The sequence below is a fragment of the Streptomyces sp. NPDC056061 genome (assembly GCF_042266885.1).
In the GTDB taxonomy this organism is placed as follows: Bacteria; Actinomycetota; Actinomycetes; order Streptomycetales; family Streptomycetaceae; genus Streptomyces.
Genome location: NZ_JBHJWQ010000014.1, coordinates 1 through 56,857, shown reverse-complemented (window position 1 = coordinate 56,857; position 56,857 = coordinate 1). Strand labels below are relative to the sequence as shown.

Annotated in this window: 51 protein-coding genes and 1 pseudogene (1 of these 52 cut by a window edge); 11 read left to right on the top strand and 41 right to left on the bottom strand. The window is 72.2% G+C overall.

Annotated features, from left to right (window positions below; genetic code table 11):
- The 4 genes from fxsT to fxsA all read right to left on the bottom strand — a co-directional run.
- A protein-coding gene (gene fxsT, locus ACFC79_RS20470) for an FxSxx-COOH system tetratricopeptide repeat protein (protein WP_376242046.1) crosses the window boundary here: on the bottom strand, positions 1-238 show its 5' portion. 3,695 nt of this gene lie to the left of the window's left edge; the window shows 238 of its 3,933 coding nt (coding positions 1-238); it begins with the start codon at positions 236-238; the stop codon falls past the left edge of the window.
- Positions 222-1,580 carry an FxsC protein gene (fsxC, locus tag ACFC79_RS20465; RefSeq protein WP_376242044.1) on the bottom strand — a complete coding sequence of 453 codons (1,359 nt, stop codon included), beginning with the start codon at positions 1,578-1,580 and terminating at the stop codon, positions 222-224. Before fsxC ends, fxsT begins: the two co-directional genes overlap by 17 nt.
- A 220-nt stretch (positions 1,581-1,800) precedes the next feature.
- Positions 1,801-4,041, bottom strand: coding sequence for a radical SAM/SPASM protein FxsB, inactivated metallohydrolase extension form (fxsB, locus tag ACFC79_RS20460; RefSeq protein ID WP_376242042.1), 2,241 nt, complete (start codon positions 4,039-4,041; stop codon positions 1,801-1,803).
- A gap of 43 nt (positions 4,042-4,084) precedes the next feature.
- Complete coding sequence (gene fxsA, locus ACFC79_RS20455; RefSeq protein ID WP_376242040.1) at positions 4,085-4,252, bottom strand: FxSxx-COOH cyclophane-containing RiPP peptide; 168 nt, start codon at positions 4,250-4,252, stop codon at positions 4,085-4,087.
- A 255-nt stretch (positions 4,253-4,507) separates the two neighbouring features.
- On the opposite strand from fxsA, the gene ACFC79_RS20450 reads away from it, so the two are divergent.
- Positions 4,508-5,404 carry a DUF4231 domain-containing protein gene (locus ACFC79_RS20450; RefSeq protein WP_376242038.1) on the top strand — a complete coding sequence of 299 codons (897 nt, stop codon included), beginning with the start codon at positions 4,508-4,510 and terminating at the stop codon, positions 5,402-5,404.
- Positions 5,405-5,743: 339 nt separating this feature from the next.
- On the opposite strand, the gene ACFC79_RS20445 is transcribed toward ACFC79_RS20450, so the two are convergent.
- The 5 genes and pseudogenes from ACFC79_RS20445 to ACFC79_RS20425 all read right to left on the bottom strand — a co-directional run bounded on the left by ACFC79_RS20445 (position 5,744) and on the right by ACFC79_RS20425 (position 10,715).
- The gene (locus tag ACFC79_RS20445) at positions 5,744-6,223 is read right to left on the bottom strand and encodes a hypothetical protein (RefSeq protein ID WP_376242036.1); all 480 of its coding nucleotides are present in this window, start codon (positions 6,221-6,223) and stop codon (positions 5,744-5,746) included.
- Positions 6,224-6,481: 258 nt separating this feature from the next.
- Positions 6,482-7,381: a S1 family peptidase gene (locus ACFC79_RS20440; protein ID WP_376242034.1), complete on the bottom strand. Its 900-nt coding sequence runs from the start codon at positions 7,379-7,381 to the stop codon at positions 6,482-6,484.
- Positions 7,382-7,639: 258 nt separating this feature from the next.
- Positions 7,640-8,455, bottom strand: coding sequence for a DUF1684 domain-containing protein (locus ACFC79_RS20435; RefSeq protein ID WP_376242032.1), 816 nt, complete (start codon positions 8,453-8,455; stop codon positions 7,640-7,642).
- A gap of 3 nt (positions 8,456-8,458) precedes the next feature.
- Positions 8,459-9,373 (bottom strand): annotated as a pseudogene (locus ACFC79_RS20430) (LLM class flavin-dependent oxidoreductase); the annotation flags it as partial.
- A gap of 88 nt (positions 9,374-9,461) precedes the next feature.
- Positions 9,462-10,715, bottom strand: a complete 1,254-nt coding sequence (locus tag ACFC79_RS20425) for a DUF5685 family protein (RefSeq protein WP_376242258.1) — start codon at positions 10,713-10,715, stop codon at positions 9,462-9,464.
- Between the two features lie 309 nt (positions 10,716-11,024).
- Here ACFC79_RS20425 and ACFC79_RS20420 point away from each other — a divergent pair, with 309 nt between their 5' ends.
- Positions 11,025-11,465, top strand: a complete 441-nt coding sequence (locus ACFC79_RS20420) for a cell division protein SepF (RefSeq protein ID WP_376242030.1) — start codon at positions 11,025-11,027, stop codon at positions 11,463-11,465.
- A gap of 22 nt (positions 11,466-11,487) precedes the next feature.
- Here ACFC79_RS20420 and ACFC79_RS20415 read toward each other — a convergent pair whose 3' ends face one another.
- Both ACFC79_RS20415 and ACFC79_RS20410 read right to left on the bottom strand, forming a co-directional pair.
- Positions 11,488-12,702, bottom strand: a complete 1,215-nt coding sequence (locus ACFC79_RS20415) for an acyl-CoA dehydrogenase family protein (protein WP_376242028.1) — start codon at positions 12,700-12,702, stop codon at positions 11,488-11,490.
- A 188-nt stretch (positions 12,703-12,890) separates the two neighbouring features.
- Complete coding sequence (locus tag ACFC79_RS20410) at positions 12,891-14,585, bottom strand: MFS transporter (protein ID WP_376242026.1); 1,695 nt, start codon at positions 14,583-14,585, stop codon at positions 12,891-12,893.
- Between the two features lie 541 nt (positions 14,586-15,126).
- Between ACFC79_RS20410 and ACFC79_RS20405 the strand changes: the two genes are divergently transcribed.
- Positions 15,127-16,152: a phosphatase PAP2 family protein gene (locus tag ACFC79_RS20405; protein WP_376242024.1), complete on the top strand. Its 1,026-nt coding sequence runs from the start codon at positions 15,127-15,129 to the stop codon at positions 16,150-16,152.
- A gap of 106 nt (positions 16,153-16,258) precedes the next feature.
- On the opposite strand, the gene ACFC79_RS20400 is transcribed toward ACFC79_RS20405, so the two are convergent.
- The 4 genes from ACFC79_RS20400 to ACFC79_RS20385 all read right to left on the bottom strand — a co-directional run bounded on the left by ACFC79_RS20400 (position 16,259) and on the right by ACFC79_RS20385 (position 20,116).
- Positions 16,259-16,474, bottom strand: coding sequence for an I78 family peptidase inhibitor (locus ACFC79_RS20400; protein ID WP_376242022.1), 216 nt, complete (start codon positions 16,472-16,474; stop codon positions 16,259-16,261).
- A 425-nt stretch (positions 16,475-16,899) separates the two neighbouring features.
- Entirely contained in the window at positions 16,900-17,856 is a 957-nt protein-coding gene (locus tag ACFC79_RS20395; protein WP_376242020.1) for a helix-turn-helix transcriptional regulator, read from the bottom strand.
- 131 nt (positions 17,857-17,987) lie between these two features.
- Complete coding sequence (locus tag ACFC79_RS20390) at positions 17,988-18,836, bottom strand: transferase (RefSeq protein ID WP_376242018.1); 849 nt, start codon at positions 18,834-18,836, stop codon at positions 17,988-17,990.
- A complete protein-coding gene (locus tag ACFC79_RS20385) occupies positions 18,833-20,116 on the bottom strand; it encodes a glycosyltransferase family 4 protein (protein ID WP_376242016.1) in 1,284 nt (427 codons plus the stop codon). Before ACFC79_RS20385 ends, ACFC79_RS20390 begins: the two co-directional genes overlap by 4 nt.
- A 354-nt stretch (positions 20,117-20,470) precedes the next feature.
- On the opposite strand from ACFC79_RS20385, the gene ACFC79_RS20380 reads away from it, so the two are divergent.
- A complete protein-coding gene (locus tag ACFC79_RS20380; RefSeq protein WP_376242014.1) occupies positions 20,471-21,259 on the top strand; it encodes a hypothetical protein in 789 nt (262 codons plus the stop codon).
- Positions 21,260-21,390: 131 nt separating this feature from the next.
- Positions 21,391-21,753 carry a hypothetical protein gene (locus ACFC79_RS20375; RefSeq protein WP_376242013.1) on the top strand — a complete coding sequence of 121 codons (363 nt, stop codon included), beginning with the start codon at positions 21,391-21,393 and terminating at the stop codon, positions 21,751-21,753.
- A gap of 74 nt (positions 21,754-21,827) precedes the next feature.
- On the opposite strand, the gene der is transcribed toward ACFC79_RS20375, so the two are convergent.
- The 5 genes from der to aroH form a co-directional block, all read right to left on the bottom strand.
- Complete coding sequence (der, locus tag ACFC79_RS20370) at positions 21,828-23,297, bottom strand: ribosome biogenesis GTPase Der (protein WP_376242011.1); 1,470 nt, start codon at positions 23,295-23,297, stop codon at positions 21,828-21,830.
- A gap of 99 nt (positions 23,298-23,396) precedes the next feature.
- Entirely contained in the window at positions 23,397-23,984 is a 588-nt protein-coding gene (locus ACFC79_RS20365; protein WP_376242256.1) for a lysophospholipid acyltransferase family protein, read from the bottom strand.
- Between the two features lie 68 nt (positions 23,985-24,052).
- Positions 24,053-24,769 (bottom strand): (d)CMP kinase, encoded by a 717-nt coding sequence (cmk, locus tag ACFC79_RS20360; RefSeq protein ID WP_376242009.1) that lies wholly within the window; start codon positions 24,767-24,769, stop codon positions 24,053-24,055.
- Between the two features lie 109 nt (positions 24,770-24,878).
- A complete protein-coding gene (locus ACFC79_RS20355; protein ID WP_376242007.1) occupies positions 24,879-25,964 on the bottom strand; it encodes a prephenate dehydrogenase in 1,086 nt (361 codons plus the stop codon).
- Positions 25,961-26,323 carry a chorismate mutase gene (gene aroH, locus ACFC79_RS20350; protein WP_376242005.1) on the bottom strand — a complete coding sequence of 121 codons (363 nt, stop codon included), beginning with the start codon at positions 26,321-26,323 and terminating at the stop codon, positions 25,961-25,963. The genes ACFC79_RS20355 and aroH overlap by 4 nt, the downstream gene beginning before the upstream one ends.
- 168 nt (positions 26,324-26,491) lie before the next feature.
- On the opposite strand from aroH, the gene ACFC79_RS20345 reads away from it, so the two are divergent.
- Positions 26,492-27,196 carry a DNA polymerase beta superfamily protein gene (locus tag ACFC79_RS20345; protein ID WP_376242004.1) on the top strand — a complete coding sequence of 235 codons (705 nt, stop codon included), beginning with the start codon at positions 26,492-26,494 and terminating at the stop codon, positions 27,194-27,196.
- 141 nt (positions 27,197-27,337) lie between these two features.
- Here the strand turns inward: ACFC79_RS20345 and ACFC79_RS20340 are convergent, their stop codons facing one another.
- The 13 genes from ACFC79_RS20340 to ACFC79_RS20280 form a co-directional block, all read right to left on the bottom strand.
- The gene (locus ACFC79_RS20340; protein ID WP_376242002.1) at positions 27,338-28,360 is read right to left on the bottom strand and encodes an ADP-ribosylglycohydrolase family protein; all 1,023 of its coding nucleotides are present in this window, start codon (positions 28,358-28,360) and stop codon (positions 27,338-27,340) included.
- The gene (locus ACFC79_RS20335; protein ID WP_376242000.1) at positions 28,357-29,091 is read right to left on the bottom strand and encodes an NUDIX domain-containing protein; all 735 of its coding nucleotides are present in this window, start codon (positions 29,089-29,091) and stop codon (positions 28,357-28,359) included. The genes ACFC79_RS20340 and ACFC79_RS20335 overlap by 4 nt, the downstream gene beginning before the upstream one ends.
- Positions 29,088-30,167 (bottom strand): AAA family ATPase, encoded by a 1,080-nt coding sequence (locus ACFC79_RS20330; protein ID WP_376241998.1) that lies wholly within the window; start codon positions 30,165-30,167, stop codon positions 29,088-29,090. The genes ACFC79_RS20335 and ACFC79_RS20330 overlap by 4 nt, the downstream gene beginning before the upstream one ends.
- Positions 30,164-30,820 (bottom strand): nicotinamide riboside transporter PnuC, encoded by a 657-nt coding sequence (gene pnuC / locus ACFC79_RS20325; RefSeq protein WP_376241996.1) that lies wholly within the window; start codon positions 30,818-30,820, stop codon positions 30,164-30,166. The genes ACFC79_RS20330 and pnuC overlap by 4 nt, the downstream gene beginning before the upstream one ends.
- 148 nt (positions 30,821-30,968) lie before the next feature.
- Positions 30,969-32,072: a pseudouridine synthase gene (locus tag ACFC79_RS20320; protein WP_376241994.1), complete on the bottom strand. Its 1,104-nt coding sequence runs from the start codon at positions 32,070-32,072 to the stop codon at positions 30,969-30,971.
- A complete protein-coding gene (gene scpB, locus ACFC79_RS20315; protein WP_376241992.1) occupies positions 32,072-32,719 on the bottom strand; it encodes an SMC-Scp complex subunit ScpB in 648 nt (215 codons plus the stop codon). The genes ACFC79_RS20320 and scpB overlap by 1 nt, the downstream gene beginning before the upstream one ends.
- Positions 32,716-33,921, bottom strand: coding sequence for a segregation and condensation protein A (locus tag ACFC79_RS20310; protein WP_376241990.1), 1,206 nt, complete (start codon positions 33,919-33,921; stop codon positions 32,716-32,718). Before ACFC79_RS20310 ends, scpB begins: the two co-directional genes overlap by 4 nt.
- Before the next feature lie 84 nt (positions 33,922-34,005).
- Positions 34,006-34,596, bottom strand: a complete 591-nt coding sequence (locus ACFC79_RS20305; RefSeq protein WP_376242254.1) for a hypothetical protein — start codon at positions 34,594-34,596, stop codon at positions 34,006-34,008.
- Positions 34,593-35,708 (bottom strand): ParA family protein, encoded by a 1,116-nt coding sequence (locus ACFC79_RS20300; protein WP_376241988.1) that lies wholly within the window; start codon positions 35,706-35,708, stop codon positions 34,593-34,595. The genes ACFC79_RS20305 and ACFC79_RS20300 overlap by 4 nt, the downstream gene beginning before the upstream one ends.
- Before the next feature lie 372 nt (positions 35,709-36,080).
- A complete protein-coding gene (gene ald / locus ACFC79_RS20295; RefSeq protein WP_376242252.1) occupies positions 36,081-37,196 on the bottom strand; it encodes an alanine dehydrogenase in 1,116 nt (371 codons plus the stop codon).
- A gap of 143 nt (positions 37,197-37,339) precedes the next feature.
- Positions 37,340-39,400, bottom strand: a complete 2,061-nt coding sequence (locus ACFC79_RS20290; protein ID WP_376241987.1) for a tetratricopeptide repeat protein — start codon at positions 39,398-39,400, stop codon at positions 37,340-37,342.
- A gap of 365 nt (positions 39,401-39,765) precedes the next feature.
- Positions 39,766-40,392, bottom strand: coding sequence for an NUDIX domain-containing protein (locus tag ACFC79_RS20285; RefSeq protein ID WP_376241985.1), 627 nt, complete (start codon positions 40,390-40,392; stop codon positions 39,766-39,768).
- Positions 40,393-40,484: 92 nt separating this feature from the next.
- Positions 40,485-42,170 carry a CTP synthase gene (locus tag ACFC79_RS20280; protein ID WP_376241983.1) on the bottom strand — a complete coding sequence of 562 codons (1,686 nt, stop codon included), beginning with the start codon at positions 42,168-42,170 and terminating at the stop codon, positions 40,485-40,487.
- Between the two features lie 602 nt (positions 42,171-42,772).
- On the opposite strand from ACFC79_RS20280, the gene ACFC79_RS20275 reads away from it, so the two are divergent.
- The gene (locus tag ACFC79_RS20275; protein WP_376241981.1) at positions 42,773-44,599 is read left to right on the top strand and encodes a glycoside hydrolase family 15 protein; all 1,827 of its coding nucleotides are present in this window, start codon (positions 42,773-42,775) and stop codon (positions 44,597-44,599) included.
- A gap of 197 nt (positions 44,600-44,796) precedes the next feature.
- Positions 44,797-46,422: a PucR family transcriptional regulator gene (locus tag ACFC79_RS20270; RefSeq protein ID WP_376241980.1), complete on the top strand. Its 1,626-nt coding sequence runs from the start codon at positions 44,797-44,799 to the stop codon at positions 46,420-46,422.
- 118 nt (positions 46,423-46,540) lie between these two features.
- Here the strand turns inward: ACFC79_RS20270 and ACFC79_RS20265 are convergent, their stop codons facing one another.
- From ACFC79_RS20265 to ACFC79_RS20240, 6 genes are all read right to left on the bottom strand, one after another.
- Entirely contained in the window at positions 46,541-47,653 is a 1,113-nt protein-coding gene (locus ACFC79_RS20265) for a glycosyltransferase family 4 protein (protein WP_376241978.1), read from the bottom strand.
- Between the two features lie 185 nt (positions 47,654-47,838).
- The gene (locus ACFC79_RS20260; protein ID WP_376241976.1) at positions 47,839-48,615 is read right to left on the bottom strand and encodes a hypothetical protein; all 777 of its coding nucleotides are present in this window, start codon (positions 48,613-48,615) and stop codon (positions 47,839-47,841) included.
- Positions 48,616-48,877: 262 nt separating this feature from the next.
- Positions 48,878-50,623, bottom strand: coding sequence for a DNA repair protein RecN (recN, locus tag ACFC79_RS20255; RefSeq protein WP_376241974.1), 1,746 nt, complete (start codon positions 50,621-50,623; stop codon positions 48,878-48,880).
- Positions 50,624-50,731: 108 nt separating this feature from the next.
- Complete coding sequence (locus ACFC79_RS20250; RefSeq protein ID WP_376241972.1) at positions 50,732-51,637, bottom strand: NAD kinase; 906 nt, start codon at positions 51,635-51,637, stop codon at positions 50,732-50,734.
- On the bottom strand, positions 51,634-52,449 hold the full coding sequence (locus ACFC79_RS20245) for a TlyA family RNA methyltransferase (RefSeq protein ID WP_376241970.1): 816 nt from the start codon (positions 52,447-52,449) through the stop codon (positions 51,634-51,636). The genes ACFC79_RS20250 and ACFC79_RS20245 overlap by 4 nt, the downstream gene beginning before the upstream one ends.
- 7 nt (positions 52,450-52,456) lie before the next feature.
- A complete protein-coding gene (locus ACFC79_RS20240; RefSeq protein WP_376241968.1) occupies positions 52,457-52,807 on the bottom strand; it encodes a hypothetical protein in 351 nt (116 codons plus the stop codon).
- A 43-nt stretch (positions 52,808-52,850) separates the two neighbouring features.
- Between ACFC79_RS20240 and ACFC79_RS20235 the strand changes: the two genes are divergently transcribed.
- Positions 52,851-53,198, top strand: coding sequence for an SCP2 sterol-binding domain-containing protein (locus ACFC79_RS20235; RefSeq protein ID WP_376241966.1), 348 nt, complete (start codon positions 52,851-52,853; stop codon positions 53,196-53,198).
- Positions 53,199-53,264: 66 nt separating this feature from the next.
- Here the strand turns inward: ACFC79_RS20235 and ACFC79_RS20230 are convergent, their stop codons facing one another.
- Positions 53,265-54,293: an HAD hydrolase-like protein gene (locus ACFC79_RS20230; protein WP_376241964.1), complete on the bottom strand. Its 1,029-nt coding sequence runs from the start codon at positions 54,291-54,293 to the stop codon at positions 53,265-53,267.
- A 71-nt stretch (positions 54,294-54,364) separates the two neighbouring features.
- Here ACFC79_RS20230 and ACFC79_RS20225 point away from each other — a divergent pair, with 71 nt between their 5' ends.
- Positions 54,365-55,645, top strand: coding sequence for a DUF1015 family protein (locus ACFC79_RS20225; RefSeq protein ID WP_376241962.1), 1,281 nt, complete (start codon positions 54,365-54,367; stop codon positions 55,643-55,645).
- An 86-nt stretch (positions 55,646-55,731) separates the two neighbouring features.
- On the opposite strand, the gene ACFC79_RS20220 is transcribed toward ACFC79_RS20225, so the two are convergent.
- Complete coding sequence (locus tag ACFC79_RS20220) at positions 55,732-56,442, bottom strand: hypothetical protein (protein WP_376241960.1); 711 nt, start codon at positions 56,440-56,442, stop codon at positions 55,732-55,734.
- 156 nt (positions 56,443-56,598) lie between these two features.
- On the opposite strand from ACFC79_RS20220, the gene ACFC79_RS20215 reads away from it, so the two are divergent.
- Positions 56,599-56,857, top strand: a 259-nt coding sequence (locus ACFC79_RS20215; RefSeq protein WP_376241958.1) for a hypothetical protein, incomplete at its 3' end; no start/stop codon positions are given.

Here is a 56,857-nt window from a genome sequence, read left to right as displayed (position 1 = left end):
CCCACGCGTACTCGGTGATGAGGTCGATGACGCCGGTGGTGGCGCCGAGTGTCGAGGGGTCGAGGAAAGGGTGGAAGAACCGGTGCAGCCCCGGTGCCTCCAGGTCCCAGTCGACGGCCAGTACCCGCTTGCCGTTGGCGGCGAGTATCCAGGCGGTGTTGGCCAGGGCCATGGTGCGCCCGGTGCCGCCCTTGTACGAGTAGAAGGTGACGATGCGCCCGTCACGACCGGCCGTCATCCGTGTCCTCCGCATCCGTCGCAGGGTCGTGTGTCTCGGGGATGTAGTTCGTCTGCGCCATCGGCCCCATCAGCCGTGTCCGTTCGGTGTGGCCGCCACCGGTGGCGGGTGGGTAGACCGCCGCGTGTCTCAGGTACTGCTGGGCGGCCACTTCGACCACCTGCGGCAGGATCTGCCCGAACGCCTCCATGCTGGGCACTCCCTTGGCGGCGGCCCGGCAGAAAGCCCGGCCCTGGCGCATCTTGGTCGGCATGGTCCGTTCGAGCTTCTCGGTGAGTTCGACCTCGGCCGCCCTGCTCTCCTGGTCCTCGCGGTTCCACGGCACGACCAGCGTCACCCAGGGACGGTTCTCGGCGTCGAAGGCGGCGAGCCGTCGGCACCGGTCCTCGTCCTGCAGCGCCCAGCGGTCGACGAGCAGTATCTCCGGCCTGCTGGGCACGTGCTTCCCCTCGGGGTGCCCGGACTCCTCGTCGAAGGAGGCGATGGTGGCCTGGTAGTTGAGGGAGCGCACCAGGTCCTCGGCGATGTAGGCGAGGGGACGGGCGGCGACCGGATGGTAGGGGTTCCAGTCCTGCGGGGTGTCGCCGTAGTAGTCGGCGTTGCGCCCCTCGGGCAGGTCGTGCCGGGTGGGCGCGGCTATCGTCACCTGCATGGGGCGGGGGGCGACGGTGCTGTTCGGCGGGCCGAAGGCGCTGGGGGCCAGCCGGTAGTCGACGGGGCGGCCGGTGCCGATCCGTATCGTGTCCGCGACGTTGACGATGCGCTTGGCGAGTTCGTACACCGCGCGCTCGTACTCCTCGGCGAAGAGCCTGAGTTTGATGAGCCCGTAGAGCCCGTCGCTGACGTAGCGGTCGCCGAAATCGCGATGGTTGAACTGCAACCGCTCGGCGGGGCCGGGAAGTTGACTGGGCGGCACCGGGACCCAGAGCGCCGGGACGATCGCCTCGGCCCGTTGATTGGAGCGGGCGCGATGGTGGATGGCCCGTTGCGCGAAGGCATACCACTCCTTGCCGCACATCTCACTGGCGAAGTAGCGCGGCGAGAACAGCGGAACGAAGACCCGGCAGGTGGCGAGCACCTCGCCGAGCCGTTCGGACCAGCCCTCGCCGGAACGTATCTCGCGGTCGATGAACCCGGCGGGCGCACCGGCGGGCAGATCGGTCATGGCCATCACATGGCCGCAGAGATCCTGGAAGAGACGCTCGACCCACATGTCGGGGTCCGTGCCACCGCCGTACCCCGGTGTGTGGGCATAGCTCAAGAAGAAGTACGGCCGATGGTCCGCCGCTCGCTGTTGCGTTGTTGCGTGCACACGACCCCCGTCCTGTGTGAGCACCCGCATCCGAGAAGTGAGGTGAGCCGAATGCGAGCGAATTCATCATTCCGGAGCGGAGGTTGCTCCACTCCCATGGCGTTCGGTCATTCAACGCCAGTTTTCAGTCATGCGTTCCCGGATTGAGCGAACGAGTTCCTTGATCGAATTCGGTCTGTGACCGTTCTCCCCAGTTGCCCCATGCGTACCGCCCCTCCCGGTCGAACAGGAATGCCGAACCCGGACTGTCTCACATCTCTTTGCGCATCCGGTCCAGAAGTCGCTTTCCGTGGACGGTCGGTTCGGCGGCACCCTCCAGCACATCGAGAGCCTGCGGAACACCTTCTAGCCAATCTGGCTCGAAATCCCCCAACGCCATTCGTTCATAGGTGTCGGTCAGCAGCCGGGAAAACGGAACTGGTTCTTCCTGCCACGGAATTCGATGTTCCCAGGAGCCGTCTGCGGCGTAAAGATCCGTGACGTCGCAAAACGCCCGCAATTCCGCCCGTCGGTAACCCCGGAGCAGCGCGAACGCCAGTTCCTCGGCGCTGCCGTCCGGAGAGATGCCCAGAGCGCCGGCGCCGTGGCGTCCGACCGAGGGCTCGGCCGGTGCCGAGCCGGTCAGCGGGGTGAGGGTGGTGAGGAAGCCGGCCATCTCCCGGGCACGTCCGGGCGCCTTCGCCGCGATCAGCGTCCACGCCTCCGCGATCCGGGCCGTCAGCCCGGCGGCGGCGCGCTCGTCGAGGGCGGGGGCCGCTCGCGGCAGGAAGCAGTCACGGAACGGGTCCATGTCGTCCAGCACCGGGCCCGGCGCCGGTGAACCCGGGAGCACGATCCGTCGCAGCGGCCGCCAGCCGTGACCGGCCCGCTCCGGCCGGACGACCACCCCCGGCTCGCCCGCGTCGCCCCCCTCCCGCCGCACCAGGAAGCCGTTTCCGGCACCCCGCACCAGGGCCGTGCCGCACTCCCCCGCGTCCGCGATCCGCAACTCGCCGAGGCCGGGCAGGAAGAGGGCGCCGTCCGAGAACATCACCCGGACGGGCAGGTCGAGACCGGCCCGCACGACGGCCGACGCGAGGTACGCCGGCAGCCGACGCGCCACCCGGACGGCCCCGGCCCGCTCGCGCACCAGCTCCAGGGCGTGCAGCAGCCAGCTGCGGGTGTACGGCAGCGCCAGCACCTCGTCCAGGCCGCGCGCGCCCTGCTCGGACGCCTCGATGGCGCCGGTCAGCTCCCACGCCTCCGCCCACTCCCGGCCGCCGCTCCGGCCGATGTCGGCGTTCAGCCGGGCGAGCAGGGTGCGGGTGAGGTCCTCCTGGGCGGCGGCCAGCTCGACGGGGTCGGTCACGGCGGGGGCGGCCAGGACCCCCGCCGTGCGCGTCTCGATCCCGCGCACCAGCGCCTCCAGGTCGGCGCAGTACACGGAGGGGTTGTCGAACGGGCCGAGGGGCCCGGCGGAGTCGTAGCGGTGGGTGTAGAGGCCGCCCCCGCACGAACGCACGACCGGGCAGCGGCGGCAGGTCTCGCTCACGCCGGCCAGGCCGAGCTGGCGGGCCCGGACCCCGGGATGCGCCGCCACCTCGTCGAAGGAGTGGCTGAAGACGTCGAACCCGGTGGCCGCCGCGCCCTCGTAGGCGCTCTTGAGCGAGTCGACCTGCTCCAGCTGCCCGTCGGTCTCCACCACGACGAGGTCGGTGGGGGCGAGGCCCAGCGACTCGGTGAGGCTGGGACCGCCGCTCAGCGTGGACAGCACCGAGGAGAAGATCCGCACCGGCACCGGTCGCCCCTGCTCCTCCCAGCGGTCGAAGACCGCGAGGAGCCAGTCGGCGTAGGCGGTGGGCGACCCGTCGGGACGCAGCGGCGGCTCGTCCCAGGTGGCATGCGGCAGCAGGAAGTCGATGAGCGGCGGTTCGAGCTCGGTGAGCGCGTCGAGGACCGCGTGCGGGTCGTTCCGGATGTCGACGGTGCAGAGCAGACCGAGATTGAGGTGGCGGTAGCGCTCCTGCCGGAGCAACTCGACTGCCTTGAGGACCAGAGGGTGGCTGCTGCGTCCGTCGGCGTAGCGCCGGTGCCGGTCGTTGGCGGCCCGGTCGCCGTCGAGGGAGATGCCGACCTTGACGTCGAACTCGTCGAAGAGGTCGAGGTAGCGCGGGCTGAGCTGGAGCCCGTTGGTGTGGATACGGAGGTCGAGTTCCGCGATGCCCTCGAAGGCTGAGGTGAGCACTTCGCAGACGCGCCGCAATCGGGCGGGACCTGCCAGCAGGGGCTCCCCTCCGTGCAGGATCACTGACACGGAGGGCAGTGCATGTGTCTTGGCATGCTCGGCCAAGCGTTGAGCAGTCCGGAAGATGGCATCATCAGAGATTGTCCTTGGCCGGGATCGCCAGCTCTGATCTGCATGTTCGTAGACATAGCAATGGTCACAAGCAAGATCGCACCTGCTGTGAACCTTGAGAACGACTTCGCGGAAAGGGACCAGGGGTCCTGTCATTCCGCCAGTCTAGCCAGCCCGCAGGGGTGGTCGGGGCTTTGGATCAGAGTGCCGAGTTGAAGGTCGATGCCTGAGTCGGGCGGCTGGTCGAAGCAGCGTGCACACGGCCGACCTTGCGGTCGGCGGCGGTGCCGGTGGCGTCGATCTCGGCGAGGCGCACACGACTCTTCTTCGCAACGGCGAAGGAGCGGGAGGATTCTGTGGTGTTCACGGCCGTCCTTGAGGGGGTTGTTCCGATGGAATGGTTCCGGACAGGAATACAGCAAGGATATGCGCACCATTGCAGTGCCCGGCGGCACGACTTTACTCTCATGACCTCCTTTGGCAACTGAGGACGCCCACTTGAGACAAAAGCGTCACATGGGACCGTCCGGAGTCGAACGGAACCACGGATTCCTCCATTGAAGTGACAACACAACTGCAGACGGGAGCGAACATGACGGCGATTCCCGGACCGCTCCGGAGCATGGTGTTCAGGAACGCTGACCTGCCGGAGCTCTTCCATCACACGGACGCCATCGCGATCACGAGCCAACGGGAGGCCGTGAACACGACCCGCGTCCAGCTGATCCTTCTGCTCATCGGCACGGTACCGGCAGCACTGCCCTGGCACGCGAAGCTGGGCACCACGTTCCAACTGATCGACGCCGTCGGCGTGTTGGCCTATGCGGGTGTCTTGTTCACGACGTACCTCGCCACCCGGCGCAGAGCAAAGTCGCACTGGCAACTCAACCGATCGGCGGCGGAGTTCATCAAGTCGATGTGCTGGCGCTACTCCGTGCACGGCTCCCCCTTCGACACCAACGCCCCGCATCCCGAGGCCGTGTTCGCGAACCGTCTCGAAGAGGGACTCCAGGAGCTCCGCAAAGTGGGCTGGACCGACCCCCGCGACCTCACGGCGGACTCCGGCGGCCTGATCACCGAATCCATGCGGGAATTACGGAACAAGGCATTCACCGTTCGCAAGGAGACCTACATCCGCGACCGGCTGATCGAACAGCGCACGTGGTACCGCAGGCGCCAGGAGGTGTCGCGGCGGGCCACCCTGCTCTGGTCGAGCACGATCGCCGTCCTGACCTCGCTGGCACTGCTCTCCGCCCTGCTGCGGACGTTCTCCGTCACCCAGTCCTTCGCCCTGACCGGGGTGCTGTCCGCCGCCGCGGCGGCCTGCCTGGCATGGAACGAGATCCGCCGCCACCATCCGCTGATCTCCGCCCACTCACTGGTGGAGGAGGACCTGGAGGCGATGCAGGTGGCGATGGAGACCACGCTGACCGAACGTCAGTGGCCGAGTGCGGTGTTCGAGACCGAGCGCATCGTCTCGCCGCAGCACACCGACTGGCTGGCGCGGCACCAGATGTGACGGATCACCGGAAAACGCATGGGTGCGGCCGGCCCCCGAGGCCGGCCGCGCCCGTTCCCGGGGCGTTCTCGACGCCTCCGCAGGATGCCGCCGGCACCGGACGCCGGACTCCGTCGCCACCGTTCGGATCGATGGACCGCGGCACCACCGCCGCGGCCGTGAACACTGCCGCCGCCGGCCGGCTCCCCTGCTCGTCGGCACACCATCGGCGGGAACCGCGCGACGGGCTCCGGCCCGACCACCGGCGCCGGGCAAAGTCGCACGGGCAACTCGACCGCCGGGTCGCCACCCCGCGGCACGGAGAGCGGCCGCGTCGCCGATCGGCCGCGCTCCACGCCCTCAGCCGCGCTCCACGCCCTCACGCCAGATGACGGTGACCGGTCGGCCGAGGCTGCGGGCGTAGGTCACGATGTCGCCGGTACCGCCGAGGCCGCGGGCCGGCCGGCCGTCCCACACGGCGAGCAGCCGGTCGCAGTGGTCGGCGATGTACGTGCCCGCCGCGTAGTACGCCTCGTCGGTGGAGTGCGGGTAGTCCATCCGGATCTCCCGCACCGCACGGTTCTTGAGCGCGTGGTAGCGGGCGAGTTCGGCGGCATCGGCGAAGGTGGCCTCGTAGTCGCCGCTGGGGACGACCACGGTGAGGTCCGCGCCGCGGGCCAGGGCGAGGTCGGCGAAGATCTGATCAGCCCCCACCGCCAGGCTGGACAGCGCCTCCAACGATCCCTCGAAGCCGCGGAGAGCTGCCTCCAGCCCGGCGAGAACGTGCGCGTGGGCCTCGTGCGGAATGCTGCGGTGACCGGTCACTCCGATGCGATTCACGGACCTGGAACCCCCTGAGGTGTCTGCCGGGGGCCCCGGAGGTCGCCCTCCGGGCGGGACAGTATCCGCCCCCGTTTGCTCCTGCATGACCGACCTGCCCCACATCCTCTCAAGACGGGCCGGGCGAGCGGGAGCCCCCACCCGGAATTCGGGTGGGGGCTCCGTGTCCCTTCCCACTGGCGTTCGAGGATCGGGCCGACTGGCGTTCGAGCATCGAGCCCGGGTACGAAGCGCCCGCCCTCGTCGGCCCGTCCGCGATCAGTAGATGCTGACCCCGTACGCGCTGAGCGCCTCGGGGACCGGCTGGAAGTACGTGGTACCGCCCGAGGAACAGTCGCCGCTGCCGCCGGAGGTGAGACCGATCGCCTTGGAGCCGGAGTACAGCGGGCCGCCGGAGTCTCCGGGCTCCGCGCACACATTGGTCTTGATCATGCCGTACACGACGTCGCCGTTGCCGTAGTTGACCGTGGCGTTGAGCCCCGTGACGGTGCCGCCGTGGGTACCGGTGGTGGAGCCCCTGCGGGTGACGGACATGCCGACCGTGGCGTCGGCCGCACCGGTGATGTCGACGCTTCCGACGGTGCCCTCATGGGGGACCGAGGTGTTGTCGTAGCGCACCAGGCCGTAGTCGTTCACCGGGAAGCTGGAGCCGACCGTCGGACCGATGCCGGTCGACTGGGAGGAGCTGGTGTACCAGGGCGGGTTGCCGTCGGTGCAGTGACCGGCGGTCAGGAAGTAGTAGGTGCTCCCGCTGCGGACGTTGAAGCCGAGCGAGCAGCGCCAGCCGGGGGCGTAGATCGCGTCGCCGCCGGAGAGCAGTTTGCTGAGCTTTCCCGGGGTGCGCTCGATCCGCAGGGCGCCCGCGTTGACTCCGGCGGTCTCCTTGATCCGGGCGATCTCGGCCTGCGAGACCGTGCTGTCCGCGGAGACCGTGACGGTGCCGGACTTCGGGTCGACGCTCCATGCGGTGCCCGCCACGTCGGCCTTGAGCACGGCATCGCTCGCGGCGGTGAGCTGACTGGCGCCGAACGTGGGGGCGGAGTCGGCCTGCGCGCTGGGGACCGCGAGCGCGGCGACGGCGAGGAGTCCTGCGGCGACGGCAACGGCCCGGGTGCGTCTGACGGTGACGTCGAGGGGGGTGGTGCGCTTGATCCTCACTTTTCGCTCCTCCCGAGGGAAGTCGGGGGTCCGCCTGTGGGGTGGTCGGACCCGTGAGGCGCAGTCGTTCGCACGGCAGGTCGCCCGCGACGGGAACATGCCGTGTTCCTGACAAGCACTGGACGGGAGTATTCAAGGGCTCAACTTCCGGCGCAAGAGGGCCTTCCGGCCCGACTCCGCCCCCGCCCCGCCCGCACCCCGGCCCCGGCGGCCCGACGGACCACCGGGGCGGTTTCCGCGAAGAGATATGACGATCAGTCAGTTGTCCACACGGCTGCGCTCTCCCGCCTCGACGGCGAACGGAAGGGTGTTACCGGGCGGCGGGAAGGGGCAGATGAAGTGGTCCGCGAAGGCGCAGGGCGGCAGCAGCGCGCGATTCAGATCGACCGTCACGCCACCGTCCGGCGACGGGGCGGCGGGGCGCAGGAACCGGAACCGGTAGCTGCTCGTCCCGCTGGTTGCGTCCGCGAAGACCGCCCAGAGCGAGCCGTCCGGTTCGACCGCCGCATGGAGGACGTGCTCCGCGCCCCCGGCCTCGAAGACGATCTCCCCGGCGAGCGAGAGGCCGCGCTCGGCCCCGTCGGCGTTCTCGACCCGGACGGTGCGGACACCGCCGTACGGGCGGTAGGCGCCCGGCAGCACCCAGCGGGGGTCGTACGGGGTGGCCTCGATGGTCCGGAAGGCCCGCCGGGCCGCGGATCGGGGGTCGAAGTCCCGCACCGCCCGGAGCCCTTCGCGGCTGAGCACGACCAGGCGGCGACCGCCGTACGCGACGCGGGACGCCTCGACCGGACCGCGGTCGGCGGTGAGGCGGACCCGTCCGGCGAAAGGCTCTCCGTCGACCGTGAGGCCGTCCTCGCCGTCGGCGTCGAGCACCACCTCCCCGCCGTCCTCGCGCCACCGGCCGGGCACCTGCGGGATGCGGCCGTCCGCGTGGTCGGAGAGCCAGTGGGTGCCGGTGAGGGAGAGCGGCCCGTACGGGGCGGCGACTCCCGCGACGCGCCCCTCGTGCCAGTGCTGCCAGTCCTGTGCCGCCCGCTCGGTGTCCTGCGGCTGCGGTGTGTCCGTGCTCATGCGTCAACCCTTCCACACCGGCTCGATGAGCCCGAGGTGCGAACGCAGCGTCGTACCGGTGCAGTCGGAGCGGAACACCCCGCGCTCCTGGAGCAGTGGGACGACCAGGTCGACGAAGTCGTCAAGGCCGCCCGGCGTGAGCTGCGGGACGAGGGCGAAGCCGTCGGCGGCGTCCGCGACCACGAACTCCGTCATGCGCGCCGCGACCGTACGGGGGCTGCCGATGAAGGACTGCCGCCCGGTCGTCTCGATGACGGTCTGCCGGATCGACAGCCCCTTCTCCTGCGACACGGCGCGCCAACGAGCCGCGGCCGCAAGGGGGTCGGCGTGCCGGACCCGGCCCCGGACCGGGGTGGAACCGGGATCCGGTTCGCTCCCTGGCAAGGGGCCGTCGGGGTCGAGGGAGCAGAGGTCGCGGCCCCTGACCTGTTCCAGCGCCAGCAACGCGTTCTGCGGGGAGATCTGCCGGTGCCGGATCTCGGCCGCCCGCTCCTGGGCCTCGGCGTCACCGAGCACCACGGTGACACCGGGCATGATCTTCAGCTGGTCGGGCCTCCGGCCGTACGCCGCCAGCCGCGTCTTGACGTCCGCGTAGAAGGCACGGCCGTCCTCCAGGGTGCCGTGCCGGGTGAAAACGACGTCCGCGGCCGACGCGGCGAACTCGCGGCCCTGGGGCGAGTCCCCGGCCTGGATGACGACCGGATGTACCTGCGGGGAGCGCGGAACGGTGAACTCCCCCTCGATGCCGAAGTGTCGACCGGCGTACGCGAACGGGCGCGGGGCCGTCGGGGGTCCAGCTGTCCCACAGCTCGCGGGCCGCGGCGACGAACTCGGCGGCCCTCGTGTACCGGTCGGCCCGGTCGAGATGGCCGCCGCGGCGGAAGTTCTCCCCGTGAACGCGTCCGAGGACGTGACGACGGCACGTCGTCGATCGGGACCTCGCGGATCTCGCCGCCCGAGATCACGTGACGCCGCCGGGCCGTGGCGGGCCCGGCGGCGCCCCGGCTCAACAGCTGCAGTCGCAGCAGTCGCAGGACTCGCAGCAGTCCCCGCAGTTGCAGCAGCAATCCCCGCAGTCGCAGCAGTTCCCGCAGTTGGCGCTGTTGCAGAGCCCTTCGCGGCGCCGGTGGCTCCACGGGTCGTTGAAGGTGCCGCAGCACATCTGGCAGGTGCAGGCCAGCCCCGCCCAGACCAGGCAGCCGGCGATCAGCCCGCGCCGGTCGCGCGGCGGCTCGGGCGGGGGCCCCGACGGACCGCCGGGGCCGCCGGGGCCCGGGGCGTAGGGATTGCCGGGGCTCGGGGCGTACGGATTTCCGGGCGGCGGTCCGAAGGATCCGGCCGGCCGGACGTCCGACGGGGTCGCGAGCCCGTCCGGGAGCGTGCCGTCGGCGCGGTGCGAGCACGACGTGGTGCCGAAGGCCCGGTCCACCGACTGCCGCAGTTCGTGGGCCAGCAGCACATGGGCCAGCTTGTCGTCGGTGAACTCCACGTCGCGCAGCGCGAGCCGTATGCCACGCCGGGCGTCGTCGCACAGCCGTCGCGCCTCGGCCCGTGAGGTGCCGGTCGCGGTGAGCGGGTTCCAGGCCCCCGACGCGGCGTCAGCTTCCTGGTCCTCCACGGCATCCAGCAGGTGCGCCAGGCGGCCGAAGAGCCGGCCCGCCTCGGCCAGCGGCTCCGCGTTCTGCGGCCTGCCGGCGAGTATCGCGGTGTGCGCGAAGGCGGCGGCGGTGGCGGTCTCGGTGGGTTCGGTGACCGTGAGCAGCGGCGTTCCGGGGCCGGCGAGCAGTTCGACGCCACTCTGCCGGTCGACGGCGTCGACGAGCAGCGCCGTGTCGAAGCCGAGCTCCGCGCCGGTGCGCGCGCCCGCCCGGTCCCAGCCCGCGGCGATCCGGCGGGCCGCGGCGGCGACCGGACGGCGCTTCAACAGGCCGTCCCGGTCCGCGACGTGGTCCCGTACCTTCGCCGAGGCCAGTACCAGGGAGACGGCGGCGGCCAGCCTGGCCCCCTCGCCACGGGCGACGGGTGCGGTCCGCATGGCGCGCAGCGGGCAGGGGCCAGCGGTCCGTCGCCATCCGGCGGTCCGCTCGGACTGAGCCTCCGTCAGTACCGAGACGATCAGGCCGTCATAGTTCGTGACGACGCGGGCGAACTGTCCGTGGTCCGAGCGAAGTGCGAGACAGAGCCCGCAGAGATGGGCCATCCACTCGGTCCTCAACCCCTCGGACAGGCGATGGGTGCAGGGCCTGACGATTCCGAACACGACGATCCCCCGACGGTCGTTCACTCGTGCGCCGTGCTCGTGCGCGTGCGCGACGAGCATCGTATTCCAGCCATCCGTTCACCCGTACGCCCCGCGGGTCACTCGGACGGACTGGTGCATCACATTTTCTTTCTTTCAGACCATCGATGCGGGAGGAATGCTGACGAACCACCACATCTTCTGCACCAGTACCGTCACGAATCCCCTGCGCGCCGTCTATCCACTTGGCGCGCGATCCGCATCATGGACGACCATAGGAAGACGAAAGAGATGCGGAGCATCACGGAACCGCGGTGAGAGGAGGCGTCCATGGGATCGGTGCGCAAGGCGAGTGCCTGGCTGGGCCTCGTGGAGGACAACGACGAGCGGTACTACGACGACGAGTACCCCGAGGTGGCACAGACCGGGACGGGTCAGGCATGGGTGACCGACCCCCGGGTGCAGGTGGCCTCCCGGAGCGCCGAGGACACCGGCCGCCGGATCGCCACCGTCACCCCCGACAGCTTCCGGGACGCCCGGGCCGTCGGCGAGCTGTTCCGGGACGGTGTCCCGGTGATCGTCAACCTCACGGCCATGGACCCCACCGACGCCAAGCGCGTCGTGGACTTCGCCGCCGGTCTCACCTTCGGACTGCGCGGATCGATCGAACGGGTGGCCACCCGGGTCTTCCTGCTGACCCCGGCCGACACCCAGGTGGTCAGCGGCGAAGCCGTCGGCCGGCCGGCCGACGGCTTCTTCAACCAGAGCTGAACAGGGCGCTCGCCGGACCGTTCTACCGGAACGCGTCGAGACCGGTGAGTGCCTTGCCCAGCACCAGCTGGTGCATCTCCACGGTGCCCTCGTAGGTGAGCACCGACTCCAGATTCGTCGCGTGGCGCATCACCGGGTACTCCAGGGAGATCCCGTTGGCGCCGAGGATCGTGCGCGAGGTGCGGCAGATGTCGATCGCTTCCCGCACGTTGTTGAGCTTCCCGAAACTCACCTGCTCCGGACGGAGCGTGCCCGCATCCATCCGCCGGCCCAGATGGTGGGCGAGCAGAATGCCCTTGTGCAGTTCCACGGCCATGTCCGCGAGCTTGGCCTGGGTGAGCTGGAAGCCTCCGATCGGCCGCCCGAACTGCTCCCGGGTCCGCGCGTAGTCCAGGGCCGTCCCGAAGGCGGAGCGCGCCGCGCCCATGGCCCCCCAGACGATGCCGTAGCGGGCGTGGCCCAGACAGCTGAGCGGGCCGCGCAGACCGGTGACGCCGGGCAGTACGGCACCGGCCGGCAGCCGCACCTCGTCCAGGACGAGCTCGCTGGTGACCGAGGCGCGCAGGGACCACTTGTGCGTGATCTCGGGTGCCGAGAATCCCGGGGTGTCGGTCGGCACGACGAATCCGCGGATCCCGCCTGCCGCGCCGTCCTCGTCGGTCTGCGCCCAGACGACGGCCACCCCGGCGACCGAACCGTTGGTGATCCACATCTTGCGGCCGGTCAGCACCCAGTCCCCCGTGCCGTCGCGCCGGGCGTACGTCCGCATCCCGGCCGGGTCGGAACCGTGGTCCGGCTCGGTGAGGCCGAAGCAGCCGATGATCTCGCCCGCCGCCATGCCCGGCAGCCACCGCTCGCGCTGCTCCTCGGAGCCGTAGCGGTGGATGGCGTACATGGCGAGCGAGCCCTGCACGGAGACCAGCGAGCGGATGCCCGAGTCCGCCGCCTCAAGTTCGAGGCAGGCCAGCCCGTACTGGACCGCGGTGGCTCCCGCGCAGCCGTACCCGTGCAAGGACATCCCGAGGGCGCCGAGCGAACCGAGTTCGCGAGCCAGCTCGCGGATGCCGGGCAGTTCGCCGTTCTCGTACCACTCGGCGATGTGCGGCAGGACCCGGTCGGCCGCCCAGGCGCGGACGGTGTCGCGGATGGCGAGGTCCTCGGGGTCGAGCAGGTCGTCGATGCCGATGGGGTCGGCGGGGTCGAAGGGCGGGAGCTTCGAGGACGGGGTGGTGGACATGAGGGCGCCTCCGGCGGCCGGCACGATGCGGGGGCCGGACGGCGCGGCGGCCGCGGTGTGGCGGGACCGGGCACGCACCCGGCCGGACCCGCGCCCCCGCTCCGCGCGGCGGACCGACCCCGAACTGGGCGGTGTCGGGGCATGTCGCGAAACACGCCCCGGTCATGACGTCGTGCCGACGTTACGGCTCAGCGACCCGCCCGTCCAGAGCCGGTCGCCCCGGCGGGCCGACGGCGGGCCGGACCCGGGATCGTGGGCTGCACGGTGCTCGTGCGGGGTGCCGGGAGCACATCGCGGGACACCTCGTCCGCAACGGCCTCCGTCGGCTCGGGGGCCTGCGCGGACGACTCCGCCACCCGCGGCAGCCGCAGCGCGGCGAACGCCCCGAGCAGCAGCAGACCGGCGCTGACCAGCAGCGTGACGTGCAGCCCGGTGATGAAGGAGCCGCAGGCCGTGGTCCGCAGCGTCTCGCCCAGCGGACCACCGAGCCGGTCCGCCACCTGATACGCCTCGCCCAGCGAGTGGGTGGCGGCCTCCCTGTCGGCGGCGGGGACGCCCTTGTCGGGCAGGTCCGCGAGTCCCGGCGCGTAGGCCGCGTTCATCACGCTGCCGAGCAGGGCGGTCCCCATGCCCGCACCGAGCTGGTACGAGGTCTCGCCGATCGCCGCCGCCCCGCCCGCCCGGTCGGCGGGGGCGTCGCTGAGCATGGACTCGTACGCCCCGAAGAGCGTGGTCTGGAGTCCGAAGCCGAGGGCGACGAAGGCGGCGGTCAGCAGGGCCGGCCGGTCGTGGCGGCCCATGGCGGTCAGGACCAGCACCGAGGCCGCGGTGAGCACGAAGCCCCAGCCGACCATCCGGCGCGGCCCGAGGAGGTTCAGTGTGTACGAACCGGTGGCGCCCGCGGCCATGGCCGCGAAGGTGAGCGGCAGCAGCCGCAGTCCCGTCTCCAGCGGGCTCAGTCCGAGGACGAGCTGGAGGTACTGCACGGCGATCAGTTGCAGCCCGACCAGGGCCAGCATCGCGACGACGATGCAGCCGACCGAGGTGGAGAAGGCGGGCCGGGAGAACATCCCGATGTCGATCAGCGGGTGCGTGCGTCGCTTCTGCCGGCGCACGAAGAGGGCCAGCAGCGCCGCACCGACGAGCAGCGGTACGAACGCGGTCGGGCTGAACAGCCCCTCGCCCGCACCCGCCCGCTTCACCCCGAGGACCACCCCGAGCACCCCGGCCGCGGCCATCAGCGCGCCCAGCACGTCCCACGGGCCGTCCTCGCCGCCGCGGGACTCCGGCAGCAGCAGGCGGCCGACGGGCAGGACCAGTGCCATCAGCGGAATGTTGATCAGGAAGACCGAGCCCCACCAGAAGTGTTCGACGAGGAACCCGCCGACGACGGGCCCGGTGGCGGCCCCCACCGCGGCGACCGCGGACCAGACACCGATCGCCACGGCCCGCTCGCGGCGGTCGGGGAAGACCTGGCGGAGGATCGACAGCGTCGCGGGCATGATCATCGCCCCGCCGACCCCGAGCAGGGCACGCGCGGCTATCAGCACGCCGGGGCTGCCGGCCAGCGCGGCCGCCGCGGAGGCGATCCCGAAGAGTGCGTAGCCGAGCAGCAGCACCCGGCGGCGGCCGACCCGGTCGCCGAGGGTGCCGAAGAGGATCAGCAGCGAGGCACAGACCAGCGGATAGGCGTCCACGATCCAGAGCAGATCGACGGCGCTGGGACGCAGGTCCTCGGTGACGGCCGGGACCGCGACGTGCAGCACGGTCGCGTCGAGCGCCACGAGCAGCAGACTGAGGCAGAGGACGACGAGGACGACCCATCGATTGGCACCGTCGGCGGCTGCGCGCAGCCGGAATCGGGCTTCGGTCGTCCCGGACATGCATGTACCTCCCAAAAGGTCCTCGCGCTCGGCAGGCCAGCCTGGGACGCAGTGGGTCCGCTGCCCCTCGGGGCCCGGCATCGACGGGCGAGTGATGCGTCAGCGTACGCGAGTTCAAAGAACCCACACGTGTCCCAGGTCATACCCCCACCGGCCGCCGGCCGCGTCCCGCGGTGCGGCGCGGGACGCCGCTCGCCCCTCCCCGACCTGCGCGGACGGGCTCCGCGCCCGGCACGAAGGTACTCGGCCCGATTCGCGGGGCGATCGCCGGGCCCACCATCGGAGCGCTCGGTGACCGAGCGGGCACCCTCCGCACCCCCCGGGAGTGGCCGGTTAATTTCATACCGACACCTCCTGCGTTTTTCCGGCCGCACCAAACACCCTTCCGAAATAAGTGCGAAATCAATAGTCTTCGGACTCTCCGAAAGGCTTCTCGGGATCAGAAATTAAGGCTCTGCCGAGACATGTTCCACATCACATCGTCATCACAAAGAGACCTGATCGCCCTGGTCGCGAGCTAACTCGCTGTAACGTCGATTGGGTGCGTACCGACATCTTTGCCCGCCTGGACCGGGAGCCGGAACCGCCGAAGATAGAGCCACCGCGGATGAGCCGTCACCGCGTCGCGCTCTTCGGCGGGACGTTGGCGTTCTATGTCGCCATCGTCGTCGCCGTGCTGGTCTCCTCCTGGCTGGTGGCACTGGACTGGAAGGTCATGCTCTTCCGGCCGTATCAACAATGGCCGGAAATCCATGCGTTCCTCGACTACTACATCGTGCTCGGCCAGCGCGGTCCGACGGCCACCATGGTCGCCTGCTGGCTCGGCTGGCGCTCGTGGCGGCAGCACACGCTGCGCCCGCTGCTGACCCTCGGTGCGGCGCTCCTGCTGCTCAACGCCACGGTCGGTGCGGTCAAAATCGGCCTGGGACGGCTCGGTCCGCACTACGCGACGCAGATCGGCTCCGCGGACCTCTTCGCCGGCGGCGATATATTTCCCTCCGGTCACACCGCCAACGCGGTCGTGACCTGGGGAATCCTCGCCTATCTGGCCACCACCCCGAGGGCCAGGCGCTATCTGTCGGCCATGTCGGCCATCGTCTCGCTCGGCGTCGGACTCACCACCGTCTACCTCGGTACGCACTGGCTCAGCGACGTGCTGCTGGGCTGGGCGGCCGGGCTGCTGATCCTGCTGGGGCTGCCCTGGGTCGAGCCGCTGATCTCCCGGGCGGAAGCCTGGATCTTCGCCCAGCGCGAGAGCCTGCGGGGACTCGGCCGTCCGGTGTCCCCCGCGCCCGTCACGATCGCGGGCCCGCGGACCGCGCCGGTCCGCAGCCAGGACGCCGTCGACGTCCTGGCTGCGGACCAGGTGCTGGAACCGGTCGCCGCGGGCGGCCCCCCGGCCCCCGCCGCCGCGCGCCCGCGCAGCCACCCGGTCCCGTCGCACCCGGTCCATACGACGCGCTCGGAGCGGACCCCGGTCACCCCGACCGGCAGCCGCCGCCCGCCGAACCCGGACCGCACCCCGCGCGGCGGCGCCGCCCCGGCCCGCCCGGTGGCGGGCGGCTGATCCCCGGGACGACGGGGGCCGGTACGCACGACCGCCCCCGGGACACGGCTGAGGGCCCCGACCCGCGTCGGGGCCCTCAGCCGTGTCCCGGCCGGGGTGCGGCGCGTCAGCCCACCCAGCAGCGGGTCACGACCGCGTCGGCGACCTCGAAGTTGATCCGCCCGGTCCGGAACTCCATGGTGATGACCGTGCCCGGCGGCAGCGATCTGACGGTGCTCCAGCCACGCCCGCGGGCCCGCCGTTCGGCCGCGTCGACGGCGAGACCGACGTACGCGCCGGGGGTGTCCTCGGGCTGGGCGGGAGGGGTCCGTGGGTGCGCCATACCCCCACCGTAGGCGGCCGTCGGCCTCGGCGGAAGCCGGGGCCCACGGCCGTCGCAGGGCGTCCGCACATCCCCCGCCGGTCACACTTGTGTCACAGGATCACGACACATGTGCCGCCGCGGCCGCATGCCCCGGACGGACGGTCCACGAGCCGACGGACAGTAATCGGAAATCCCCCGGACGGATCCCGGCGAGGAGTCGGAAAACAAACTGAATACGACGTTCCGAGCGGCCCGTATTTCCGCATCGGATAAGCGAAGAAAATGAGCATGCCACCAGGAATTCACGCTTCCTTATGGCACCCTTATCTTTTGTTCACAAAATTCGCATCGCGGAGCGGGAGGGCCGAGGCCGTCCGTGTGCGGGACAAACCCGGCGCCCGGGAAACAGGACCACCGGGTCCCGCACCGGCGACGGCATCCGCTCAGTCGACGGCCCGGGACAACCGGTCCCTGGCCCGCCTGATCGCGTCGATGAGTTCCGGCGGTTCGACCACCTCGAAGTCGAACCCCAGCATCATGACGTGAACGACCATCACATCGAGGCTCACCGCCCCCGTACGCAGCAGACAGCTGTCGGCACCTTCCGCCTCCAGCACCCCGGCGAACGGCGAGAGCCGTTCGGCCGCGCGCTCGATCCCCGTCTTCAGCCGCACCACCGCGTGGGTCGTGTACGCGGCGGTGGAGATCCCCCGCGAGACGTAGGCGGCCAGGTCCTCGGCGGGTGCGGCACGGGGGACGAACACCGGCCCGTGCGGTGGTCCGGGAGTGATCCGGTCCGCCCGGAAGGTGCGCCAGTCCTCGCGCTCCAGGTCCCAGGCGACGAGGTACCAGCGGCGCTCGGTGCACACCAGCCGGTACGGCTCGACGGTCCGGCGCGAGACGGAGCCGGAGTGGTCCCGGTAGTCGAAGCGCAGCCGCTCCTTGTCCCGGCAGGCCCCGGCCAGCTCGGTGAGAACGCCCGGGTCGGTCGACGCGCCGGGGGCCCGCAGCAGCGGCACGGTGAACGTGTTCAGCGCGTTCACCCGGCGCCGGAGCCGGTCCGGCAGCACCTGCTCCAGCTTGGCCAGGGCGCGTACGGAGCTCTCCCCGATGCCGTCGACGCCGTTGCCCGCCGCGGTGCGCAGGCCGACGGCGACGGCGACGGCCTCCTCGTCGTCGAGGAGCAGCGGCGGCATCCGGGCGCCCGCACCGAGCCGGTACCCACCGCCGGTACCCGGACTCGCGTTGACCGGGTAGCCGAGTTCGCGCAACTTGTCGACGTCGCGGCGGACGGTCCGGGGGGTGACCCCCAGCCGATCGGCGAGATCGGCCCCCGCCCACTCCCGGTGGGTCTGGAGCAGTGAGAGCAGTCGCAGCAGCCGTGCCGAGGTCTCCAACATGGCAGGAGTCTGCCAGGGGTCGCGGACGGTACGTGTCCGCGATCGGCCTCGGCGGTGCACCGGCCGGGGCAGGCCCCCGCACGCGGATCCGCCGGGCCCGCGCGGGGCCGGACCGGCCGGTGCGCGGCGGTCTACCCGGCCGTCGACGGACCGGGCTCGACCCGGACACAGAGGTCGTTGTCGCCCGTGTAGCAGGGGGTCGCCCGGACGCCCCCGCCGATGGCGCGGTCCGGGTGGACGAAGATGTTCCGGCGATCCCACACGTCGTCGAGGAGCCGGGAGATCCGCACCTCGTCGGCGCCCTCCCCCGGGATCAGCCAGAGCGTCCACAGCTGCTTCTCCGCCACCGGCCCGTCCACCAGTCCGTCGAGCGGGAGCGTGAAGGAGAACGTGTTCCCCTCCCCGGTGACCGGCACCCGGCGGACCCGGCCGGGATCGCCGGGTGCCCTCGCCTCGGCACGGGCGTCGTCGCCGAGCCGGGCCCCGTACAGGGAGCCCTCGACGGTCATCGCGTTTCCGTCGAGGCCGATCGCCCCGGCCTCGGCGTGCGGCGAGCGGACCCAGCAGCGCAGGGCGAGCCTGCCGTCGGCGGTCGGGTACGGGATGCGCACCGCGACCCGACCGGTCCCCGGCACCTGGTCCACGAGGTCACGCAGGTCCCTGATTCCGGGCTCGACCGCCGCCGCCGCGTCGTCGTCCTCGCCCGGCCCGCGCAGACGGGCGTCCCAGCGCCCCTCGGCCGGTTCCGCGGTGCCCGGCAGCACCGCCCGGAGCCGCCCGTCGTCGGCCGGCCGCAGCGGCAGCCGGAGCACGGCGTCGTCGCCCGTGCCCCCGCGCAGCCGGAACACGAGTTCCGGCCGCTCCCCGTCGCCGTACGGGCCGGGGCCGAAGCCGGGGTCGTCGAGCGCGAAGGCGATCGTTCCGTCCGGGTCCGCGGTGCAGTCGGCGCGGGGTACCGGTCGTTGCACGGGGGCGGTCATGCGGTCTTCCTCCTGCGGATGACGTCGGCAGCCTTGTAGCGCACGGCGTACGCCCCGTCCAGCACCGTGCCGCGGGCGCGGTGCAGTGCGGTGCGCAGCGCCCCGTGCGAACGGCCGTGCGGGGCGCGGGAGGCGAGTTCGGTGAAGAGCCGCTCGTGGCGCTCGGCGATCCGCGCCGGGTCGAACCGCTCGGAGGCGGTCAGCGCGGCGCGCCCGAAGCGGTGCCGGGTCTCGTCGTCCTCGATCAGGCCGAGGAGGGCGTCGGTCACGGCCACCGCGTCGCCGACCGGCACCAGCCGTCCGTCCGTGCCGTCCTCGATGATCTCCCGGGGGCCGTGCGGGCAATCGGTGGCGACGACCGGCAGGCCGCAGCGCATCGCCTCCACGATCGTCATGCCGAACGACTCGCGGTCCGAGGTGACCGCGGCGATCGACCCCTTGGGCCACTCGGCCTCCAAGGGGTTGACCGATCCCATCAGGAACACGTGGTTGTGCAGGCCGAGTTCGCCGATGAGCGCGAGCAGCGCCCGGCGTTCGTTCCCGGTCGCGTCGCCGGCTCCGTAGATGCGCAGCCGCCAGTCCGGGCGGACGGCGACCACGTCGGCGAACGCGCGCACGAGCAGGTCGTACCGCTTGACCTTGTGCAGCCGCCCTGCGGCGATCACCCACTTGCCGGTGCCGTCGGCGGGCGCGATCCGGGGTGCGGGCACGCTGTTGGGGATGGCCTCGATCCGTACGCCGGGCAGTCTGAACACGGACCGGTAGGCACGGGCGTCGGCCTCGGTGACGGTGGTGATCGCGTCGAGCAGGGCGTAGCGGTGCCCGATCTCGCGGCGCAGCCGGTACCCGTGGCTGTCGAGGGTGAGGTGCTCCTGACCGATCCGTACCGGACCGCGCCGGGCCTGCCGGCTGATCTGCACGTTGAGCCCGGGCCGGGTTCCGACGACGACGTCCGCGTCCAGGGAGCGCAGATGGTTCGCCACCCGGGCGTCGGTCAGCCTGCTGTACTGGCGGTACCTGCTGTCGCCGCGCGGGAAGACGGTCGCGGGTCGGGCATGGTCGGCGGCGTCCCCGTCGTACGTCGGGCTCTTCTTCCGCAGGTCGACGAGGTGGCCCAGCTCGACGCCCGCCGGTGCGCCCAGCGCCGGGACGTCCCGGTGCCGGAAGACGGACACGATCTCGACGTCATGGTGCTCGGCCAACGTCGCGGCGAGGTTGAACGTCGTACGGATCGTTCCCCCGACTCCGTAGGCGTTGTGGAGCAGGAAGGAGATGTGCATGGAACGCCTTGACTCCCGTTCGGCTGATCGGCGGCGGGCAACACTTGGCAGGACGGGCCGGACGGGCCGATGGTTCACTCCGGACCCGCATCAAATTCAGCCATCTCCACGTTCACCTGTTTTCCCGACTTATCGACGCATCGGCGTACTGCTGCAGGGCCGCATGGACCACATCGTCCGGCACCAATCGATACATACAGTCTCCAACCGCCCCTCCGAGGGCGAGATTCATACCTCGCGTCAATTGGTTCGATTACGTTCCCCTTCTCGCGTGACCCCGGCCGCGGATCTCCCGTTGTCCCTTTCATGAGCCGGGAAGCGCCCGGCTCACGCACCGAGTTCGAGGAGCCACCCGTGCCGCGCATGCTCGACGTCAGCGAGGACGTACGCGCCGAGATCGGCGACGCCGAAGCCGACCGACTGCTCGTCGGCGACAACACCCCAGGCCACTACGACTGCACCTCCTGCCGCACCCCGGGCGACTCCGAGCAGGAGCGCACCAGCACCGTCCTCTTCGTCGGTGACGAGACCGCCGTTCTCGCCTTCGCCCACGCGACGTGCATCCCCTCCCAGGTCGTCCAGGTCGCGGAGGATCAGCTGCAGGGCGCGGTGCGCAGCATCACGGCGGGCGAGGCGGCACCGCAGGGACAGCCGGGGGGCACCGGCGAGCAGGCCGTCCTCGGGATCACCAGCGGCCTGGTGCTGATCGACGACGAGCTCCACCCGGCCCTCGTCGTCGAGCCGACCGGCGCGATCGCCCGGCCCGGCACCGACGGAAGCCAGGGCGACGAATTCCTCCGGCTCCTCCTGGAGCAGGGCTTCGAGCCGGTCCACCGGCTGGACCGGGTGCCCTCGGTCCTGCACGGCTGGTCGATCCTGCTCGCCGTGGGCCGGCTGCACGCCGTGCTCCAGCCGGGCGCCGACGGCGGGGCCCCGGTCACCTGGTGGCAGGCCCATGCGCCGCTCCAGGTCACCGAGGGCTGGCGGAACGCGGCCAACAAGTCCAGGACCGTGCTTCTCTTCGCCGCCCCTGTGGGGTCGATCGGCCAGCAGCCCCGCGAGGACCTGCTGCGGGACGCCCTGGACAAGGCGGCGGCGGAGGGGCTCCTGGTCGCCGCCGCGATGCCGCTGGCCGGGACCTGATCGTGTCCGCCGGGTTCCCGGACCTGCGGCGAACAGCTATTTCTCGGCCGGGCCCGCATCCGACGGACTGTGGGGTCGTTGGCAGATACGTGCACTCATACGACTCCTCCCATCAGCGCCCGATCCCTGCCATGCGCCCCTCGCGGGAGCCATCGGGCGGCCCGTCCCAGACCCCGATCTACGACGCGCTGTACTCCGAGTACCGCCGGTCGTTCCGGGCGCTGCCGGGTGATCGCAGCGGTGAGGAGAATCTCGGCTTCGTGGCCTTCGGCCTCGGGCTCTTCGCCGGCCGTGTCCCGCTGAGCGGCGGCAGCCCCGGCCACTCGGCCGTTCAACCCGGCGGCTTCTCCACCGGTCTCTCCGTGCACCATGGAGCCTCCGCCCACGGCGGACCGGCCGGACACCCCGACGGTCCCGTTTCCTGGCAACGGGTGGGCCGGCACTCCGGACGCGCCCGGCCGGCGGCGCTTCCGCCGGGATCGCGCGACGCCTGAACCGCACGGCGGAGCCCCGGACCGCAGCGTTCGTATCCGAACCGGTCCGGGGCTCCGTCGTGTGCTCGGCGTCGCTACTTGTTGCGTCCGCGCTTCTCGCGGACCCGCACCGAGATGTGGATCGGGGTGCCCTCGAAGCCGAACTCCTCACGCAGCCGGCGTTCGACGAACCGCCGGTAGCCGTGCTCCAGGAAGCCCGAAGCGAACAGCACGAACCGCGGCGGCTTGGTGCCGGCCTGGGTGCCGAAGAGGATCCGGGGCTGCTTGCCGCCGCGGATCGGATGCGGGTGGGCGGCCACGATCTCGCCGAGGAACGCGTTCAGCCTGCCGGTGGGGACGCGGGTCTCCCAGCCGTCGAGCGCGGTCTCGATCGCCGGGACCAGCTTCTCCATGTGGCGGCCGGTGACGGCGGAGATGTTGACCCGCGGGGCCCAGGAGATCTGCGCGAGTTCCGTCTCGATCTCGCGCTCCAGGTAGTAGCGCCGCTCCTCGTCGAGGGTGTCCCACTTGTTGTACGCGATCACCAGGGCACGCCCGGCCTCCACGGCCATGGTGATGATCCGCTGGTCCTGGACGCTGATGGATTCGCTCGCGTCGATCAGGACGACGGCGACCTCGGCCTTCTCCACGGCGGCGGCGGTGCGCAGCGACGCGTAGTAGTCCGCCCCCTCCTGGAGGTGGACGCGGCGCCGGATGCCGGCCGTGTCGATGAACTTCCAGGTGACGCCACCGAGCTCGATCAGCTCGTCGACCGGGTCGCGCGTGGTGCCCGCGAGCTCGTTGACGACGACACGCTCCTCGTCGGCCACCTTGTTCAGCAGCGAGGACTTGCCGACGTTCGGACGGCCGATGAGCGCGATCCGGCGCGGCCCGCCGACCACGGAGCCGAAGCGCTGGGCGGGGGCCTCGGGAAGCGCTTCGAGCACGGCGTCGAGGAGATCGCCGGTGCCGCGGCCGTGCAGCGAGGAGACGGGGTGCGGTTCGCCGAGGCCCAGCGACCAGAGCATGGCGGCGTCCGCCTCGCCGCTCTGCCCGTCGACCTTGTTGGCGCACAGCACGACGGGCTTCCCGGCCCGGCGCAGCAGCTTGACGACGGCCTCGTCGGTGTCGGTGGCACCGACCTTCGCGTCGACGACGAAGACGACGGCGTCGGCGGCGTCGATCGCGTACTCGGCCTGGGCGGCGACGGAGGCGTCGATGCCCAGCACGTCCTGCTCCCAGCCGCCGGTGTCGACGACCTTGAAGCGGCGGCCCGCCCACTCGGCCTCGTAGGTGACGCGGTCGCGGGTGACACCGGGCCGGTCCTCGACGACTGCCTCGCGGCGGCCGATGATCCGGTTCACCAGTGTCGACTTGCCGACATTGGGACGCCCGACGACGGCGAGCACGGGGAGCGGTCCGTGACCGGCCTCGTCGATCGCGCCCTCGACCTCCTCGGTGTCGAAGCCCTCCTCCGCGGCGAGCTCCATGAACTCCGCGTACTCGGCGTCGCCAAGTGCTCCGTGCTCGTGGTCCGAGCCCCCGGAGTGAATCTGGTCGTTCATGAAGTCCGTTCCTCTTTGCCTCATCATCGATGGGCCGCGATCGGGCGGCCCACTACTCACGTCTTGCACGAACTGCCCCACCATCCGGCGGGGCGGCTCTCAGCGCCCGGTGAAACGCCGGGCCTCGTCCAGGTGGGCTGCCAGCCGCGCCTGGATGTGTTCCGTCGCCTCGTCGAGCGCCCTGCGCGTCCGCCGGCCGTCCGCCGACGCCGCCATGAAGGCGTCGCCGAAGACGACGTCGACCCGGCCGCGCAACGGCGGCAGTGCCGATATCAACCGTCCGCGGCGCTCGGTGCTTCCCAGGACGGCCACGGGCACGATCGGCGCCCCGCTGCGCACCGCGAAGTACGCGAGCCCGGCGCGCAGCGAGGCGAAGTCGCCCTCGCCCCTGGTGCCCTCGGGGAAGATCCCGAGCGCCCCGCCGTTCTCCAGCACGCCGAGGGCGCCGGTGATGGCGGTCCGGTCGGCGGTCGTGCGGTCCACCTTCAGCTGACCGATTCCGCGCAGGAACGGATCGAGCGGACCGACGAACGCCTCCTTCTTGATCAGGAAGTGGACGGGCCGGGGCGCGGTGCCCATCAGCATCGGCCCGTCGATGTTGTGCGAGTGGTTCACCGCGAGTATGACCGGTCCGGAGGCGGGAACGCGCCACGCGCCCAGGACGCGGGGCTTCCACAGCCCGTACATCAGGCCGATCCCGATCCCGCGCCCGACCGCCGCGCCGCGGGGCGACGGCGAGCCCGTGGTGGCTCGGGTCACTTCGCGGCCCGCTTCTCCTCGACGAGGGTGACGACACACTCGATGACCTGCTGAAGAGTCAGCTCGGTGGTGTCCACCTCGACGGCGTCGTCCGCCTTGGCCAGTGGGGAGGTCCGGCGGCCGGAGTCGGCGGCGTCCCGCTTGATCAGCGCCGCCTTGGTGGCGGCGAGGTCGGAGCCCTTGAGCTCTCCGCTGCGACGGGCCGCACGCGCCTCCGGGGAGGCGGTGAGGAAGATCTTCAGGTCGGCGCCGGGCAGCACGGTGGTGCCGATGTCGCGGCCCTCGACCACTATGCCGCGCTCGGCGGCGGCGGCGATGGTGCGCTGCAGCTCGGTGATCCTGGTGCGCACCTCGGGGACCGCGCTGACGGCGCTGACCCTGGAGGTCACCTCCTGCGTGCGGATCGGGCCGGAGGCGTCCTCGCCGTCGACGGTGATCGTGGGGGCGGCCGGATCCGTGCCGGAGACGATGACCGGCTTGGCGGCGGCGGTCGCCACCTCCGTCGCGTCCTCGACGTCGATGCCGTTGTTCAGCATCCACCAGGTGATCGCCCGGTACTGGGCGCCGGTGTCCAGGTAGCTCAGACCGAGCTGGGCGGCGACGGCCTTGGACGTGCTCGACTTGCCGGTGCCGGAGGGGCCGTCGATGGCGACGATCACTGCGGCCGGGGCGGTCCGGGCGGCGGCGCTTGCGGTTTCCACGGTGGTGGACACCTTCCTGATGGCTCGGGGTGGGCGGACGGGGGCGCGGGTACCCGCACCGCACAAGGTTACCGAGTGCCGGGACGGTCCCCGGCACCCCTGTGGACAACCGCCTCCCGGCCTACTGCCGGATCGCCCAGCCGCGCTCGCGCAGGGCCGCGATCAGCCCGGGGGCGGCGCTCGGCTCGACCATCAGCTGCACCAGGCCCGCCTGCTGCCCGGTGGCATGCTCGATGCGCACGTCCTCGACGTTGACCCCGGCCTGGCCGGCGTCGGCGAAGATCCCGGCCAGTTCGCCCGGCCGGTCGCTGATGAGCACGGACACCGTCTCGTACGAGGCGGGGGCCGTCCCGTGCTTGCCGGGCACCCGCACCCGGCCCGCGTTGCCGCGGCGCAGGACGTCCTCGATGCCCTCGGTGCCCTCGCGGCGCCGCTCGTCGTCGGCGGACTGCAGACCGCGCAGCGCGCGTACCGTCTCGTCCAGGTCGGCGGCGACCCCGGCCAGCACGTCGGCGACGGGTCCGGGGTTCGCGGAGAGGATCTCCAGCCACATCCGGGGGTCGGAGGCGGCGATCCGCGTGACGTCCCTGATGCCCTGCCCGCAGAGACGCACGGCGGCCTCGTCGGCCTCCTCCAGGCGGGCGGCGACCATCGACGAGATCAGCTGCGGGGTGTGGGAGACCAGGGCGACGGCCCGGTCGTGGGCGTCCGCGTCCATCACGACCGGGACTGCGCGGCAGAGCGCGACGAGTTCCAGGGCCAGATTGAGCACCTCGGTGTCGGTGTCCCGGGTCGGGGTGAGGACCCAGGGGCGCCCCTCGAAGAGGTCGGCGGTCGCGGCGAGGGGACCGGATCGCTCCTTGCCCGCCATGGGGTGCGTCCCGATGTACGGGGTGAGGTCGAGGCCGAGGGCCTCCAGCTCGCGGCGCGGCGCTCCCTTGACACTGGCGACGTCGAGGTAGCCGCGGGCGACGTCGTCGCGCATGGCGGCGGCCAGCACCGGGGCCACGTGGGCCGGCGGCACGGCGACGATCGCCAGGTCGACGCGGCCCTCGGGCGCCTCGTCCGTACCGGCGCCGAGCGCGGTCGCTGTGCGGGCCGACTGCGGATCGTGATCGGCGAGGTGGACCTGGATGCCGCGCCCGGCGAGGGCGAGGGCTGCGGAGGTGCCGACGAGGCCCGTTCCGATGACGAGGGCGGTTCTCACTGGGCGATGTCCTTGCGGAGGTCGGCGGTGGCGCCGAGGTAGACGTGCGCGATCTCGGATTTGGAGAGGTAGGTCTCGACGTGCGCGAGAATCCGCACCACACGGGGCATGGCCCCCGCGACGTCGAGTTCCTGGGCGCAGATCAGCGGCACGTCGACGATACCGATGCCGCGTGCCGCGGCGGCCGGGAAGTCGCTGTGCAGGTCGGGGGTCGCGGTGAACCAGATGCTGATCAGGTCGTCCGCGACGAATGCGTTGCGCTCCAGGACCGCGTCGAGCAGTGCGCCGACCTGCTCGGCCATGTGTCCGGCCTCGTCGCGTTCCAGCTGGACGGCTCCACGGACCGCTCGTACCGCCACGCCGTGCTCCTGTCCTCTTGTCCACGTGATCCTTCCGCGCGACAGCCTAACGACCCGGGGAGCGAGGGCTGTCCCGTACCGCCCGCCGGGCGTGCGGCACCGGCCGGAGCCGTCGACGCCGGAGAAAATCCCGGTGCAACACGTTTTCGCCCCCGTACGCTCACCGGCATGATCACCCCCGCATCCGAGGCGCTCGTGCGCGACCACACGATCTACGCCTGTGTGATGGGTTCGCGCGCCTTCGGCCTCGCCACCGAGGACAGCGACACCGACCGGAGGGGCGTCTTCCTCGCGCCGACGCCGTTGTTCTGGCGGTTCGAGAAACCGCCGACGCATGTCGACGGCCCCGCCGACGAGCAGTTCTCCTGGGAGCTGGAGCGCTTCTGCGAGCTGGCGCTGCGCGCCAACCCCAATGTGCTGGAGTGCCTCCACTCCCCGCTGGTGGAGCACGTCGACGCGGTGGGCCGCGAGCTCCTCTCGCTGCGCGGGGCGTTCCTGTCCCGGCGGGCCCACCTGACCTTCGTCCGCTACGCCTCCGGGCAGCACCGGAAGCTGGAGGCGGACGTCCGGCAGTACGGGCAGCCGCGCTGGAAGCACGCCATGCACCTGCTGCGGCTGCTGGCCAGTGGCCGGGACCTGCTGCGCACCGGCGAGCTGACCATCGACGTGGGCGCGGCCCGGGACGATCTGTTGGCCGTGCGGCGGGGCGAGATCCCGTGGCAGGAGATCGCACGCCGGATGACCCGCCTCGCCGAGGAGAACGACGCTGCGGTCGTCTCCTCGCCGCTGCCGGCCGAACCGGACCGGGCCCGCGTGGAGGACTTCCTGATCCGCACCCGCCGGGCGTCCGCCCGCGCGGCCGACCCGAGGTAGCCCCCGCGGGACGGTGGCGTCCCCCGCGGGCGGACGACGGCCGGTCCGGGCGGGAGATGGACCCCCCGAAGGTCCACATCCGGTGCCGGACGGCCGACCGGCCCCCGCGTCACTTCTCCTTGCTCTCCTTCCGTGCATCGATCACGAGTCCCAGAGCGCCGCCAGCGACAGCAGGTCGCTCCGGTACTCGATCCGCTCCGCCCACTCCTTGGGCCAGGCACCCGCCCCCATGTGCGCACCTGCCAGCGCGCCGGTGAGGCAGGCCAGCGAGTCCGAGTCGCCGCGTGTGCAGGCGGCCCGTCGAACGGCGGTGACCGGATCCCCGGGGAAGAGCAGGAAGCAGTGCAGGGCCGTGGCGAGCGCCTCCTCCGCGACCCACCCGTCCCCGGTCGACTCGCAGGGATCGGTCTCCGGGTACGGGACGAGCAGGGCGTCCTGGACACGGGCCAGCGCGTCCAGGCACTCGTCCCAGCCCCGCTCGATGTACCGCTCCGGCGAGGCGGCGCCCGCGTACCGCCACAGGTCGCCGAGCCAGCGCGTGAGGTAGTTGCCGCTGTTCTCGTACGCGTACGAGCGCAGTTGCCCGAGCAGTCCCACCGGTGCCGCGCCCTGCGCCAGCAGGTACACCGCCCGGGCCATCAGGTCGGCCGCGGCGAGCGCGGTCGGGTGTCCGTGCGTGAGGGCCGCCTGCAACTGGGCGGCGCCGGAGCGCTGTTCCTCGCTCAGCCCGGGGACCAGCCCGACCGGTGCGACCCGCATGTTGGCGCCGCAGCCCTTGGAGCCCGTCCGGCTGGCCTCCTGCCACACCCGGTCGCTGTCGAGCAGGCGGCAGGCGGTCATGCAGGTGCGGCCCGGGGCGCGGTTGTTGTCGGGCGCGTGGTACCAGTCGACGAATTCCTCGCGCAGCGGGCGGACCAGCCGCAGCGGGGTGAGCAGGCCGCGGTCCATGGCGGTGCGCAGGCCCCGCCCCACGGCCAGTGTCATCTGGGTGTCGTCGCTGACGAAGGCCGGCCTCGGCAGCCGCATCTGCCGCCACGGCCCGCACTTGGCGAGGATCGAGGGCACGTTGTTGAACTCGGTCGGGAAGCCCAGTGCGTCGCCGAGCGCGAGCCCGGTCAGCGCGCCGGTGGCGGCCTGTTTGGTGATGGTCCTGGTCACGATCACGTGCTTCTTCCTTCCGGTCTCAGGAGTGGAGGATGCAGAGCGGTGGCGGCACCCGCCCGGTAGAGCGCTGCGGGCTTCCCCCGTCCGCCGGTCCGGCGCGGCGGCCCCTCCACGGCCTGGACGAAGCCGGGAGTGGTGAGGACCTTGCGCCGGAAGTTGGGCCGGTCCAGTTCGACGCCCCAGACCGTCTCGTACACCTGCTGGAGCTCCCCCAGGGTGAATTCGGACGGGCAGAACGCGGTGGCCAGACAGGTGTATTCGAGCTTGGCCCCGATCCGTTCGTGTGCGTCGGCGAGGATGCGGTCGTGGTCGAAGGCGAGTGGGCCGGTCGACCCGGCGAGCACCCACCGGGCACTGGCGGCGTCGCCGCCGCCGCGGGGTTCGGGAAGGTCGGGGACGAGCGCGGCGTAGGCGACGGAGACGACGCGCATCCTCGGGTCGCGGTCCGGGTCGCTGTAGGTGCGCAACTGCTCCAGGTGGAGGGCGCGGGCGGTGCTCCCGGTCAGCCCGGTCTCCTCGGCGAGTTCCCGGCGGGCGGCGTCCTCGGCGGACTCCCGGGGCTGGACGAAGCCGCCGGGCAGCGCCCAGTGGCCCTTGTACGGGTCCTCGCCCCGCTCGACGAGCAGGACGCTCAGCCCGGAGGCGCGGACCGTGAAGACGGCGAGGTCGACGGTGACCGCGAACGGTTCGAAGGCGTGCGGGTCGTAGCCCGCGGGGGCACCGGCGCTCATCGCCGCTCCGGGAGGGGGGCGGCGAAGTCCCAGCCGGCGGCGAGCAGGCTGTCGACCGCGGTGACGGCGGTGGCGAGGCGTTCGGGACGGCTTCCGGTGATCTCGATGAACTGCCGCCCGGTGCGGGCGAGTTCGGCGCGGAACCGTTCGGTCATCCAGGGGCGCAGCTCCTCGCCGTCGCGCAGTCCGTCGTCCTCGAACGCGACGCCCTCGTGGTCGGTGAGCAGCCACAGGTGGTGGGAGACCCGGTCGGCGGTCTCCTCGACGAGGGGGTTGCGTCCGCCCACGTAGCGCTCGTGCCAGACGGTGGTGGCGAAGGAGTCGGTGTCGCAGAAGAGCACCGGGGACCCGGTGCGCGCGGCCGCCTCCTCGGCGGCGTTCTGCGCCTCGGCGATCAGCGGGAAGTCCTCGGTGCCGAAGACCACGTCCTCCCACTGCGCCCCGGGCCACCGTTCGCGCAGCGCCGCCAGCTTCCGTTCGCTGAACTCCCGTCCGTATTCGGCGACGTACCGGGTGTGCGCCCAGACTCCGCCGCGCCGCCGGTAGTGGTCGGTGAGGGCGCGGGCCAGCGTGGTGGTGCCGGTGGATTCCGCGCCGAGGACGACGACCCGGCGGGCGAGGGCGGCGCGCACGGGCGGTTCCAGGAAGTCCCAGCAGCCGACCGGGTCCTTTCGGACGGCGGTGCCGGAGACCGGGAAGACCGTGCGGTCGGGGTCGACGCAGACGGACTCGGCACCGAACCTGCGGGCCAGTTCGTCCCCGTAGGACTCCGAGGTGAAGACGGCGTCCACCGGTTCGGGGACGGCCCCGGTGAAGACGGCCATGTGCGCGTCCCAGACCGCCGGGTCGTGGAGGTCCATGGGGATGTCGTCGACGGCGCCCACGACCCGCACGTCCGGGTGCGACTCCCGCATCCAGGCCACCCGGTCGGCGAGCGGGACCGATTCGACGGAGGCGGCGCAGACCAGGACGGTCAGGCGCTCGCACCGGTCCCGGGCGGTGCGGACGAGGTGGTGGTGGCCGGCGTGCGGCGGATAGAACTTGCCGAGGACGAGGCCGTGCCCGAAGCCCCTCATGCCGTCGCCTCCGCCGGTCGTGCCGGCCGGTGCGCGGCGAGATCGAACCGCCAGTTGCGCAGGCCGATCAGGCAGAGCGTCAGGAAGCCGACGTACAGCAGGGAGGTCAGGTAGAGCTCCTTGTACGCGTACAGCGGGATGTACACCACGTCGGCGGCGATCCAGAGCCACCACGACTCGACGAGCTTGCGGCACTGCCCGTACGTGGCCGTGAGGGACAGCGCGGTCGTCAGGGTGTCCCAGAAGGGCACCGTGGAGTCGGTGGCACGGTCCAGCAGGACGGTGAGGGCGAGCGCCCCCACCGCTCCGGCCGTGAGCAGCCAGGCCCATTCGGTGCGGGTGGTGCGCCGCACCGGGAGGTCCGCCGGTCCCGGCCCGCCGCCGTGCGTCCAGGTCCACCAGCCGTACGCGGCGAGGGCGATGAAGACGACCTGGAGTCCGGCGTCGGCGTACAGGCCGGACTGGGTGAACAGCAGGATGAAGAAGAGGTTGTTGGCGATGCCGATCGGCCAGTTGGCGAGGTGCTGGCGGGCCACGAGCCAGACGCACAACGCCCCGCTGCCGAAGCCGAGCACCTCGGTCCAGCTGACCGGGGTGCCGAGGACCGTCACCAGGGGTTGTTGCAGGGGATCGAGAACATCCGCGAGACCCACTCCCGCCTCCTTTTTAATAGTCACCTTGACTATAAATGAGAAGCGGGCACGACAAAAGGCCCGCGACCGGCCCCTGTCCTCGGATTTCGGGACAGGGACCGGTCGCGGGCCCCGACCGGCCGGAGCCGGGACGGCGCGGAACTCGCCGTTACAGACCGACCTCGCGCATCAGCATGCCGACCTCGGTGTTGGTGAGGCGGCGCAGCCAGCCGGACTTCTGGTCGCCCAGCGGGATCGGGCCGAAGGACGTCCGGACGAGCCGCTCGACCGGGAAGCCGGCCTCGGCCAGCATCCGGCGGACGATGTGCTTGCGGCCCTCGTGGAGGGTCACCTCGACCAGGTAGTTCTTGCCGGTGTTCTCGACGACCCGGAAGTGGTCGGCACGGGCGTACCCGTCCTCCAGCTGGATGCCGTCCTTGAGCCGCTTGCCCAGGTCGCGCGGGAGCGGGCCCTGGATGGCGGCCAGGTAGGTCTTCTTCACCCCGTACTTGGGGTGGGTGAGCCGGTGGGCCAGCTCGCCGTGGTTGGTGAGCAGGAGGATGCCCTCGGTCTCGGTGTCCAGCCTGCCCACGTGGAAGAGCCGCGTCTCGCGGTTGTTCACGTAGTCGCCGAGGCACTGGCGGCCGTCCGGATCCTCCATCGACGAGACGACGCCTGCGGGCTTGTTCAGCGCGAAGAAGAGGTACGACTGGGCGGCGACGGTCAGCCCGTCGACCTTGATCTCGTCCTTGTGCACGTCGACGCGGCGGCCCTGCTCCAGGACGATCTCGCCGTTGACCTCGACCCGGGCCTGCTCGATCAGCTCCTCGCAGGCACGGCGCGAGCCCAGCCCGGCCCTGGCCAGGACCTTCTGCAACCGCTCGCCCTCCTGCTCGGCACCGGGGAAGGTCTTGGGGGGCCTGACGTCGGGCTTGCCCGCGTACCGGTCCCGGTTGCGCTGCTCGATCTTGGCATCGAGCTCACGCGGACGGGACGGCGCGCCCTGGCCGCGCCGGGCGCCCGCGCCACCGCGGGTCTGCGGGGGCTTGGGGCCGCCCTTCGCGCCGCCGCGGGCCGCGGCACCGCGGCCCTTGCGAGGGCTGTCGCCGCTCCGCTCTCCCGGGGCGCCCGCGTCGTAGCGGCGCTCCTCCGGCCGGGGCCGACGGGGACGCTGCTCCTGCCGGCCGTCGCGACCGGCGCCGGCACCCCGGGGATTCCGGTCGCCGCCGCTCCGGCCGCCGCCGCTTCCGCTGTTCCTGCCACTGCTTCGCATCAAAATTCCGTCTTGTCGTCTGCGTGAGTATCCGGGGTGTCCGGTGCGTCCGGATCGAACGACGGCACACCCTCCGGCGTATCCGCCTCGATCGCGTCCGCCTCGGGGAGGAAGGGCGCGAGCTCCGGGAGCTCGTCCAGGCCACGCAGGCCCATCCGCTCCAGAAAGTAGTTCGTCGTCCTGTACAGGATCGCACCTGTTTCGGGTTCCGTGCCCGCCTCCTCGACCAGACCCCGCTGGAGCAGGGTCCGCATGACCCCGTCACAGTTCACTCCGCGGACCGCGGAGACCCGGGACCTGCCGACCGGCTGCCGGTAGGCGACCACCGCCAGGGTCTCCAGCGCCGCCTGGGTGAGCCGGGCCTGCTGCCCGTCCAGGACGAAGTTCTCGACGGCCGCCGCGTACGCGGGACGGGTGTAGAAGCGCCAGCCCCCGGCGACCTGCCTCAGGTCGAACCCCCGGCGCTGGACGGTGTACTCGTCGGCCAGCTCGCGCAGCGCGCCGGCGACGGCCCCGCGGGGCCGCTCCAGCACCTTGGCGAGGTGTTCCTCGGTTGCGGGCTCGTCGACGACCATGAGAACGGCCTCCAGGGCGGGCTTCAGGTCGAGGTCCGCGACGGTGGCGCCGGTGATGTCCTGCTGCGTCATGCCTTCCCATCCTCCTGGACGTCCTGCGTCTCGGTGTCGAACTCGTCCGTCACGGAGGGTTCGGCGTCCTCCGCCCCGACCCAGCGCACCAGGAGATCCCCGAGTGCCTCGTCCTGGTCGAGCGCGACGGCCTTCTCCCGGTACAGCTCCAGCAGGGCGAGGAACCGGGCGACGACGGTGAGGGTGTCCGGGGCGTCCTCGGCGAGCTCCCGGAAGGCGAGTTCGCCCGCCTCCCGCAGCCGCGCCACCACGATCCCGGCCTGTTCCCGCACACTGACCAGCGGCGCGTGGATGTGATCGACGTACACCCGCGGTGCGGGCTTCGGCTGCATCGCCTTCACGGCCAGGGCGGCGAACCGCTCGGCGCCGATGCCGAGGACGACCTCGGGCAGCAGCTCGGCGTGGTGCGGCTCCAGTCCCACGGTACGCGGGAAGCGCCGCCCCTCCGAGGCCAGTCGGCCGTCGAAGATCTCCGCGACGCGTTTGTACGCACGGTACTGGAGCAGCCGGGCGAAGAGCAGGTCCCGCGCCTCCAGCAGGGCCAGGTCCGCCTCGTCCTCCACCTCGGCGGCGGGCAGCAGCCGGGCGGCCTTCAGATCGAGCAGGGTCGCGGCGACGACGAGGAACTCGGTCGTCTGGTCCAGGTCCCAGTCCGGTCCCATCGCGCGGATGTGCGCCATGAACTCGTCGGTGACCCGGGACAGCGCGACCTCGGTCACATCCAGCTTGTGCCGGGAGATGAGTTGGAGGAGCAGGTCGAACGGCCCCTCGAAGTTCGCCAGCCGCACGGTGAACCGTCCGTCGTCGGCGGGTGCGGGGGACGGACCGGGGCCCGCCGCGTCGCCACCGCCACCCGCTCCGGCTCCGGCTCCGGCTCCGGCGATGTCGTCCGGAACGGGCGGAGCCGCCGGAACGGCGCCGGAAGGCGCCCCGGCCCCGGCCGTTCCCACGGGCCCGGAAACCTCGACGCCGCCGGCCGGCTCGGCGGCCGGTGCGGTCCCGGCGGGAGCCGCCGGGGCCTGTGCCGGACCGGCAGGGACCGGGGCCGCACCGGACGCCGCCCCGGGCCCGGCGTGCGGCACGGTGGTGGAGGACACGTCCTCCGGGACCGCCTCCGCCACCGGTTCCGGTGCCGTCCGGCCGCCCGGACCGCGCCCCAGGGGGCGGCGAGGGGCACGGGCGGGTTCGTCGGTCGTCGGCATGAGGGGTCCAGGGGCAGCGGGTCGCGGGCGGCGGGGTGGCCGCTCGGGCGGCGCTCCTTCGGCAGGCTACCGGCGCCGCACCGGTCAGCGGCCGCGCAGCCGCCGTACGAGGATGCTCGCGTCGCCCCGCGACTCCAGGTCGGCGAGGACCACCGCGACCGCCTCGCGGACGATCCGCCCGCGGTCCACGGCGAGCCCGTGCTCGCCGCGCAGCACGAGGCGGGCGTGTTCGAGGTCCATCAGTTCCTCGGCCGAGACGTAGACGGTGATCTTCTCGTCGTGGCGCTCCCGGCCGCTGGGCCGCCGGTTGGCCCCACGCCCGCCGCCGCGCCCGCGCTGCTGCTGCACGGCGGGGGCGGGAACCTCCTGCGCGGGCGCCGGGGCGGACGACCGGGCCCTGCGCGGCGAGGCCGCTGCGGGGTCGCCGTCGGCACCCCGGCCGCGCGATCCGCCCGCGTCGGTCTCCGCCGCGGGGTGTTCCTCGCGGCCCTCGGCCGCGGCGCCGGCCGGGTCCGTCGCACCCCCGGCCCCATCGACCCCGGGACCGTTCTCACCGGCGGGCCCGGGCACCCGGGCCTCACCGTTCGCCTTGCGTCGCCGGTCCACCGGTGACGAGGCCTGGAGCCCCATCCCCCCGGTGGTACGGAACAGTTCGTCGGCTCCGGGCAGACTCACTCGGCGTGACACCGGGCGAGCACCTCCCTGGCGAGCTGGCGATAGGCGGCCGCACCGACCGAGTTGGAGGCGTACGTGGTGATCGGCTCACCCGCGACCGTGGTCTCCGGGAAGCGCACGGTGCGCCCGATGACCGTGTGGTAGACGTGGTCGTCGAACGCCTCGACGACGCGCGCGAGGACCTCGCGGCTGTGCACCGTGCGGGAGTCGTACATGGTCGCGAGGATGCCGTCGAGCTCCAGGTCGGGGTTGAGCCGCTCCTGGACCTTCTCGATGGTCTCGGTGAGCAACGCCACACCTCGCAGTGCGAAGAACTCGCACTCCAGCGGGACTATGACCTTGTGCGCGGCCGTCAGGGCGTTCACCGTGAGCAGGCCCAGCGAGGGCTGACAGTCGATCACGATGTAGTCGTAGTCGGACATCAGCGGCTTCAGGGCGCGCTGGAGCGTCGACTCCCGGGCCACCTCGCTGACCAGCTGCACCTCGGCCGCCGACAGGTCGATGTTGCTGGGCAGCAGGTCCATGTTCGGGACCGCGGTCTTCAGCAGGACCTCGTCGGCCGACATGCCCCGCTCCATGAGCAGGTTGTAGACCGTGAGGTCGAGCTCCATCGGGTTGACGCCGAGTCCGACCGACAGGGCTCCCTGCGGGTCGAAGTCGACGAGCAGGACGCGGCGCCCGTACTCCGCGAGCGCGGCACCCAGGTTGATGGTCGACGTGGTCTTGCCGACGCCGCCCTTCTGGTTGCACATCGCGATGATCTTCGCGGGACCGTGCTCGGTCAGCGGACCCGGGATCGGGAAATAGGGCAGGGGCCGACCGGTCGGACCGATCCGCTCGCGGCGCTGACGGGCGGCGTCGGGCGCGAGGGTGGCCGCGTACTCCGGATCGGGCTCGTACTCGGCATCGGGGTCGTAGAAGCGCCCCTGGGGCTCGTCGAAGTCGGCGAAGTGGGCGGTGTCTCGGCCACTCTCGTTGCCGGCCATGGCGTTCACGTGTAGGCCGTCCATCATCTGGGGGGCTGTCGTCATGTGCTGATTGGTGGCGAAGGTGCGGACAGCGACGGAGCCGACAGCCTCCGGCCCATGCGGGCCCTGGCCCCGTGCGGGCATCCCTGTGTGAACACCCCCGGGAGTAATTGTCGACTCATTCACAAGTCGTCTTACCTCCTTGGAAGTGGCCAGGAAACTTATCGATAGGTCAGCGTGGCACCATGCCGACGATTGGCGACTCTATGGCGTGTCACCGCTTCGCAGCAACACAATCCGCCGGACCCGGCCCGATGTGTCGGCAATCGAACACCGTCCTGTCAAGGGTGCGCAGCCACCGAGGCGCACCTTTCTCGGGTGCACGAATCGGTTGAAGGGTTACGTTCGAGACGAGTTGAACGGCGACTGCCCGCCCCCGGCACACGTCGTCGGGCCGGACCCTGCTCGGCAAGGTCCGGCCCGACGTGTGAGGTTGACGGGAGGTGTTGACCCGTATCAGCCGAGGAGCGAGCTCAGCTCGACGTGCGGCAGGCCGTGCGCCTCGGCCACCTGGCGGTAAATGACCTGCCCGTCATGGGTGTTGAGACCCTTGGCGAGCGCGGCGTCGCGGCGCACCGCCTCGACCCAGCCGCGGTTGGCGAGCTCCACGATGTACGGCAGCGTGGCGTTGGTGAGGGCGTAGGTGGAGGTGTTGGGCACCGCACCCGGCATGTTCGCGACGCAGTAGAAGACCGAGTTGTGGACCTTGAAGGTCGGCTCGGCGTGCGTGGTCGGGTGGGAGTCCTCGAAGCAGCCGCCCTGGTCGATCGCAATGTCGACAAGTACGCTTCCGGGCTTCATCTTGGCGACGAGCTCGTTGGTGACCAGCTTCGGGGCCTTGGCGCCCGGGATGAGCACGGCACCGACGACGAGGTCGGCCTCGACGACGGCCTTCTCCAGCTCGAAGGCGTTGGAGACGACCGTCTGCACCTTGGTGCCGAAGATCTTGTCGGCCTCGCGGAGCTTGTTGATGTCCTTGTCGAGCAGCGTGACGTGGAAACCGAGGCCGACGGCGATCTGCGTGGCGTTCCAGCCGGAGACGCCGCCGCCGATGACGACGGCCTTGCCGGCCGCCGTGCCCGGGACGCCGCCCGGCAGCACGCCGCGGCCGCCGGCCGAGCGCATCAGGTGGTAGGCGCCGACCTGCGGGGCCAGCCGGCCCGCCACCTCGGACATGGGGGCGAGGAGCGGGAGGGCGCGGTTCGCGGTCTCGACCGTCTCGTACGCGATGGCCGTGGTGCCCGACTTCAGGAGCGCGTCCGTGCACTCGCGGGAGGCGGCGAGGTGCAGGTAGGTGAAGAGCGTCTGGTCCTTGCGGAGGCGGTGGTACTCCTCGGCGACCGGCTCCTTGACCTTGAGCACCAGGTCGGCGGCGGCCCAGACCTCGTCGGCCGTGGGGAGGATCTGCGCCCCGGCGGCGACGTACTCCTCGTCCGTGATGGAGGAGCCGGCCCCGGCGTTCTCCTCGACGACGACCTGGTGGCCATGGCGGACGAGCTCGTTCACACCAGCAGGCGTGATCGCCACGCGGAACTCGTTGTTCTTGACTTCGCGGGGGATGCCGACCTTCACGTCGATCACGGTCCTTGGCTCAGAGGGTTACCCGGACATGAGTACACATACCCGGATAGACACTGCGTAAATGGAGACACCGCGAACACACGCGGTAGAGCCAGTCTAATGAAGGGTTTCTCGCTGTCCAGCCTTACAAAGCATTAATTTTCAGTCACCACACTACGGATTTCGCAGGTCAAGCCCTTCTCCTTCAGCAATCTGTCGGCGAGGCCCCGGTGCAGCCGGGCCGCAGCCGGGTCGCCCAGCCGTTCGAACGTGTCCGCCAGCCGCAGCTCCAGCGCCGCCTGAAGCCGCACGTCGCCCGCGCGCCCGGCCCAGTCGACCGCCTCCTGGCAGGTGCGCAGCGACTCGCGCGGCCGTCCCGCGTACTCCTGCACCCGGGCCGCCTCGCTCAGCGCCCGCGCGTGCGCCGGCACGTCCCCGAGCCTTCGGTACCCGGCCGCGGCGGCCCGCCAGTTCCGCAGCGCCTCGCCGTACCGGCCGGCGTAGGTGTGGACGGCGCCCAGCCGCCCGTAGAGCCGCGCCTCGTCGGCCCGCTCGCCCTGGGTGAGGCGTTGAGCAAGCGCCCGGCCGTACCAGTCGGCGGCCCGCTGGTAGTCCCCCAGCTCGGCGTAGGCACCGCCCACGGATTCCATCGCGCGGCCGGTGGCGTACAGGTCCTTCGCGAGCCGGCCGGCGTCCAGGGCGGCCCGGTAGCGGGTCAGCGCGTCCCGGGTCCGCCCGGTCCCGGCGTCGAGGTCGGCGAGGTTGAGCAGGGCGGCGGCCCGTTCCCGCGGCAGGTCGCGCCGTTCGGCGACGGCCAGGACCAGGCCGTGCAGTCCGTACAGGTCGGGTGCGGCGGCCTCGGTGCCGTGGTGCACGGCCAGCGCCCGCACCAGGGCGGACACCAACCGCCTGGCCAGGGTGTCCAGCTCGCCGTCCGCCACGGCGAGCCGGGCCGATGCCAGCAGGGCGGGCCTGCGGCTCCGCAGCCAGTCGGCCGCCGCGCCGGGTTCGGGGAAGCGCAGCGAGCGCGGCAGCCCTGCGATCCTGCGGCGGGCCGGGGAGCCCTCGGGTTCGGTGGCCGCCCGGCACGACTGGAGCAGCCGCACGGTCCGCTCCAGCATCCGGGCGCGGGCGAGCTGGATCTCCCCGGGCCGGTCCGTGGCCTCCAGCAGCGCCCGCAGCAGCGGCGCGAGGCAGCCGGGCACCTCGTACTGCGGTTGCTCCGCCGCGTCGCTGCGCAGCAGTCCCAGGGCCACGAAGTCGTCGAGGGTGGTCCGGGCGGCGGAGACGGAGCAGCCCGCCAGCGCGGAGGCGGTGTGGGCGTCGGCGATCCCTGCGGGGGCGAGGGCGAGCAGGCGCAGTATCCGGGCGGCGGTGGGCGGCAGCGAATCGTGGACCAGCCGGAAGGCCCGGGCCAGTGGCCGACCGCCGACGGGCCGGTCCTCCGGGCCGTCCGGCAGTTCGCGGAGCTGCTTGGTGGCGTCGGCGACCGAGGCCATGGGACGGGCCGCGAGCCAACCGCCCACCATCACCAGGGCTGCGGGCAGCCCCCCGCACTCCTCGGCGAGGGTCTCCGCGGTCCGCGGGTCGACGGTGATCCGCACCTCGCCGATGGCGTCGGAGAGCAGCCGGACGGCGGAGGCCGCGTCCAGGCCGCCGAGGGTGCAGGGACGGACGCCCGGGATGCCGGTCAGTGGGCCCTCGGAGGTGGCGACGACGAGGCAGTCGGCGTCGTCCGGGAGCAGCGGGTCGACCTGTTCCGCGTCCACGGCGTCGTCGAGGAGCAGCAGCGCACGGCGTCCGGCGAGTGCCTCGCGGACCAGCTCGGACAGTTCGTCCCCCTCGGCGCCGGGCGGCCCGGTCACCTCCAGCTGGTCGAGCAGTTCGCGGGCGGTGCGCTCGGTGGGAACGGGCTCTCCCCCCGGGTCGGTGAGCCGGGCCCGGAGCAGGCCGCCGGGGTGGTCGTCGGACAGGAGCCGGACGAGTTCCTCGGCGAGTGCGGTACGTCCGGAGCCGGGGCGTCCGGCGATCAGCAGGACGCGGGCGCGGGCGGCCCTGCGACCCGCCAGGGTGTCCAGTCCGGCGTGTTCGATGTCGGCGCGCAGCGCCTTCAACTCGCGGGCCCGGCCGAAGAATCGGGGCGGGGCGGCGCCGGACGGCTCCTCGCTTCCCGCCACCTTGGCCGGGCCGCCGGTGTCCACCGCCTGATCCGTCACGGGCCACGCTCCACTTCGCTGCACGCGTTGCCCGCCGGGACTCCGGTCAGGGCATTCCGAGCGTAGTTCAGGCGTCCGGGCGGTCATTGTGGAGCGCGGCGTGGAGATCACCTGATCGGATCAGTGTCTTGTCCGATCAGAGGGTTGATCGCGACGCCCTGAGGGGCCGCCGTCGGCGCCCGGGAACCGAAGCCGACGGCGGCCGGAGGGCCGGGCCCGGCGACTGCCGCGGAGGAAACGGCGCCGCGCTCCGTCGCCCCGCTGCGAACCGCTCGCGCGCCCCGACGGCCGCCGGTGCGCACGCAGTCCCCCGTGCCCGGTCCGATGGGCGCACCGCGCCCGGCCGCCGCGGTCTTCGTGAGTGCTCAGACCTCGAACGGGCGGGCCGGCCACGGTGCCTCGGCCGGACGCAGCGAGTCGAGCCCGTCCCCGGCGAGCACGGCGGCGAGCGAGAGGACGCCCACCACCAGGCAGTTGTTGTGCAGGTCCCCGGCGAGCACGCCCCGTACGAGCTCCTGGAGCGGCACCCGGGCCAGCTCCATGTCGGCCTCCTCCTCGGAGACCTCGAAACGTTCCCCGTCCGCCTCGGAGAGGCCGCGGGCGAGGAAGATCCGTACGGCTTCGTCGCAGCCGCCCGGCGTGGTGTAGACGTCGGTCAGCACCCGCCAGTTCTCGGCCTTGACGTACGCCTCCTCGTAGAGCTCGCGCTGGGCGGCGTGCAGCGGGTTCTCGCCGGGGACGTCGAGCAGTCCGGCCGGGATCTCCCAGAGCTTGTGGCGCACCGGGTGGCGGTACTGCCGCAGCACCAGGACCCGGTCCTCCTCGTCGAGGGCGAGCACGGCGACCGATCCGGGGTGTACCTGGTAGTCACGCCGCACGACCGTGCCGTCGGGCATCGCCACCTCGTCGGTGCGGACGCTGGTCTTGTTGCCGGTGAAGGGCGTCTCGGTCGCGGTGACCTGCCACTCCTCGGGCGTGTCCTGGAAACCCATCTGCGTCCTTCCACGAGAAAAACCGGAAACCGGGGCACGTGTCCTCATCGGATACGTGCCCCGGTCCACGTTAGTGCCTGCCCGGCGCCGTACTACTTGCCGGAGGCCGCGGTCTTCCCCGTCGCGGCCTCCGCGCCCGTCTTGCGTTCGACGGCGGCCTTCACCAGGCCGGCGAAGAGCGGGTGCGGGCGGGTCGGACGGGAGCGGAGCTCCGGGTGGGCCTGGGTGGCGACCAGGTAGGGGTGGATCTCGCGCGGGTACTCGACGTACTCGACGAGCTTGTTGTCGGGGGAGGTTCCCGAGAAGACCAGTCCGGCCTTCTTCTCCAGCTCGGCGCGGTAGGCGTTGTTGACCTCGTAGCGGTGGCGGTGGCGCTCCTCCACGTACGGCTGGTCGTCGTACGCCTCGCGGACCAGCGAGCCCTCGGCGAGCTTCGCGGGGTACAGGCCGAGCCGCATGGTGCCGCCCAGGTCGCCGGCGCCCTCGACGTAGGCCAGCTGCTCCTCCATCGTCGAGATGACGGGGTGTGCGGTGGCCGGGTCGAACTCGGTGGAGTTGGCGTCGGGGATCTCGGCCAGGTTGCGCGCCGCCTCGATCACGATGCACTGGAGGCCGAGGCAGAGACCGAGCAGCGGCACCTTGTGCTCACGGGCGTACTGGATGGCGCCGATCTTGCCGTCGACACCGCGGTCGCCGAAGCCGCCGGGGACGCAGATCGCGTCGACACCGGCGAGCTGCTTCGCGGCGCCGGCCGGGGTCTTGCAGTCGTCGGAGGCGACCCACTCGACCTTGACCCGGGCCTTGTTGGCGAAACCGCCGGCCCGGATCGCCTCGGTGACCGACAGGTAGGCGTCGGGCAGGTCGATGTACTTGCCGACGAGCGCCACGGTGACCTCGTGGTCGGGGTTGTGGACGCGGTCCAGCAGGTCGTCCCACGTGGTCCAGTCGACGTCCCGGAACGGCAGGTCGAGCTTGCGCACGACATAGGCGTCCAGGCCCTCGGTGTGCAGCACCTTCGGGATGTCGTAGATCGACTTGGCGTCCACGCAGGCCACCACGGCGGCCTCGTCGACATCGCACATCAGCGAGATCTTGCGTTTGATGGCGGTGGGCACGTCGCGGTCGGCACGCAGCACGATCGCGTCGGGCTGGATGCCGATGTTGCGCAGCGCGGCGACGGAGTGCTGGGTCGGCTTGGTCTTGAGCTCGCCGGAGGGGCCGATGTAGGGCAGCAGCGAGATGTGCACGACGAAGACGTTGTCGCGGCCGACCTCGTGGCGGACCTGGCGGACGGTCTCCAGGAACGGCAGCGACTCGATGTCGCCGACCGTGCCGCCGACCTCGGTGATCACGACGTCGACGTCGTCGGTGGCCATGCGGCGGATGCGGTGCTTGATCTCGTTGGTGATGTGCGGGATGACCTGCACGGTGTCGCCGAGGTACTCGCCTCGCCGCTCCTTGGCGATCACCTGCGAGTAGACCTGGCCGGTGGTGACGTTGGCGGAGCCGTCGAGGTCGACGTCGAGGAAGCGCTCGTAGTGGCCGATGTCCAGGTCGGTCTCGGCGCCGTCGTTGGTGACGAACACCTCGCCGTGCTGGAAGGGGTTCATCGTGCCCGGGTCGACGTTCAGGTACGGGTCGAGCTTCTGCATGGTGACCCGGAGACCGCGCGCCTTGAGAAGGGCGCCGAGGCTGGAGGCAGTCAGACCCTTGCCGAGGGAAGAGGCGACACCCCCGGTGACGAAGATGTGCTTGGTCGTCGTGGATGTGGGCTGCATAGCCAAAGGGGGCTCCCGTGGTCGCGATCGTGAGGGGCGTGTCGGCGTTGCCGACCGGAGATTCCGGCGGTGCCGTCGCTGCGGTTCGGGGGCCTCGTCCGCTCTCGCCGACGACCACCGGTCCACGGGCTACCAGGGTATCAGCGCCGAGGAGGGCCTGCTCCCGGCCGCGTCCCGCACGATCGCCGCACAAGATCATCCACATTCACCGCACAAGATCATCACGGGCCGCGCACGCCGCACCCGTTCGGCTCAGGCGCTTGTCAAGACCGTCGCGCAGATCACCCGGGTGCGTCGTATCCTGCTCGGACACTCGCTCCGGGCGAGGCACCGCGCGCTGAAGCCTTTCCGGTCACAGCACCGGTGCCGCGGCAGGCACGATCTGCCCGTCGGGGAGCGGCGTGGGGTGCGTGCTCGCGGCGCACCGGCCGGAAATCCTCGTACGGGACGTACGTGGGCTCTCGGCCGATGCGGCGGGAGCGTGTGCCAGGCATCGCGACGGGGCAGACGTTGCCTGCCGTCGCGGCACCAGTTCGCAGGTTTCCCCCACAACAAACCCTTGCGACCACCTCTTGACCCGCAGTAATGCCCCACGGGGCGACATGGCCGTTCGACTGGAGATGCACGTGGCCGGGCGCATCGAGGATTACGCACTCATCGGAGACATGCAGACCGCCGCCCTGGTCTGCCGGGACGGCACAGTGGACTGGCTGTGCCTTCCCCGCTTCGATTCCCATGCCGTTTTCGCGGGACTTCTGGGTACCGAGGAACACGGATTCTGGCGCCTGGGACCGGAGCGGGAGGACGGGGAACAGCCGCCGCCCGCCGCCCGCCGCCGCTACCGGGGCGATTCCCTCATCCTGGAATCCGAATGGGACACACCGCGCGGAACGGTCAGAGTCACCGATTTCATGCCGCCGCGCGACGGTGCCCCGCAGGTGATCCGGATCGTGGAGGGGATCAGCGGCCGGGTGCCGATGCGCTCGGAGCTGCGGATGCGGTTCAGCTACGGGCGCGTCACGCCGTGGGTGCACAAGGTCGACAGCCGCACGGTCGCCGTCGCGGGCCCGGACTCGGTCTGGCTCGACTCCCCCGTCGACACCTACGGCGAGAACCTGACGACGTACTCCGACTTCACGGTCGCCCCGGGCGACCGGATCGCGTTCACGATCAGCTGGCAGCCCTCGCACCACGAGCCGCCGGCCCTGCCCGATCCGGAGGGGTCGCTGGACGCGACCGCCGAGTTCTGGCAGGAGTGGGTGGAGCAGTGCACCTACCACGGGCCCTACCGGGAGGCCGTGGTCCGTTCCCTGATCGTCCTCAAGGCCCTGACCTACGCCCCGACCGGCGGCATCGTCGCCGCGCCGACCACCTCGCTCCCCGAGGACATCGGCGGCTCCCGGAACTGGGACTACCGCTACACCTGGCTGCGCGACGCCGCGATCACCCTGTCGTCGCTGCTGCGCACCGGCTACCGCGAGGAGGCCCGCGCCTGGCGCGAATGGCTGCTGCGGGCCGTCGCCGGCGATCCGGAGAACCTCCAGATCATGTACGGCATCGCGGGCGAGCGCGAGCTGGGCGAGGCCGAGCTGGACTGGCTGCCCGGCTACGAGAACTCCGCCCCGGTCCGGGTCGGCAACGGCGCCGCGGGCCAGCTCCAGCTCGACGTGTACGGCGAGGTCACCGAGGCGCTGCACCTCGCCCACATGACCGGTCTGACCCGCAACGACTACGCGACGGGCCTCCAGCTCAAGCTGATCGAGTACCTGGAGAAGCACTGGGACGAGCCGGACGAGGGCATCTGGGAGGTGCGCGGCCCGCGCCGCCACTTCGTCCACTCGAAGGTGATGGCCTGGGTCGCCGTCGACCGCACCATCAAGCTGATCGAGTCCGGCGACGCGGAAGGACCGGTGGAACGGCTGCGCGAACTGCGCGACGAGATCCACCGCGTCGTCTGCGAGCGGGGCTACGACGCCGAACGCAACACGTTCACGCAGTCCTACGGTTCGCGGGAGCTGGACGCCTCCCTGCTGCTCATCCCGCAGATGGGTTTCCTGCCGCCGGACGACAAGCGGGTGATCGGCACGATCGAGGCGATCCAGCGCGAGCTGTCCACGGAGGACGGCTTCGTGCTGCGCTACCCCACCCAGGGCGAGCACGCGGGCGTCGACGGCCTGGAGGGCGACGAGGGCGCTTTCCTTGCCTGCTCGTTCTGGCTGGCGGACGATCTGGCGATGATCGGCCGGGTCGACGAGGCGCGTCAGCTCTTCGAACGCCTGCTGTCCCTCCGCAACGACCTGGGACTGCTCGCGGAGGAGTGGGACCCCCGGCTCCAGCGCCAGGTGGGCAACTTCCCCCAGGCGTTCAGTCACGTCCCGCTGATCGACACGGCACTGCGGCTGACGGCCAGCGGGGCGTACGTCGGCTGATCCCGAGGGGCGGGCACGACGTGCACGGACACGGGTGCCCGCCCCCTGGCCGCGGCCGGGCACCGGCAGGCGCCCGTTCCCCCGTCGGCGGGGCGCCCCCCTTCTCCCCGGCCGCGCCCTCCGGCCCCGGGACCGGTACCGTCCTGGACCAGGGCGACCGCCCGCCGGACCCGAGTGGAAGCGCGAGGCAGGAGCCAGTGGAGACGCAAGGCGGAATCACCGTGCAGCGGGCCCTCGACCTGCCGGGGCTGCGCAGTGGGCTCCCGGAGGTGTTGGCCGGTGCGGACCGGCTGAACCGTACGGTGCGCTGGGTGCACGCGGGCGAGGTGCCGAACATCGCGTCGCTGCTCAAGGGCGGTGAGCTGCTGCTCACCACCGGCCTGGGACTCGGCACCCGCCCCGCCGAGCAGCGGGCCTTCGTCCGCAGGCTCGCCGACCGGGGAATCGCCGCGCTGGTGGTGGAGCTCGGACCGCGCTTCAGCAGACTCCCGGCCTCCATCGTGGACGCGGCCCGCGCTGCCGGTCTGCCGCTGGTGCAGTTGCACCGCGAGGTGCCGTTCGTGACGGTGACCGAGGAGATCCACACCGAGATCGTCAACGGTCACTACGCGCTGCTGCGGCAGGCCGAGGACGTGCACCGGCAGTGCACGCGGGCGCTGCTCGGCGGCGGGGGCGTGCCCCAGGTGCTCGGCATCCTTGCCGATTTCACGGCCAACCCGGTCTTCCTGGAGACTGCGGACGGCCGGCTGCTGTACGCGGCGGGCCCCGGCTCCGGCCCGGTCGGCGCCGATCCGCTCCAGGTGTGGGACGGCATGCGCGGCGGCCGGGCCGCCCGTGAATCGCCGCCCGCCGGTTCGGTGCTGGTGGACGTGCCCGGCGGCGGTCCGGGTACCGGTTCGGTACGGGCCAGGCTGGTGCTGCTCGCCGTCTCGGGGCCGTTGGCACCGGTGCACCGGATGGCGGCGGAGCGCACGGCCGGGACCCTGGCCGTGGTGCTGATGCAGGCCCGGCAGGAGGAGGAGCTCGCGGCACGCGGCCGGGGCGATTTCCTGACGGATCTCGCGGAGGGGCGGATCACGCCGGAGGACGCACCGGCGCAGGCGCGCGTCCTGGGCTTCAAGCCGGGCGGGGCGCCGCTGCTGCCGGTGGTGATGCGGCTGGCGCCCGAGCTGTCCGCATCGGGGAACTGGGCGCTGCTGGCACGCGCGGTGCTGGAGGAGCTCTCGTCGGTGGGGGTGCCGGTGCTGCTCGGGGTGCGGCCCGTGGAGGGCCGGGTCCCGGTGCTGTTGGGGCTGCGGTCCGAGTCGGAGCGCACGGCGGTCGCGGACCGGGTCGCGGCGGCTCTGCGGGCCGGTGTCGAGCGGGCCGGCCTGGAGCGGGCCGGTGCGCGCCCGCCCGTCGTGGTGGTGGGGGTCGCGGGCGGCTGGGCGGCCGTCGGCGCGGGGCTGCGGCATGCCGCGGAAACGGCGAATGCTGCGCAGGGCCTCAGCGACCGGCCCTGGTACGACGCCCGGAGCCTGGACATCGATCTGCTGCTGTGGCGGCTGCGGGACCACCCCGATCTGGCGGCGTTCGTCGACCGGGCGATCGGCCCGCTGCGCGATCACGACCGGACCTCGCGCCCGCCGCTGCTGCCGACGCTGGAAACCTATCTGGCCCATGCGGGCCGCAAGGCGGAGACGGCGCGCGAACTGCACCTGAACCGTCAGACCCTGTACAACCGGCTGGCCCGCATCGGCGAGTTGCTCGGCACCGACCTGGACGATCCGCAGGCGGTCCTGGCCCTGAGCCTGGCCCTGCGGGCCCGCCGCCACGCGTCCTGAGACGTACGGATCGCCTCACCCCGGCCCATGTCCGCCGACGAGGGCGCGTCACGGTCACCGGTGGCGCCGTAGCCGCGCAACCGGACGTCCCGCGGGGTTCGGCCGGTGGCCCACGCCATCACGCCGGCACGTTGGTACGGGAACGGGGCGCCGTCGGCGGCTGCGTCAACTCGTCGTAGATGCTCAGCATCTGGGCGACGGTGTCGTCCTCCGTGGGCCAGCCCGCGGCCTGCGCGCGCCCCGCGGCCGCCAGCCGTGCCCGCCGCCGCGGATCGTCGAGCAGCTCGGCCACCACCCGCGCGAGCGCCTCGGCATCGCCGTACGGAACGAGTTCCGCCCCGTCCCCCACGAGTTCGGGCACCCCTCCGACGGCCGTGGCGACCAGGGGCACCCCGAGCCGCAGCACCCGCTGCGCCACCGCGGATCGCGCCTCCCACCGGCTGGGCAGCACGGCCAGGTCGGCCGCCGTGAGCAGGTCCGCGATGTCGTCGCGGTCGCCTACGAGCCGGACGGGCAACTCCTCGTTCCTGATCCGGCGTTGCAGCGCCGCCCGCTGCCGCCCCTCCCCCGCGACGATCACCAGCGGGTCGGGGTCGAGCCCGCGCCACATCCGGGCGGCGTCGAGCAGCAGGTCGTACCCGTGATGCGGTACGAGGCTGCCGCTCGCGACGATCAACGGCCTGTCCAGTACGCCGAGTTCCGCCCGCACCTTGTCCGCGTCGACCGTTCCGGGCGGACGCGACGCGGGGGCGCAGACCGGTGCGAGCCGGGCATCGCGCGCTCCCCGCCACCGGGCCCGGTCGACCAGCTCCGATGTCGTGCCGAGCACAACTGCCGCCGCACGGGCGGCCTTTCGCTCCATGAGCCGCAGGCACCGGCCGCGGGCGCCCTTCGCCTCGGCGCGGGCGTGCCAGGTGACGACCAGGGGCACTCGACGGCCGCCGAGCGCGAGTGCGGCGCGCACGGCGGCGTGCGGACCGTGTGCGTGAACCACGTCCGCCGTGCCGCAGGCGACGCGCAGGGCGGCGAGCGCGGCGGGGTCGCTCCGCCGCGGTACGGGAGCGAAGCACGCCCCCGCACCGGAGAAGTCATGGGCGTGGTCCAGTTCGGCCGGGGCGCACACGGTGACGTGCACCCCCCTTGCCACCAGCCCCGCGGCGAGCGAGCCGACGTGGGCACTGCTGCCCGCGCTGCCGCCGCCCAGGACATGGACCGTACGCAGCTGTGACACGTTGAATGGCTCCCGGAGCTCCCGAGTCGGCGGTAATGGCATCGCCAAGGATGCCAGTCCGTACGCACGTTCCGGCACCGTCGGGTCGGCGTCCCGGCGTACACCGCAGCAACCGGCCGCAGCGCACCACCCGCACGAGTGAGGGGACGGCACGACATTGCCGCGCCGACGCCCCGACCGCCCCGTCAGAGAGCGGGCAGCGACCGGGCGAACCGGCTGACCCGGTCCCCGTACACGGCCGCCGCGACGAGCCCCGCCGCATGGGCGGCGAGCCCGGCCCGGCCGCGCCCCACGGCGACGGCGACACCGATGGCCGCGCCCAGGGCGTGTGCTCCGGCGTCCCCGATCATGGTGCGCTCCGCCAGGTCGTCGGCGGCGAGAGCGGCCGCGGCACCCATCGGTGCGGCGCAGAGCCCGGCGGCGTCCCCGCCTCCCGGCAGCCCCGGGGCGCCGAGCGCGAGCACGGTGACGGTGGCCGCGGCGGGCCGGACGTCCACCAGGTTGACGAGATGCGCTGTTCCGGCGATCACGACACCGGCCAGGAAGCGGTCGACGGGGTGCTTCTCGATCAGCGCGCCGGCCGCGAGCCCGGCCGCCCCGATGCCGAGAAGTTTGACCGCACCACTGGTCACCTCCCCGTCCCGGAGAGCGCCGAGGTGGGCGCGGAACCCCCGACGCGGGTCGTCGGCACCGGCGAAATCGTCGTACAGGCCGCAGCCTCCCGCCACCAGCACCGCGAGCGCGGCGGCGCACCGGGTCCGGGTCGCCGACGGGAGGGCGACCGCACCGGCCGCCGCGCCGAGGGCGGTGGCCGGTCCCGCGTACAGATCGACGGTGCGGCCCGCGTAGTTGGTCCGCCGCCATCGTCCACGCGGCCGGGCACGCAGCGCCCGGTACACACCCGAGGCGACGACGGCCGCGACGGCGCCGGACATCACGGCCCTGCTCGACGCTGTTCCCATGCGGGCCAGACTACGGGCCGCCCGCGGTGGCCTCCCGGCGCCCGGTCCGGTGGGCACCTCACCGATCCGCGCCCCGGCACGCGCACGCGAAACCGGACCGGTACGCCGCCGCCCGCGCCACGGGCGGACCCGGCCACGGGACCGCCCGGCGAGCCGGTGCGGTGGTCCGTCCGGCCACCGCACCACCCGTACCGGGGCGTGTGCCGAAAGCAGCGTCGTCCGCCCGGACGCCCCCGGCCGGGCGGGACCTTCGACACCCGTGCTACCCGTCCGCCCGTGCGGCGGCCAGCAGCTCCTCCGCGTGGGCCCGCGCCGTCTGCGAGTCCTCCTGGCCCGCGAGCATCCGGGAGAGTTCGCGCACCCGGTCCTCGCCCTCCAGAACCGTGACCCCGCTGCTCGTCACCGCCCCGTCGACCGTCTTCTCGACCAGCAGCTGCCGATCCGCGAAGGCCGCCACCTGGGGCAGGTGCGTGACGACCACGACCTGTGCGGACCTGGCCAACTTCGCCAGCCGCCGCCCGACCTCGACGGCGGCCTTGCCGCCGACGCCCGCGTCGACCTCGTCGAAGAGATATGTCGGCACGGGGTCGGAACCGGCGAAGACCACCTCGACGGCCAGCATCACCCGGGACAGCTCACCGCCCGATGCCCCCTTGGCGATCGGCCGCGGCTGGGCACCGGGGTGCGGGGCCAGCAGGAGCTCCACCTCGTCGGCGCCGGACGGCCCGTAGGCCACGGCGCGACCGCCGACCTCGATGCCGGACGCCTCGTCCGCCGCCTCGGTCTGCCGGATGTCGAACGAGACCCGGGCGTGCGGCATGGCGAGGGAGGCCAGCTCCTCGGTCACCGCCCCGGCGAAGCGCTCCGCCGCCTCGGTCCGCGCGTCGGTCAGGGCCTGCCCCAGTCCGGAGAGTTCGGCGCGCAGGGCGTCGCGCTCGGTGGTCAGCTCGCCGATCCGGTCGTCGTCGCCCTCCAGTTCGGTGAGCCGGGCGGCCCCCTCCTCGGCCCAGGCGAGCACGGCGGTGATGTCCTCGCCGTACTTGCGGGTGAGCGCGGTGAGGGCGGCGCGGCGCTCCTCCACCGCGGCGAGCCGCAGCGGATCGGCGTCCAACTGGTCTGCGTATCCGGCGAGTTCGCCCGCCACATCGGCCAGCAGAATCGAGATCTCACCGGTCCGGTCCGCGAGCCCCGCCAGAGCCGGGTCATGGGCCCGCACGGCGTCCAGCGCACGCCCGGCCGCCGCGACGACGGTCGTCGCGTCGACGCCCTCCGGGTCCTCCGGATTGCCCACGAGCGCGGTGTGCGCGAGCGACGCGGCCGAGGCGAGAGCCTCCGCGTGCCCGAGCCGCTCCGCCTCGGCCGCCAGCTCCCCGTCCTCGCCCGCGCGGGGCTCGACAGCGGCGATCTCGTCGAGGCCGAAACGCAGCAGATCCGCTTCCTGGGCACGTTCGCGGGCACGCGTGGTGATCTCGTCGAGCTCCGTCAGCACGGCCCGCAGCCGCCGGTACGCGACGGTGTACGCGGCCAGCGGCCCGGCGACGCCGTCGCCCGCGTAACGGTCCAGGGCCTGCCGCTGCCGGGCGGGCTTGAGCAGGCCCTGTTGGTCGGTCTGACCGTGCACGGCGACGAGTTCGTCGGCGAGCTCGGCGAGCACCCCGACCGGAACGGATCTGCCGCCGAGGTGCGCCCGGGAGCGTCCCTCCGCGGAAACGGTACGGCTGATCAGCAGCGCGCCGTCGTCGAACTCGGCCCCGGCCTCCTCGGCGCGGGTCGCCACGGCATCGCCCGGGGACACCGTGATCCGCCCCTCGACGACGGCGGCCCTGGACCCGATCCGTACCAGGGCGGGATCGGCACGCCCGCCGAGCAGCAGCCCCAGACTGGTGACGACCATGGTCTTGCCCGCGCCGGTCTCACCGGTCACGGCGGTGAAACCGGGTGACAGCTCCACCACCGCGTCGTCGATGACTCCGAGCGACCGTATCCGCATCTCCTCCAACACGGACATGACCTTACGAGGTCCGGGCCCCGATGCGCGAAGGGCCCCGCCCCCTCGGTTCACTCTCCCGTGTGCACCCGCGGCGTTCCGTACCGCCCCCGGGGGAATGTCCGCCGGTCAGTGCGGGGCGCCCCGCCACCCCGAGACGGGCAGGGCGAATTTCGCCACCAGGCGGTCGGTGAACGAGGCGTGGTGCAGCCGTGCCAGCCGCACCGGCACCGCCCCGCGCCGCACCTCGACCCGGGCGCCCGCGGGCAGCTCCACGGTCCGCCGTCCGTCGCACCACAGGACCCCGTGCGGGGCGTGCTGCTGGACCTCGACGGCGAGCACCGAGGCGGGCGAGGTCACCAGCGGCTTGGCGAAGAGCGCGTGGGCGCTGATCGGCACCATGAGCAGCGCCTCGACCTCCGGCCAGACGACCGGCCCGCCCGCCGAGAAGGCGTAGGCGGTCGATCCGGTCGGGGTCGCGCAGACGATCCCGTCGCAGCCGAACCCGGTCACCGGCCGGCCGTCGATCTCCAGGACCACCTCCAGCATCCGCTCGGGCGACACCTTCTGCACGGCGGCTTCGTTGAGCGCCCAGTCGGTGTGGACGACGTCGCCGTTGCTGCGCACGACGACGTCGAGGGTCATGCGTTCCTCGACCTGGTACTCCCGGGTGACGACCCGGTCGACGACCTTGTCCAGGTCGTCGCGTTCGGCCTCGGCGAGGAATCCGACCCGGCCGAGGTTGACACCGAGCATCGGCACCCCGGAGGCGCGGGACAGTTCGGCACCGCGCAGCAGGGTCCCGTCCCCACCGAGCACGATCAGCAGTTCGCAGCCGTCCGCGGCCCCCGGGGTGGTGTCGGTGACCGTCTCGACGGACGGCGGCAACGGCAGGTCGGGGGCCTCGATGGCCAGCACCCGGACGCCGATGCCGCTGCGCAGCAGGCCCTGTACGACGAGTTCGGCGCTGCGGATCGCGGCCGGGCGGCCGGTATGTGCCAGGAGAAAGACAGTTCGTGCCGCATTCGTCGTCAACGAGGCCCCTCCGCCACTGCACGGTCGACATCCGCGGGATCCAGTTCAGGTGCTCCGGCCCGCAGCCAGAGAAAGTACTCGACGTTCCCCGCGGGTCCCGGCAGCGGGCTCGCGGTCACCCCCTGCACTCCGAGGCCGAGTTCCCAGGCCCGGCGTGCCACCTCCCGCACGGCCTCCGCGCGCAGTTCGGGACTGCGTACCACGCCTCCGCTGCCGAGCCGTTCCTTGCCTACCTCGAACTGCGGCTTGACCATCAGGACCAGGTCGGCGCCGGGGGCGGCGCAGCGTGCCAGGGCCGGCAGGACGAGGCCCAGCGGGATGAAGGACAGGTCGCCGACGACCAGGTCCACCGGTTTCCCGTCGATGGCCTCCAAGGTCAGTTCCCGGACGTTGGTGCGGTCCTTGACGGTGACCCGGTCGTCGGACTGCAACGACCAGGCAAGTTGCCCGTAGCCGACGTCGACGGCGACGACGTGACCGGCCCCGGCCCGCAGGAGCACGTCCGTGAACCCGCCGGTCGACGCACCTGCGTCCAGCGCCCGCCGTCCCTCGACCTCCAGCCCGAGGGGCACGAAGGCGGCAAGGGCACCCGCGAGCTTGTGCCCGCCGCGCGAGACGTACTCGGGGTCGCTGTCGTCCTTGGTCACGACGACGGCCGCGCTGGTCTCGACCTGGGTGGCGGCCTTGGTCGCGACGTTGCCCCCGACGGTCACCCGCCCGGCGGCGATCAGTTGGCTCGCGTGCTCGCGCGAGCGGGCGAGTTCACGGCGTACCAGTTCGGCGTCGAGGCGGCGACGTGCCACTCCTGCCACGTTCGGTTCAGCTCCTGTGGTCGTACGAAGGCATCGGTGCGGGTACCGGTGCGGGGGCGGGTGCGGCGTCCAGCGCGGTCAGCGCGGAGCGCAGCCCACGGTGTACATCCTCGTACACCTGGACGTGTCCGTCCGCCGGGAGGTGGTCGGCGTCCGCGAGACGTTCGAGTCGTGCGTCGACCCCGGCGTCGCCGGTGGGGGTGCGGGTGATGCCGAGGGGCGCCGGGTCGGCGGGGCCGACAGCGGACGCGGCGACCTGCTCACCGCCCTCGCCGAACGGGGCCGCCGCCGCCTCACCGGCTGCCCCTCCGGGCTCTGTTCCGGCCGCCGCACCGGGCCCCGGCATCGAGTCGCTCATGCGGGAAACGCTACCGCGAAGGGCTGAGGTACCGTCGGTCACGATGGCGACCATGGCTGAGTGCCGCAGCGCACTCGACAGACTTTCCGACAACCTCGCGGGGGCGGACGGCGACGTGCGCAGCGCGGCCGCTCTCGACCGCTCGCTGAGCTGCCACATCAGGGACCTCGACATCACCTTCACCGGTCGGCTGGCGGATGGCCGGATCCAGGTCCTGGACACGGCCGACGGACCGCCGCGGGAGAAGGCCGAGATCAGGCTCGCGATGACCGGCGACGACCTGGTGGCGATGGTGGACGGCGAGCTGAACTTCGCAAGGGCGTGGGGGTCGGGCCGGGTCCGCCTGGAGGCCGGGTTCCGTGACCTGCTGAGGCTCAGGGCGCTGTTGTAGCAACAGGTACGCCGCGCGAGGACCGCGCCGAACCGCACCCGCGGCGCACCGGGCCGGGCCTTCCCCCTACAGCCCGAGCCGGGCGATCGCCTTCCCGGTGTCCAGTCCGCAGGCGCCGTCCCCGGCGTACGACCATGCGGCACCGCAGAGCGCCCGGAGTCCGTCGAGCGCGTCGCCGTCCCCGTCCAGCACCAGCCCGTCGCCGCGTACCGAGGCGGACCAGCCACCGCAGGCGAACCGGTCCGCCGCCCGTGTCACCTCGGGCTGCCCGGTCAGCAGCCCCCGCAGGTCGGCACCGACATAGGTCGGCCGGTGCTCGGGTACGGCGGCCACCAGTCGTGCCGCGTCCGTCACCCCGGTGAGCACCAGCAGGGAGTCCACACCTCCGTTGAACGCGCCCTCGATGTCCGTGTCCAGCCGGTCCCCGACGACCAGCGGCCGCTCGGCTCCCGTGCGCAGCACCGTCTCCCGGTGCATCGGCGGCAGGGGCTTCCCGGCCACCCGCGGCTCCGCCCCGGTCGCGATGCGCACGACCTCCACCGCGGCGCCGTTCCCCGGCGCGATGCCGCGGGCGCTCGGAATCGTCAGGTCGGTGTTGGACGCGAACCACGGCACCCCGCGCGCGATCGCGTACGCGGCCTCCGCGAACCGCCCCCACGCCATGTCCGGACCGCCGTACCCCTGTGCCACCGCGGCCGGTTCGTCGTCCGCCGACTCCACCGGCACCAGACCTCGTTCCCGCAGCGCGACACGGAGTCCCTCGCCCCCCACCACCAGCACGCGCGCGCCGGACGGCAGCTGGTCGGCCATCAGCCGGGCCACCGCCTGCGCGGAGGTGATCACATCGGTCGGCTCGGCGGGAATCCCGAGTCCGGTCAGGTGCCCGGCGACCGCGGCCGGGGTGCGCAGGGCGTTGTTGGTCACGTACGCGAGGTGCATCCCGCCGGCCCTCGCCGCGCCCAGGGAGTCGACGGCGTGGGCGATGGCGTGACCGCCCGCGTACACCACCCCGTCGAGATCCAGCAGCGCCGTGTCGTACGCCTCGTGCAGCGGGGTGTCGCTGCCGCTCGGCCTGGTCCTGCTCGCCTGACTCATTCTGTGCGCTCCTCGATGCGTGATTCTGTCCCGATCATCGCGTATCCCGTCCGCGCACATACGATGCAGAAATGAAGACACCAGGTCCGGCCGGCCGGGGACTGCGTCTGGTCCCGTTCCGTGGACTGCGTTACGTCCCCGAGCGGGTCGGCAGCCTCGCCGCGGTGACGTCACCGCCGTACGACGTCGTCGTGCGTCCCGACGGGCTGCAGCACCTGGAGTCGGCGGACCCGCACAACATCGTCCGGCTGATCCTGCCCCAGGCCGATACGGCGACGGCCCGCCACAAGCAGGCCGCCGCGACCCTGAACCGCTGGCTGGCCGAGGGCGTCCTCGCCCACGATTCCGAGCCCACGCTCTACGTCTACGAGCAGCGGAACGAGGAGATCCTGCAACGCGGTGTCATCGGCGCGCTGGAGCTCTCCTCCCCCACGGACGGCATCGTGCTGCCGCACGAGGACGTGATGACGCACGTCGTCGAGGACCGGGCCGATCTGATGCGCACCACCGCGGCCCACCTCGAACCGCTGCTGCTCACCTATCGCGGCGACGGCACCGCATCGGGCGCGACCGCCGTCGTCGAGCGCACCGTCGACCGTCCGTCGCTTCTCGCCACAACCACCGAGGACGGCTTCCACCACCGGCTCTGGGCGGTCACGGACCCCACGGACCGTTCCACGATCGAGGCGGATCTCGCCCATCACCAGGCCCTCATCGCCGACGGCCATCACCGCTGGGCCACCTACCTCCGCCTCCAGCAGGAGCACTCCGCACCCGGTCCCTGGGACTTCGGTCTGGTCCTGCTCGTCGACACGGCCCGCTACCCGCTCCGGGTCCGTGCCATCCACCGGCTGCTGCACCGCCTCCCCGTCACCGCCGCGCTCGCCGCGCTGACCGGTCTCTTCCGCGTCCGCGACGTCGACGGCCCGCTCCCGAGGGCCCTGGACGCGCTCGCCGAGGCGACGACCGAGGGCAATGCCTTCCTGCTCGCCGGCGACGGCGGCTTCCATCTCGTCGACCGCCCCGACTCCGCGCTGTTGCGCAGCGCGATCCCCGCCGACCGCCCGGCCTCCTGGCAGAGGCTCGACGCGACGGTCCTGCACGCGGCTCTGGTGGACCGGGTCTGGCACATCCCGGACACCCCGGAACACATCGCGTACATCCACGACGCGGCGGCCGCGGTGGAACAGGCCGAACGGCACGACGCGACAGCGGTCCTGATGCATCCGGTGCGCGAGGAAGTCGTCCGGGGGCTTGCCCGTCAGGGCGTCACGATGCCCCGCAAGTCGACCTCCTTCGGCCCGAAACCCGCCTCCGGGCTGGTGCTGCGGAGCCTCGCCCCCGACGACTGACCGGCGCCACGAAACGCAAAGGAGGGGCGGCACCCCTAGAAACCGCCCACGGGTGCCGCCCCTCCTCCCTTCAGGCGCTGTGCCGGTTACGCCTCGGACGGCCGGTCGTCGCCGGTGTCCTCACGCCCGGCCGGGGCGTCCTGCTCGTCGTCGGCCGCGCCCTCGCCGTTCTCCTCCTCGACGAGGGCGTCCACGAACTCGACCCCGTCCAGCTCCGCGAGCCGGTCCGAAGCGTCCGTGACGCCGTCCTTGTCGGCCTCCAGGGCCTTGCCGAACCACTCCCGTGCCTCGTTCTCGCGCCCTGCCGCCAGCAGGGCGTCCGCGTACGCGTACCGCAGTCGCGGTGTCCACGCGTGCACGGCGTTCGAGGCGAGTTCGGAACTCTGCAGCGTGACGATGGCGGCGTCGAGCTGTCCCATGTCCCGGCGGGCGCCCGCAGCCACCAGGCGCATCTCGACCTGTCCCGCCTTGTCCAGCTTCCGCACCTCGGCCTCACCGGCCATGGCCAGCGCCCGCTCGGGTCGGCCGAGTCCGCGCTCGCAGTCGGCCATCACGGGCCACAGCTCCACGGAACCGGTCATCCGCCTGGCCGCCCGGAACTCCGCGAGAGCCTCCGAGTACTTCTGCGTCGCGTACGCGGCGAACCCGGCCGCCTCACGCACGGCAGCGACCCGCGAGGCCAGCCTCAGAGCGATCCTGGAGTACGCGTACGCCTGCTCGGGGTCCTCGTCGATCAGGCGAGCCACCATGACGAGATTCCTGGCCACGTCCTCGGCCAGAGTCTTCGGCAGGCTCATCAGCTCCTGCCGCACGTCCTTGTCGATCTCGTCCCCGGTGACGTCCTCGGGGATGGGAAGCCGCTTGACGGGCTCGCGGTCACGGTCGTCACGACGCCCGTACCCGCCTCTGTCGTCCCGCCCGCGGTAGCCGCCGCGGTCATCACGCTGCCCGCGGTGGCCACCGCCGCCACGACGGTCGTCGTCCCGACGCGGACCGCGGAACCCACCGCGCTCGTCGTCCCGACGCGGACCACGATCCCGATCCCGGTCACGATCATCCCGACGGAACCCACCACCACGACCATCTTCACGACGGTCATCGCGCCGGAACCCGCCCTGGCGATCATCACGCCGGAACCCGCCGCCGCGACGGTCGTCCTCACGACGCGGACCACGAGGACGCTCATCACGACGCTCGAATCCACCACCCGAA

Excerpts from the sequence above, each read along its gene's own strand:
- fsxC (WP_376242044.1), bottom strand. The coding sequence starts at position 1,580 with ATGCGGGTGCTCACACAGGACGGGGGTCGTGTGCACGCAACAACGCAA.
- fxsB (WP_376242042.1), bottom strand. The coding sequence starts at position 4,041 with ATGACAGGACCCCTGGTCCCTTTCCGCGAAGTCGTTCTCAAGGTTCAC.
- ACFC79_RS20450 (WP_376242038.1), top strand. The coding sequence starts at position 4,508 with ATGGTGTTCAGGAACGCTGACCTGCCGGAGCTCTTCCATCACACGGAC.
- ACFC79_RS20435 (WP_376242032.1), bottom strand. The coding sequence starts at position 8,455 with ATGAGCACGGACACACCGCAGCCGCAGGACACCGAGCGGGCGGCACAG.
- ACFC79_RS20420 (WP_376242030.1), top strand. The coding sequence starts at position 11,025 with ATGGGATCGGTGCGCAAGGCGAGTGCCTGGCTGGGCCTCGTGGAGGAC.
- ACFC79_RS20415 (WP_376242028.1), bottom strand. The coding sequence starts at position 12,702 with ATGTCCACCACCCCGTCCTCGAAGCTCCCGCCCTTCGACCCCGCCGAC.
- ACFC79_RS20410 (WP_376242026.1), bottom strand. The coding sequence starts at position 14,585 with ATGTCCGGGACGACCGAAGCCCGATTCCGGCTGCGCGCAGCCGCCGAC.
- ACFC79_RS20400 (WP_376242022.1), bottom strand. The coding sequence starts at position 16,474 with ATGGCGCACCCACGGACCCCTCCCGCCCAGCCCGAGGACACCCCCGGC.
- ACFC79_RS20395 (WP_376242020.1), bottom strand. The coding sequence starts at position 17,856 with ATGTTGGAGACCTCGGCACGGCTGCTGCGACTGCTCTCACTGCTCCAG.
- ACFC79_RS20390 (WP_376242018.1), bottom strand. The coding sequence starts at position 18,836 with ATGACCGCCCCCGTGCAACGACCGGTACCCCGCGCCGACTGCACCGCG.
- ACFC79_RS20385 (WP_376242016.1), bottom strand. The coding sequence starts at position 20,116 with ATGCACATCTCCTTCCTGCTCCACAACGCCTACGGAGTCGGGGGAACG.
- ACFC79_RS20375 (WP_376242013.1), top strand. The coding sequence starts at position 21,391 with ATGCGCCCCTCGCGGGAGCCATCGGGCGGCCCGTCCCAGACCCCGATC.
- der (WP_376242011.1), bottom strand. The coding sequence starts at position 23,297 with ATGAACGACCAGATTCACTCCGGGGGCTCGGACCACGAGCACGGAGCA.
- ACFC79_RS20365 (WP_376242256.1), bottom strand. The coding sequence starts at position 23,984 with ATGTACGGGCTGTGGAAGCCCCGCGTCCTGGGCGCGTGGCGCGTTCCC.
- ACFC79_RS20345 (WP_376242004.1), top strand. The coding sequence starts at position 26,492 with ATGATCACCCCCGCATCCGAGGCGCTCGTGCGCGACCACACGATCTAC.
- ACFC79_RS20335 (WP_376242000.1), bottom strand. The coding sequence starts at position 29,091 with ATGAGCGCCGGTGCCCCCGCGGGCTACGACCCGCACGCCTTCGAACCG.
- ACFC79_RS20330 (WP_376241998.1), bottom strand. The coding sequence starts at position 30,167 with ATGAGGGGCTTCGGGCACGGCCTCGTCCTCGGCAAGTTCTATCCGCCG.
- ACFC79_RS20320 (WP_376241994.1), bottom strand. The coding sequence starts at position 32,072 with ATGCGAAGCAGTGGCAGGAACAGCGGAAGCGGCGGCGGCCGGAGCGGC.
- scpB (WP_376241992.1), bottom strand. The coding sequence starts at position 32,719 with ATGACGCAGCAGGACATCACCGGCGCCACCGTCGCGGACCTCGACCTG.
- ACFC79_RS20310 (WP_376241990.1), bottom strand. The coding sequence starts at position 33,921 with ATGCCGACGACCGACGAACCCGCCCGTGCCCCTCGCCGCCCCCTGGGG.
- ACFC79_RS20300 (WP_376241988.1), bottom strand. The coding sequence starts at position 35,708 with ATGCCCGCACGGGGCCAGGGCCCGCATGGGCCGGAGGCTGTCGGCTCC.
- ACFC79_RS20285 (WP_376241985.1), bottom strand. The coding sequence starts at position 40,392 with ATGGGTTTCCAGGACACGCCCGAGGAGTGGCAGGTCACCGCGACCGAG.
- ACFC79_RS20280 (WP_376241983.1), bottom strand. The coding sequence starts at position 42,170 with ATGCAGCCCACATCCACGACGACCAAGCACATCTTCGTCACCGGGGGT.
- ACFC79_RS20275 (WP_376241981.1), top strand. The coding sequence starts at position 42,773 with ATGGCCGTTCGACTGGAGATGCACGTGGCCGGGCGCATCGAGGATTAC.
- ACFC79_RS20260 (WP_376241976.1), bottom strand. The coding sequence starts at position 48,615 with ATGGGAACAGCGTCGAGCAGGGCCGTGATGTCCGGCGCCGTCGCGGCC.
- recN (WP_376241974.1), bottom strand. The coding sequence starts at position 50,623 with ATGTCCGTGTTGGAGGAGATGCGGATACGGTCGCTCGGAGTCATCGAC.
- ACFC79_RS20240 (WP_376241968.1), bottom strand. The coding sequence starts at position 52,807 with ATGAGCGACTCGATGCCGGGGCCCGGTGCGGCGGCCGGAACAGAGCCC.
- ACFC79_RS20235 (WP_376241966.1), top strand. The coding sequence starts at position 52,851 with ATGGCGACCATGGCTGAGTGCCGCAGCGCACTCGACAGACTTTCCGAC.
- ACFC79_RS20230 (WP_376241964.1), bottom strand. The coding sequence starts at position 54,293 with ATGAGTCAGGCGAGCAGGACCAGGCCGAGCGGCAGCGACACCCCGCTG.
- ACFC79_RS20225 (WP_376241962.1), top strand. The coding sequence starts at position 54,365 with ATGAAGACACCAGGTCCGGCCGGCCGGGGACTGCGTCTGGTCCCGTTC.
- ACFC79_RS20220 (WP_376241960.1), bottom strand. The coding sequence starts at position 56,442 with ATGAGCCTGCCGAAGACTCTGGCCGAGGACGTGGCCAGGAATCTCGTC.